This is a genomic window from Streptococcus rupicaprae (genome assembly GCF_040545225.1).
In the GTDB taxonomy this organism is placed as follows: Bacteria; Bacillota; Bacilli; order Lactobacillales; family Streptococcaceae; genus Streptococcus; species Streptococcus rupicaprae.
Window position 1 is genome coordinate 1 of record NZ_JBEPLO010000007.1, and the last position, 57,671, is coordinate 57,671.

General features: G+C 45.1%; 53 protein-coding genes, 1 tRNA gene, 1 other RNA gene and 2 pseudogenes. 46 read left to right on the forward strand and 11 right to left on the reverse strand.

Annotated elements, in window-relative coordinates; all coding sequences use genetic code 11:
- Nucleotides 1-214 precede the first annotated feature (214 nt).
- Nucleotides 215-925 (reverse strand): SDR family oxidoreductase, encoded by a 711-nt coding sequence (locus ABID29_RS04000; protein WP_354364562.1) that lies wholly within the window; start codon nt 923-925, stop codon nt 215-217.
- A gap of 250 nt (nt 926-1,175) precedes the next feature.
- On the opposite strand from ABID29_RS04000, the gene ABID29_RS04005 reads away from it, so the two are divergent.
- From ABID29_RS04005 to glnA, 6 genes are all read left to right on the forward strand, one after another.
- The gene (locus ABID29_RS04005; protein WP_354364563.1) at nt 1,176-2,372 is read left to right on the forward strand and encodes a phosphoglycerate kinase; all 1,197 of its coding nucleotides are present in this window, start codon (nt 1,176-1,178) and stop codon (nt 2,370-2,372) included.
- Nucleotides 2,373-2,886: 514 nt separating this feature from the next.
- Nucleotides 2,887-3,753, forward strand: coding sequence for a helix-turn-helix domain-containing protein (locus tag ABID29_RS04010; RefSeq protein ID WP_354364564.1), 867 nt, complete (start codon nt 2,887-2,889; stop codon nt 3,751-3,753).
- A gap of 831 nt (nt 3,754-4,584) precedes the next feature.
- Nucleotides 4,585-5,475: a C39 family peptidase gene (locus ABID29_RS04015; RefSeq protein WP_354364565.1), complete on the forward strand. Its 891-nt coding sequence runs from the start codon at nt 4,585-4,587 to the stop codon at nt 5,473-5,475.
- A 184-nt stretch (nt 5,476-5,659) separates the two neighbouring features.
- A complete protein-coding gene (locus tag ABID29_RS04020; RefSeq protein ID WP_354364566.1) occupies nt 5,660-6,178 on the forward strand; it encodes an FUSC family protein in 519 nt (172 codons plus the stop codon).
- A gap of 75 nt (nt 6,179-6,253) precedes the next feature.
- Complete coding sequence (locus tag ABID29_RS04025; protein ID WP_354364567.1) at nt 6,254-6,616, forward strand: MerR family transcriptional regulator; 363 nt, start codon at nt 6,254-6,256, stop codon at nt 6,614-6,616.
- Between the two features lie 23 nt (nt 6,617-6,639).
- Nucleotides 6,640-7,989 (forward strand): type I glutamate--ammonia ligase, encoded by a 1,350-nt coding sequence (glnA, locus tag ABID29_RS04030; RefSeq protein ID WP_354364568.1) that lies wholly within the window; start codon nt 6,640-6,642, stop codon nt 7,987-7,989.
- Between the two features lie 78 nt (nt 7,990-8,067).
- Here the strand turns inward: glnA and ABID29_RS04035 are convergent, their stop codons facing one another.
- A complete protein-coding gene (locus ABID29_RS04035) occupies nt 8,068-8,538 on the reverse strand; it encodes a GNAT family N-acetyltransferase (protein WP_354364570.1) in 471 nt (156 codons plus the stop codon).
- A 10-nt stretch (nt 8,539-8,548) separates the two neighbouring features.
- Nucleotides 8,549-9,262, reverse strand: a complete 714-nt coding sequence (treR, locus tag ABID29_RS04040; RefSeq protein ID WP_354364572.1) for a trehalose operon repressor — start codon at nt 9,260-9,262, stop codon at nt 8,549-8,551.
- Between the two features lie 194 nt (nt 9,263-9,456).
- Here treR and treP point away from each other — a divergent pair.
- Together treP and treC are read left to right on the forward strand one after the other, a co-directional pair.
- Nucleotides 9,457-10,932, forward strand: a pseudogene (treP, locus tag ABID29_RS04045) (PTS system trehalose-specific EIIBC component); the annotation flags it as partial.
- A gap of 209 nt (nt 10,933-11,141) precedes the next feature.
- Entirely contained in the window at nt 11,142-12,767 is a 1,626-nt protein-coding gene (gene treC, locus ABID29_RS04050) for an alpha,alpha-phosphotrehalase (protein ID WP_354364573.1), read from the forward strand.
- Nucleotides 12,768-12,851: 84 nt separating this feature from the next.
- Here the strand turns inward: treC and ABID29_RS04055 are convergent, their stop codons facing one another.
- Nucleotides 12,852-13,499 carry a metal-dependent transcriptional regulator gene (locus ABID29_RS04055; protein WP_354364574.1) on the reverse strand — a complete coding sequence of 216 codons (648 nt, stop codon included), beginning with the start codon at nt 13,497-13,499 and terminating at the stop codon, nt 12,852-12,854.
- 137 nt (nt 13,500-13,636) lie between these two features.
- On the opposite strand from ABID29_RS04055, the gene ABID29_RS04060 reads away from it, so the two are divergent.
- From ABID29_RS04060 to ABID29_RS04085, 6 genes are all read left to right on the forward strand, one after another.
- Nucleotides 13,637-14,569, forward strand: a complete 933-nt coding sequence (locus tag ABID29_RS04060; protein WP_354364575.1) for a metal ABC transporter solute-binding protein, Zn/Mn family — start codon at nt 13,637-13,639, stop codon at nt 14,567-14,569.
- 15 nt (nt 14,570-14,584) lie between these two features.
- Complete coding sequence (locus tag ABID29_RS04065; RefSeq protein ID WP_354364577.1) at nt 14,585-15,331, forward strand: metal ABC transporter ATP-binding protein; 747 nt, start codon at nt 14,585-14,587, stop codon at nt 15,329-15,331.
- An 11-nt stretch (nt 15,332-15,342) separates the two neighbouring features.
- Entirely contained in the window at nt 15,343-16,200 is an 858-nt protein-coding gene (locus ABID29_RS04070) for a metal ABC transporter permease (protein ID WP_354364578.1), read from the forward strand.
- Entirely contained in the window at nt 16,193-17,026 is an 834-nt protein-coding gene (locus tag ABID29_RS04075; RefSeq protein WP_354364580.1) for a metal ABC transporter permease, read from the forward strand. Before ABID29_RS04070 ends, ABID29_RS04075 begins: the two co-directional genes overlap by 8 nt.
- Before the next feature lie 307 nt (nt 17,027-17,333).
- Nucleotides 17,334-19,226: a M13 family metallopeptidase gene (locus ABID29_RS04080; RefSeq protein ID WP_354364581.1), complete on the forward strand. Its 1,893-nt coding sequence runs from the start codon at nt 17,334-17,336 to the stop codon at nt 19,224-19,226.
- Nucleotides 19,227-19,539: 313 nt separating this feature from the next.
- Nucleotides 19,540-20,790: a DUF3114 domain-containing protein gene (locus tag ABID29_RS04085; protein WP_354364583.1), complete on the forward strand. Its 1,251-nt coding sequence runs from the start codon at nt 19,540-19,542 to the stop codon at nt 20,788-20,790.
- Between the two features lie 72 nt (nt 20,791-20,862).
- Here the strand turns inward: ABID29_RS04085 and ABID29_RS04090 are convergent.
- Nucleotides 20,863-21,319 (reverse strand): annotated as a pseudogene (locus ABID29_RS04090) (IS30 family transposase); the annotation flags it as partial.
- 677 nt (nt 21,320-21,996) lie between these two features.
- On the opposite strand from ABID29_RS04090, the gene ABID29_RS04095 reads away from it, so the two are divergent.
- From ABID29_RS04095 to ABID29_RS04135, 9 genes are all read left to right on the forward strand, one after another.
- The gene (locus ABID29_RS04095; RefSeq protein ID WP_354364584.1) at nt 21,997-22,338 is read left to right on the forward strand and encodes a hypothetical protein; all 342 of its coding nucleotides are present in this window, start codon (nt 21,997-21,999) and stop codon (nt 22,336-22,338) included.
- Nucleotides 22,339-22,419: 81 nt separating this feature from the next.
- On the forward strand, nt 22,420-24,582 hold the full coding sequence (locus ABID29_RS04100; protein WP_354364586.1) for an ABC transporter ATP-binding protein/permease: 2,163 nt from the start codon (nt 22,420-22,422) through the stop codon (nt 24,580-24,582).
- Between the two features lie 384 nt (nt 24,583-24,966).
- Nucleotides 24,967-25,959 (forward strand): Holliday junction branch migration DNA helicase RuvB, encoded by a 993-nt coding sequence (ruvB, locus tag ABID29_RS04105; RefSeq protein WP_354364588.1) that lies wholly within the window; start codon nt 24,967-24,969, stop codon nt 25,957-25,959.
- A 129-nt stretch (nt 25,960-26,088) separates the two neighbouring features.
- Nucleotides 26,089-27,882 (forward strand): oligoendopeptidase F, encoded by a 1,794-nt coding sequence (pepF, locus tag ABID29_RS04110; RefSeq protein WP_354364590.1) that lies wholly within the window; start codon nt 26,089-26,091, stop codon nt 27,880-27,882.
- Nucleotides 27,883-27,943: 61 nt separating this feature from the next.
- The gene (gene yajC, locus ABID29_RS04115) at nt 27,944-28,297 is read left to right on the forward strand and encodes a preprotein translocase subunit YajC (protein ID WP_354364591.1); all 354 of its coding nucleotides are present in this window, start codon (nt 27,944-27,946) and stop codon (nt 28,295-28,297) included.
- A gap of 127 nt (nt 28,298-28,424) precedes the next feature.
- Nucleotides 28,425-29,180 carry an isoprenyl transferase gene (locus ABID29_RS04120; protein ID WP_354364593.1) on the forward strand — a complete coding sequence of 252 codons (756 nt, stop codon included), beginning with the start codon at nt 28,425-28,427 and terminating at the stop codon, nt 29,178-29,180.
- 26 nt (nt 29,181-29,206) lie between these two features.
- Nucleotides 29,207-30,001, forward strand: a complete 795-nt coding sequence (locus tag ABID29_RS04125) for a phosphatidate cytidylyltransferase (RefSeq protein WP_354364677.1) — start codon at nt 29,207-29,209, stop codon at nt 29,999-30,001.
- Between the two features lie 18 nt (nt 30,002-30,019).
- Entirely contained in the window at nt 30,020-31,291 is a 1,272-nt protein-coding gene (gene rseP, locus ABID29_RS04130) for an RIP metalloprotease RseP (RefSeq protein ID WP_354364595.1), read from the forward strand.
- 21 nt (nt 31,292-31,312) lie between these two features.
- Nucleotides 31,313-33,166 (forward strand): proline--tRNA ligase, encoded by a 1,854-nt coding sequence (locus tag ABID29_RS04135; protein ID WP_354364596.1) that lies wholly within the window; start codon nt 31,313-31,315, stop codon nt 33,164-33,166.
- A 410-nt stretch (nt 33,167-33,576) separates the two neighbouring features.
- On the opposite strand, the gene lacD is transcribed toward ABID29_RS04135, so the two are convergent.
- The 6 genes from lacD to ABID29_RS04165 all read right to left on the reverse strand — a co-directional run bounded on the left by lacD (nt 33,577) and on the right by ABID29_RS04165 (nt 39,762).
- Nucleotides 33,577-34,578, reverse strand: coding sequence for a tagatose-bisphosphate aldolase (gene lacD / locus ABID29_RS04140; protein ID WP_354364597.1), 1,002 nt, complete (start codon nt 34,576-34,578; stop codon nt 33,577-33,579).
- A 12-nt stretch (nt 34,579-34,590) separates the two neighbouring features.
- Nucleotides 34,591-35,751, reverse strand: a complete 1,161-nt coding sequence (gene nagA / locus ABID29_RS04145) for an N-acetylglucosamine-6-phosphate deacetylase (RefSeq protein ID WP_354364598.1) — start codon at nt 35,749-35,751, stop codon at nt 34,591-34,593.
- A 13-nt stretch (nt 35,752-35,764) separates the two neighbouring features.
- Nucleotides 35,765-36,925, reverse strand: coding sequence for a tagatose-6-phosphate ketose isomerase (gene agaS / locus ABID29_RS04150; protein WP_354364600.1), 1,161 nt, complete (start codon nt 36,923-36,925; stop codon nt 35,765-35,767).
- A 52-nt stretch (nt 36,926-36,977) separates the two neighbouring features.
- Nucleotides 36,978-37,697, reverse strand: coding sequence for a GntR family transcriptional regulator (locus ABID29_RS04155; RefSeq protein ID WP_354364601.1), 720 nt, complete (start codon nt 37,695-37,697; stop codon nt 36,978-36,980).
- A gap of 180 nt (nt 37,698-37,877) precedes the next feature.
- Nucleotides 37,878-39,026, reverse strand: coding sequence for an AraC family transcriptional regulator (locus ABID29_RS04160; RefSeq protein ID WP_354364602.1), 1,149 nt, complete (start codon nt 39,024-39,026; stop codon nt 37,878-37,880).
- A gap of 28 nt (nt 39,027-39,054) precedes the next feature.
- Nucleotides 39,055-39,762: a GntR family transcriptional regulator gene (locus ABID29_RS04165; RefSeq protein WP_354364604.1), complete on the reverse strand. Its 708-nt coding sequence runs from the start codon at nt 39,760-39,762 to the stop codon at nt 39,055-39,057.
- A 255-nt stretch (nt 39,763-40,017) separates the two neighbouring features.
- On the opposite strand from ABID29_RS04165, the gene ABID29_RS04170 reads away from it, so the two are divergent.
- The 23 genes from ABID29_RS04170 to ABID29_RS04280 all read left to right on the forward strand — a co-directional run bounded on the left by ABID29_RS04170 (nt 40,018) and on the right by ABID29_RS04280 (nt 57,605).
- Nucleotides 40,018-41,799 (forward strand): glycoside hydrolase family 35 protein, encoded by a 1,782-nt coding sequence (locus ABID29_RS04170; RefSeq protein ID WP_354364605.1) that lies wholly within the window; start codon nt 40,018-40,020, stop codon nt 41,797-41,799.
- A 3-nt stretch (nt 41,800-41,802) separates the two neighbouring features.
- Nucleotides 41,803-42,288, forward strand: coding sequence for a PTS system mannose/fructose/N-acetylgalactosamine-transporter subunit IIB (locus tag ABID29_RS04175; protein WP_354364607.1), 486 nt, complete (start codon nt 41,803-41,805; stop codon nt 42,286-42,288).
- 44 nt (nt 42,289-42,332) lie between these two features.
- Complete coding sequence (locus ABID29_RS04180; protein WP_354364609.1) at nt 42,333-43,244, forward strand: PTS mannose/fructose/sorbose/N-acetylgalactosamine transporter subunit IIC; 912 nt, start codon at nt 42,333-42,335, stop codon at nt 43,242-43,244.
- Nucleotides 43,231-44,049 carry a PTS system mannose/fructose/sorbose family transporter subunit IID gene (locus ABID29_RS04185; RefSeq protein ID WP_354364610.1) on the forward strand — a complete coding sequence of 273 codons (819 nt, stop codon included), beginning with the start codon at nt 43,231-43,233 and terminating at the stop codon, nt 44,047-44,049. The genes ABID29_RS04180 and ABID29_RS04185 overlap by 14 nt, the downstream gene beginning before the upstream one ends.
- Nucleotides 44,050-44,052: 3 nt before the next feature.
- Nucleotides 44,053-44,460 (forward strand): PTS sugar transporter subunit IIA, encoded by a 408-nt coding sequence (locus ABID29_RS04190; protein ID WP_354364611.1) that lies wholly within the window; start codon nt 44,053-44,055, stop codon nt 44,458-44,460.
- 292 nt (nt 44,461-44,752) lie between these two features.
- Complete coding sequence (locus tag ABID29_RS04195; RefSeq protein WP_354364613.1) at nt 44,753-45,754, forward strand: aldose epimerase family protein; 1,002 nt, start codon at nt 44,753-44,755, stop codon at nt 45,752-45,754.
- Nucleotides 45,755-45,810: 56 nt separating this feature from the next.
- A complete protein-coding gene (gene tadA, locus ABID29_RS04200) occupies nt 45,811-46,314 on the forward strand; it encodes a tRNA adenosine(34) deaminase TadA (protein ID WP_354364614.1) in 504 nt (167 codons plus the stop codon).
- Between the two features lie 680 nt (nt 46,315-46,994).
- Nucleotides 46,995-47,093, forward strand: an RNA gene (gene ffs, locus ABID29_RS04205) — signal recognition particle sRNA small type.
- Between the two features lie 480 nt (nt 47,094-47,573).
- On the forward strand, nt 47,574-47,933 hold the full coding sequence (locus ABID29_RS04210) for a DUF898 family protein (protein ID WP_354364678.1): 360 nt from the start codon (nt 47,574-47,576) through the stop codon (nt 47,931-47,933).
- A 4-nt stretch (nt 47,934-47,937) separates the two neighbouring features.
- Nucleotides 47,938-48,621 carry an LD-carboxypeptidase LdcB/DacB gene (ldcB, locus tag ABID29_RS04215; RefSeq protein ID WP_354364616.1) on the forward strand — a complete coding sequence of 228 codons (684 nt, stop codon included), beginning with the start codon at nt 47,938-47,940 and terminating at the stop codon, nt 48,619-48,621.
- A gap of 21 nt (nt 48,622-48,642) precedes the next feature.
- Nucleotides 48,643-48,789 (forward strand): carbonic anhydrase, encoded by a 147-nt coding sequence (locus ABID29_RS04220; RefSeq protein ID WP_435533147.1) that lies wholly within the window; start codon nt 48,643-48,645, stop codon nt 48,787-48,789.
- A 100-nt stretch (nt 48,790-48,889) separates the two neighbouring features.
- Nucleotides 48,890-49,603: a TIGR00266 family protein gene (locus ABID29_RS04225; protein ID WP_354364618.1), complete on the forward strand. Its 714-nt coding sequence runs from the start codon at nt 48,890-48,892 to the stop codon at nt 49,601-49,603.
- Between the two features lie 9 nt (nt 49,604-49,612).
- Nucleotides 49,613-49,759, forward strand: coding sequence for a hypothetical protein (locus ABID29_RS04230; RefSeq protein WP_354364619.1), 147 nt, complete (start codon nt 49,613-49,615; stop codon nt 49,757-49,759).
- 266 nt (nt 49,760-50,025) lie between these two features.
- Complete coding sequence (locus ABID29_RS04235; protein WP_354364620.1) at nt 50,026-50,472, forward strand: LytTR family DNA-binding domain-containing protein; 447 nt, start codon at nt 50,026-50,028, stop codon at nt 50,470-50,472.
- A 3-nt stretch (nt 50,473-50,475) separates the two neighbouring features.
- Complete coding sequence (locus ABID29_RS04240; protein ID WP_354364621.1) at nt 50,476-51,135, forward strand: LiaF transmembrane domain-containing protein; 660 nt, start codon at nt 50,476-50,478, stop codon at nt 51,133-51,135.
- An 84-nt stretch (nt 51,136-51,219) separates the two neighbouring features.
- Nucleotides 51,220-52,479, forward strand: a complete 1,260-nt coding sequence (locus ABID29_RS04245) for an MFS transporter (RefSeq protein WP_354364622.1) — start codon at nt 51,220-51,222, stop codon at nt 52,477-52,479.
- An 80-nt stretch (nt 52,480-52,559) separates the two neighbouring features.
- Nucleotides 52,560-54,020: a glutamate--tRNA ligase gene (gene gltX / locus ABID29_RS04250; RefSeq protein WP_354364679.1), complete on the forward strand. Its 1,461-nt coding sequence runs from the start codon at nt 52,560-52,562 to the stop codon at nt 54,018-54,020.
- A gap of 93 nt (nt 54,021-54,113) precedes the next feature.
- The gene (gene rnpA, locus ABID29_RS04255) at nt 54,114-54,473 is read left to right on the forward strand and encodes a ribonuclease P protein component (protein ID WP_354364623.1); all 360 of its coding nucleotides are present in this window, start codon (nt 54,114-54,116) and stop codon (nt 54,471-54,473) included.
- Nucleotides 54,457-55,263, forward strand: a complete 807-nt coding sequence (locus ABID29_RS04260) for a YidC/Oxa1 family membrane protein insertase (protein WP_354364625.1) — start codon at nt 54,457-54,459, stop codon at nt 55,261-55,263. Before rnpA ends, ABID29_RS04260 begins: the two co-directional genes overlap by 17 nt.
- Nucleotides 55,264-55,290: 27 nt before the next feature.
- Entirely contained in the window at nt 55,291-56,232 is a 942-nt protein-coding gene (gene jag / locus ABID29_RS04265; protein WP_354364626.1) for an RNA-binding cell elongation regulator Jag/EloR, read from the forward strand.
- Between the two features lie 265 nt (nt 56,233-56,497).
- Nucleotides 56,498-56,635 carry a 50S ribosomal protein L34 gene (gene rpmH, locus ABID29_RS04270; protein WP_083903309.1) on the forward strand — a complete coding sequence of 46 codons (138 nt, stop codon included), beginning with the start codon at nt 56,498-56,500 and terminating at the stop codon, nt 56,633-56,635.
- 356 nt (nt 56,636-56,991) lie between these two features.
- Entirely contained in the window at nt 56,992-57,237 is a 246-nt protein-coding gene (locus tag ABID29_RS04275) for a hypothetical protein (protein ID WP_354364628.1), read from the forward strand.
- A 282-nt stretch (nt 57,238-57,519) separates the two neighbouring features.
- Nucleotides 57,520-57,605 (forward strand) — tRNA-Leu (locus ABID29_RS04280).
- The last annotated feature ends 66 nt before the right edge of the window (nt 57,606-57,671 follow it).

A 57,671-nucleotide genomic window follows, 5' to 3' on the forward strand; every position in this document is an offset into this window, starting at 1 on the left:
CAAAAACCACACAGTGATTCTTTCATCTTGATTGTTTTCAAGACAGAAATCACTGCGTGGTTTTATTTTGAAACTAGTTTTTGCCCGGCCTCTTTTAACTGTATCACCTGATACTCTTTTTCAAAATCAAAGATAGCAGTTGTCAACTCGCTTCGATGAATGCCAGTTCTATCATCAGCTTTGTTTCCTAGGCTAGATTGATTTTCTGTGACTATTAATTCCCCCTGTAACGCCAACCTTGTTCATCATGGTAGATCATCAGTTTCGTCATGCCACCGTCAATCGTAATATTTTCACCGGTAATGAAGCTGGCCTTGTCTGAGGCCAGAAAGAGAGCCATGTGAGCAATATCTTCAGGGCGACCGATGCGACCTGCAGGGTGCTGTTGGTGGTCTGCTGGTGTAAAGGCGTTGTGACTGGTGTCGATCCAACCGGGCGAGATACTATTGACCCGAGCCATGCCTGCCAAACTGACCGCCAAAGCGTGTGTCAGCGCAGCTATTGCGCCCTTGGCGGCCGTGTAGGACTCTGTCTGGGCCTGACTCATTCGATCACGACTAGAAGACATCATGAGAATACTAGCTCCTGGATTAAGGTGCTGAGTAAAGAGCTTGGTCAGGTAAAAGGGAGCTGTGACACCTACCTGTAGGGCGTAGTTGAAATCGTCATAAGAAGCATCAGCTAGACCTTTCATCAAAGGAGCGGCATTATGAATCATGATGTTGATCCCCTGATGGCGAGACAAAACGAAATCAGCAAAGCGTTCAAGGTCGTCTTGCTTGGCTAAGTCCCCGATAAAGTCCGCTGGCTGGTTGCGGTCAATCGTGTAAACAGTGGCTCCAGCTTCGCGAAATTGTTTGGCTAGTTCAGCACCAATCCCTTGGGCTCCGCCGGTGATGATGGCAATTTTCCCTGTAAAGTTCATAAAAACCTCCATTCGTTTGCAACCAGTATAGCAAAAAAGAATCGGATCGTCATCTACTGTAGCACTAGTATTAAAGGGATCGGACAATACTCCGTTTTGCAGAAGAATGGTAGAACGCCTAGTGGCTTCTCAAAAAGACAGTCGGAAGAGGGGTTACGAAAAATTGATGAAAACGACAAGCTTTTTAGGAAAAAGCTAGAAATTGTGATATAATGAGTTTGTAGAAAAAATTTTTAAGGAGTTTATCCAAATGGCTAAATTGACTGTTAAAGACGTTGAGCTTAAAGGCAAAAAAGTCCTCGTTCGTGTGGACTTCAACGTGCCTTTGAAAGACGGCGTGATTACTAACGACAACCGTATCACCGCTGCTCTTCCAACTATCAAGTATATCCTTGAGCAAGGTGGACGTGCCATCCTCTTCTCTCACCTTGGTCGTGTCAAAGAAGAAGCGGACAAAGAAGGCAAATCATTGGCACCGGTTGCTAAGGCACTTGGTGAAAAACTGGGTCAAGAGGTTATCTTCCCGGGCGCTACTCGTGGTGGAGCCTTGGAAGCGGCTATCAACGCTTTGGAAGATGGTCAAGTTCTCTTGGTCGAAAATACTCGTTTTGAAGATGTTGATGGCAAGAAAGAGTCTAAAAATGACCCTGAACTTGGTCAATACTGGGCATCCCTTGGCGATGGTATCTTTGTAAACGATGCTTTTGGTACTGCTCACCGTGCCCACGCGTCAAACGTTGGTATCTCTGCTAACGTTGAAAAAGCTGTTGCTGGTTTCCTTTTGGAAAACGAAATTGCCTACATCCAAGAAGCGGTTGAAAGCCCAGTTCGTCCATTTGTCGCAATCCTTGGTGGTTCAAAAGTATCTGACAAGATCGGTGTGATTGAAAACTTGCTGGAAAAAGCAGACAAGGTCCTTATTGGTGGCGGTATGACTTACACCTTCTACAAGGCACAAGGTATCGAAATCGGTAACTCTTTGGTTGAAGAAGACAAACTTGATATCGCCAAAGCGCTCCTTGAAAAAGCCAACGGCAAACTCATCTTGCCAGTTGACTCAAAAGAAGCTAACGCTTTTGCAGGTTACGACACTGTTCGTGATACAGAAGGCGAAGCTGTTTCTGAAGGTTTCCTTGGACTTGACATCGGTCCTAAGTCTATCGCGAAGTTTGAAGCGGAGCTTGAAGGTGCGAAAACAGTCGTTTGGAACGGTCCTATGGGTGTCTTTGAAAATCCAGACTTCCAAGCGGGTACCATCGGTGTCATGGACGCTATCGTGAAGCAACCAGAAGTCAAATCCATCATCGGTGGTGGTGACTCAGCAGCAGCAGCCATCAACCTTGGCCGTGCAGACAAGTTCTCATGGATCTCAACTGGCGGCGGTGCCTCAATGGAGCTTTTGGAAGGTAAAGTTCTTCCAGGTTTGTCAGCATTGACTGAAAAATAAGCAACCACATATTCGCGACGAAAAGAGCTGTGTAAACAGCTCTTTTCTAGTGCCATCCCTAGATGTTCTCCGATACGGAGTGAGGTTAGAACATCAGGGTAGGTAAAGGTAAAGTATTACCAGGACTTTCAGCTCTGACTGAAAAATAATCTTGCACCAAAAAACCTTGGGGAACCAAGGTTTTTCTGATGCACACCTAGATGTTCTTTGAAACGAAGTGAGGTTAGAACATCAGGGGAGATAAAGGCAAAGTATTACCGGGACTTTCAGCTCTTACAGAGAAGTAGGCGGTAAGTCAGACATCTCTGATGTCGTTGACGCACCCCCGCAAGGCTGATTAGGTTGGTCGCGAGTGAAACGAAGTGAACTGCCAATCAGCTACTGCGCAAGTCTAGAAGAAGGCTAGAAAAAGACGCTGTTGGAGCGTCTTTTTCTGTGCGAAAAGATACAGCTTGGAGTTGATTGTATCTTAGGTTAATGATAAACTAAAGTAAATACCGATAAGGAGAGAAAGATGCCTAGCCTATTAGCATCACGTTTAAAGCAGCGACGGAAGGAACTTGGATTATCACAAAAGGAGGTTGCTGAAGGTATCTGTAAACAGGCCCAAATTAGTCGTCTTGAGAGTGGTGGTTACATGCCGGGAGCGGAATTGATTTTTAAGCTCTCACGTAAACTGAGAGTTCCCATGGAATATTTTTTTGATGAAAAGATAGACTTTGAGGTCAGTGATCTCAAAGAATTTAAAAAGATATGTAAAGACTTACTAGCTAAAAGAGATTATATATCTTTGCAATATCTATATCATACAGAGATTGGTAAGAGTCATCGTCTGTCTTTAAACGACAAACATTATTTAGATTGGCTTGGCCTTTTAGTTGCTTTCTACTGTGAAAATCGCCAGGCTGAAGCAACGGAAATCTTAGAAAAGCAACTTAGTAACTCGAAGAAAATAGATTTACACTATATGTGTATGGTCAATACTCTTTTTAACTTTTATAGTGAACAACAAAATCTTGAGAGGATGGCAGAGATCAAGCAAGGATTGGTTAATCGATTGGGTGAACTAAAACTAAATACATTGGAAGAGCAGGATTTGTTTATCAAATTAAACTATAATATAGGCCGTTATTTATGGCAAATAAAGGATATAGAAGGAGCGATTAGGCATATAACAGAGACGATTGAATACTGTAATGCTCACCACACGAATTACTGCTTAGCTGATCTTTACTGCATGTTGGGGAATCTTACGGAGGAGTTTGCTGAGAAGCATGTCGTAAAAGACTATTTTGAGACTGCATATTTCCTTTACAAATTAGAGAAGAACGACAAGATGATATTATCACTCCAGCACTATCTTAAGTCGGCTTTCGACTAGACTAAAAAAATCTCATTTCTCAAAATATACAGGAAATGAGATTTTTTACTTGCTTTAAATACGTATTGTGATATTTTAATAAAAAAATAAAAAAAGCACATAATTTCTTGATTTTAAAAATATTTCATGATATACTTTGAACGAAATATGAAAGGGGTTACAACGAAATCTTTTAGAGAATTGAAGCCCTGGTTATTTCTATATTTCCAAGTGTTAAGTCTAATCATAAAGCTCTTATATAACCTAGCGAGTGACGGATTTTTGCTTTTACATTTAGCTCATTGGACCATTTGTAGGAGGTTTGCAGATGAAAAGGGGACTGTCTATTCTCTATTTTGGCGTAGGTGTTATGCTATTAGCCGTTTTGGCCATCTATGGAGAAGGGCCTTCGGTCAAGACTGCTGTTCGAGTGTTTTTGACACTTAGCCCATTTGTAATCATGCGGACATCCTATCAAAAGGGAAAGCATAGCTTTTGGCTTTATAGCCTGTTGATTGTAATCTTTCTCTATTTTATAACGTTATTTTGGCTATAAGGGTTTTGGCGGTAGGATTGTATTATCCATGAAAATCAGCTAACCTTGCAATAGGTATTTTCGTTTGCTTATTCTTACGGTGGTCTAGGCTTGATGAGGGATTGACTTATTCTTCCAGAAGGTAGGTTTCAATGATAAGAGACGTATTCTAACTATCTTATTTCTTGCTTATTTTTTAGGGCGTCAGGTTATTTCTGATAGAATATGCTATGTTATTTGAGTGATTCTAGGTCTTATTAAAAATAGGGTCTGAGGTGTTGATTATTCAGCTCTGCTATGGAACAGTGAGGTTTTTGATGGGAAAGCGAATAGGTTTGGCCTTGATTGGTCTGATGGGTATTTTAACTTGTGTGGTACTTGTTATTCGATGGAATCAGTCGAGTCTTGGGGAAAATCGTGATCAGACGAGCTCCGTCTACATGACGAAGGATCAGCGCAGTGAGGCAGAGAAGGCTACCTCTCCTGGAGCTACAGTGAAAGGAAATGAGTCTGTTTCAACAGCTGACAAGGTTGTCGAAAATCCTCCGATACCAGATGAAGTGGCGGAAAAATTGCTGATTAATCCAGATAAACCTGCGGAAGGTTCACCTGATACCGCTCTTGTATCTGGGACTAAGCACCCTAGCGGTGGGACTAGGCATCTTTTGGAGGTTACCCAGCAGGTTCAAAGGGCCTGGAATACCTGTGCACCGACAGCGGTCAGCATGATGCTATCTTCTAGGGGGATATCGGTGTCCCAGGAACAATTGGCTAGCGAAATGGGAACCGATGAAGACTTTGGGACCCATAATGCTGATGCGATCCGCATTCTCAACAAACACCTCTTCGGCTACGAGACGCCGACAGGTAATCAGGCGGGCTACCGCTTGGCAACGGTGACAGATGCTTCCAGCCAGTCTCAGGACATGAAACTCTTTAAAGAACGCCTGGTGCAAAATATCAAGGACGGCTACCCGATGTACTATACCATTGATAATAGTGTTATGTATCCTGGTAAATCTGGTGAGCATAATTTGATTGGCATAGGCTATGTGGCTACCCCTGATGGAAAGGATGTGTCTCATATTTACTACATCGATCCGTCCTATACGGCCCAGGACCCCACCTATGGCGGCCTGAAAATCGTTACGCCTGAGGAGTTATTAAGAGCCATGGTTCCTTGCGTTGAGCCAAACTATGGTTGGTAAATGATCTAGGTGACCTTATAATCGTTTAGGATTAGGCAGATTGCTGTCTATAGTTGAAAGAATTTTTTAAACAATCAAGGAGGTCACGAGGCCTCCTTTTAGTCTTCATTTTTCGTTTAGAGGTGTTGTCGTGAGTTTCCATTTGTCTTGTAAGATGATATAATAGGCATACTAGGAGGCTAGTATGAAATTAAAAATCGATTGGCGGCAACTCAGACCAGGGATGCGCGTGATCAAATCAGGTTTGGCTGTATTTCTGACACTCTTGCTTTTTAAGGTGTTCGATTGGGAAGGGATGCAGATTGCAGCCTTGTCAGCTGTTTTTAGCCTGAGGGAAGATTTTGATAGCAGTGTGCATTTTGGATTCTCCAGAATCTATGGAAATGCTGTTGGGGGCGCCTATGCCTTTGTCTTCTTTCTCTTGGAAATGGCAGTCGGTGAAAGTTTTTGGCTGACGCTCTTTCTTGTCCCTGTCTTCACCATGTTGACCATTTCAACCAATGTGGCTATGGAAAATAAGGCGGGAGTGATCGGTGGCGTATCGGCCTTTCTCATCATCACTTTATCCGTGCCGTCGGGAAACCGTTTGGTGTACGCTTTAATTCGAGTTGCAGAAACCTTTATCGGCGTTTTTATCGCTGTTTTGATCAATTCCGAATGGAAGAATCTGACAAATCTTTCCAAGAACCTAAGAAAAAAGTAGAAATGTTACATTTTCTAACATGAATACTTGACGAAAATCTTTTTACCGCTTATAATAGACAGAGAGGAGTTAATTGTGAAGGAAAAGGAACTACGTCGTAACCTGTCGGTTTTCCCGATAGGGAGTGTCATGAAACTGACCGATTTGACCGCTAGGCAGATCCGCTACTATGAAGATCAGGGGCTGATTTCCCCTGAACGCAATGAGGGCAATCGTCGCATGTATTCGCTCAATGATATGGACCACCTCTTGGAGATAAAAGACTATCTATCAGAAGGGCTCAATATTGCAGCAATCAAGCGTCGATTGGAAGAACGAGCTGCTAAGAAACGTCAAGCCCTGTCAGACAGTGAAGTGCGACAACTTCTCCAGAAGGAAATCTCCCAACAAAGTCGTTTTACAACCTCGGCCACTCCCTTTGGTGGATTTGGTCGTTAAGCTATTTGAAAAAGGAGCATGTAATGCCAACAGTCACCGCAGCTGACATTCGTCGCGAAATCGAAGAGAAAAATGTGACCTTTCTCCGTTTGATGTTTACGGATATTTTGGGGACTTTAAAGAATGTAGAAATTCCTGCAACACCAGAGCAGATTGAAAAAATCTTGACCAACAAGGTCATGTTTGATGGTTCTTCCATCGAAGGTTTTGTACGTATCAACGAATCGGACATGTACCTGTACCCAGACTTGGACACTTGGACAGTTTTTCCTTGGGGAGATGAAAATGGTAGTGTCGGTGGTTTGATTTGCGATGTTTACACCGCAGAAGGCCATCCTTTCGCTGGAGACCCTCGTGGTAATCTCAAGAAGGCCCTTCGACATATGGAAGACCTGGGCTTTAGCTCTTTCAACCTTGGTCCTGAGCCAGAATTCTTCCTTTTCAAGATGGACAAGGACGGCAATCCGACGCTTGAGGTGAACGATAAAGGGGGCTATTTTGACCTAGCACCGACTGACCTTGCGGACAATACCCGTCGTGAGATTGTTAACGTACTGACCAAGATGGGCTTTGAAGTAGAGGCTTCTCACCATGAGTGTGCTGTTGGTCAGCATGAGATTGACTTTAAGTACGATGATGTCTTGAGCGCTTGTGACAAGATTCAGATTTTTAAACTGGTCGTTAAAACGATCGCTCGGAAGCATGGCTTATATGCTACCTTTATGGCTAAGCCCAAATATGGTATCGCTGGCTCAGGGATGCACTGCAATATGTCCCTTTTTGACCAAGATGGCAACAATGCTTTTTATGATCCTGAAGATCAGCGTGGCATGGATTTATCAAGGACTGCCTATCAGTTTTTAGCTGGGTTGATCAATCACGCTTATGCTTATACAGCGGTGACTAATCCAACGGTCAATTCTTATAAGCGTTTGGTGCCAGGATTTGAGGCCCCTGTTTATGTAGCTTGGGCAGGTAGAAATCGCTCGCCGTTGGTACGCGTGCCTGCTTCACGTGGGCAGAGCACTCGTCTGGAATTGCGGTCTGTTGATCCGACGGCTAATCCGTACTTGGCAATGGCGGTGCTCTTGGAAGTTGGCCTTAACGGCATTGAAAATCAATTAGAAGCTCCTGCTCCTATTGAATCTAATATTTATGCCATGACGGAGGAAGAGCGCAAGGCAGCTGGAATCACTGACTTGCCATCTACCCTTCATAATGCTATTAAAGGTCTCCGTAAGGATGAAGTGGTTAGGGCGGCTCTTGGAGAACACATTTACACTAACTTTGTTGAAGCGAAAAAGATTGAATGGGCCAGCTACGCTACCTATGTTTCTCAGTGGGAGATTGATAACTATCTAGATCTTTATTAATCTATTTAAAAAATGGGCCTCAACGGGTCCATTTTTTACTCTTAAGGAATCAGCAGTTTTCGCTGAAATCAACCACATTCAGTCCAAGATTTCTTCCATTTGTGTTTGTTGGGGAGTTAGGCCAAGATTGCGGTAAAAATCAGTAGCTGTCTGGTTAGCGTTCCAGACGTTGAGGGTGAGGTTGTAACAGTTTTGGGACTTGGCATAGTCTTTGGCAAAGGTATAGAGCTGTTTACCAATCCCTAAGCCACGGGCCTGTTCGGAAACGCAGAGATCTTCAATGAAGCAACTTTTGACAGGTTTTTGGACAGGATGACTGGGAGTGCGAACCTCAAGGAAAAGATGGCCCAAGACATGTCCCTGATCATCTTGATAGACAAAAACGGGCTTGTCGGCTTGGTTTAACAGATCCAATAGCTCCTGCTCAGTAAACTTTGTGCCTTGGCCTTCAAAAAGGTCAGGCCTTGCCTGGTAGTGGACCCTTAAAATCTGATCAAGCAGGTTAAGGATAGCAGAAATGTCGGCTTGTGCCGCTGGACGAATAGGCATAGGAGTCTCCTTATAGGCTGTGTTTGCGTCTGGCAAATTCTACGAATTTAAATTTGTCCAGCTTGTGGCGGCTTTCGGTGTATTGGAATTGTTGGGCGTTGCTCAGATAGACGCGCGAGCGGATCAGTACCAGGAAATCATCCTTGGTCTGCATAAGGTTTTTATCCGTGGCATTGGTCGGCTCCACCGTGATTTCTTTCTGGGCGTAAGAAATGTCCAGATGGAGCTGGTCTTCTAAATAAGCGTAAATTGACTTTTGGGCAATCTCTTCAGTCAACTGAGGCACCAACTCCTCTGCTAGGTAGTCTGTGTCTAAGACGGCAACCTTGTCATCGATACTTCTTGTACGGACAACCTTCCAAGCTTTTGAATGGCGCTCAAACCCTGTCAGCAGAGCTAAGTTGCTGTCGATGGTGATCAACTCCAAGGAAACTACCTGGGTACGGGACTGTAAACCGTGTGTTCTGACCAACTCTTGGTAGGAAGTCAGGCCAGATACAGGGAAATCGACCTGCTCTTGCTTGATGACCAGTGAGCCACGGCCCTGGATCTTTTGGATTAGACCGGTATCGGTCAAGAGGGCCAAGGCCTTACGCACGGTATCTCTGCTGACACCATAGATTTCTTGCAGTTCTTGCTCCGTTGGCAGAAGGCGGTCGGGGGGGTAGACTTCTTTTTTTATCTTCTCTTTTAAATCATTGAAAATTTCTTGATATTTTTTCATAATTCTCTTTCATAAGTAGGTTATTTATCATACAAACAGTTTTATTATACCAAAAATAACTTTTTTTGACATTTTTTAAGCAAAAAGTCTTGCAATCTTTTTCGGAATCGGTTACAATAAAACTATAAAAATTTGTTCGTACAAATTAAAATTAAAAGGGAGGAAGTCATCTTAGGATGACTTGGCAGATTCAAATGGCAAAATTTGAACAAGATGCTAAAGACCTGCTAAAAGCGGTTGGAGGCAAAGAAAATATTGCAGCGGTGTCTCACTGTGCGACACGGATGCGGTTTGTGTTAAATGACGAGAGCATCGCAGATGTAGCAGCGATCGAAGCGATTCCTTCAGTAAAGGGAACCTTCACTAACGCAGGCCAGTTCCAGGCCATTATCGGAAATGACGTCGCTACCTTCTACAATGACTTCGCAGCTGTTTCAGGCGTTGAAGGCGTGTCTAAGGACCAGGTGAAATCAGCAGCCAGCAAGAACCAAAACAAACTGCAGCAGGCGGTGGCTTTCTTGGCGGAGATCTTTACTCCGATCATCCCTGCTATCATCGTGGGTGGTTTGATCCTTGGTTTCCGTAACATCCTAGAAGGCGTTGGGTTTGAATTTTTAGGCCAACAAGTCGTTGACGGTGTGAAGCAGTTCTGGCCAGACGGTTCAGCTAAATACAACACAATCACGATGGTATCACCATTCTGGAATGGGGTAAACCACTTCCTCTGGTTGCCGGGTGAAGCGATTTTCCATTACCTACCCGTTGGAATTACTTGGTCTGTGACGCGTAAGTTAGGAACCAGCCAAATTCTCGGTATCGTTTTGGGGATCTGTTTGGTATCACCTCAGCTGCTTAACGCTTATGCAGTAGGTGGCACTTCGGCTGCTGAAATTGCTGAAAACTGGGTATGGAACTTCGGTGGCTTTACTGTTAACCGTATCGGTTACCAAGCGCAGGTTATCCCAGCCCTCTTGTCTGGTTTGGCCCTAGCCCACTTGGAAATCTTCTGGCGCAAACGTATCCCAGAAGTGATCTCAATGATCTTTGTGCCATTCTTGTCGCTTTTACCAGCTTTGATCTTGGCGCATACAGTCCTTGGCCCGCTAGGTTGGACAATCGGTAAGGGCATTTCAACGGTAGTCTTGGCTGGTTTGACAGGTTCATTCCGTTGGTTGTTTGGGGCTATCTTTGGCACCCTTTACGCACCGCTGGTGATCACTGGTCTGCACCACATGTCAAATGCGATTGATACCCAGTTGATCGCGGATGCTGGTGGCACCATGCTCTGGCCAATGATTGCCCTTTCTAACATTGCGCAGGCTTCTTCTGTATTGGCTTACTACTTCATGAATCGTAAGAGTGAGAAAGAAGCACAATTGTCCATGTCAGCAGCTATTTCTGCCTACCTTGGCGTGACTGAGCCGGCCCTCTTTGGGGTTAACCTCAAGTACGTTTACCCATTTGTTGCAGGCATCATCGGATCTGGTGTGGCAGGTCTCTTGTCAACGACCTTCGGTGTAACAGCAAATGCGATCGGTGTTGGTGGCTTGCCAGGTTTCCTTGCCATCCAAGGTCAGTCAATGGGTATGTTTATCCTCTGTATGGCAGTTGCTATTGTTGTGCCAATTGCTTTGACCTTCACCTTCAAGAAAACAGGTGCTTTTGCGAAAAAAGGTTAAAGGACTAACAGGTGGGGGCTGGGACGATTAAGTGTCCAGTCTCTCCTTTTTTTACGGCGCATTCTACCAAGAGAAGAAACAATGAATGCCTTTAGTTGCAATTATCCGAGCTAGATCAGGTTGTTGGGGTGGTGTTAATAGAGAAGACCAGACTCAGCGAGTGTTTTAGCTAAAAGGAATAAATAGAAATGGAGTAAGAAATGGTAAACGAGAAGCACCGGAAGGTAGTCTATCAGATTTATCCCAAGTCCTTTAAGGACACAACAGGAAATGGTGTGGGGGATCTAAGAGGTATCATAGAAGGGCTGCCTTATCTGGCAGAGCTTGGGATTGATATGATTTGGCTCAATCCCTTTTACCCAAGCCCTCAAAAGGACAATGGTTATGATATTTCCGATTACGTTGCTATTGATCCAATGTTTGGAACTATGGCAGATTTTGAGGAGTTGGTCGCTGTGGCCAAGTCACATGGCATTGGCCTTATGCTGGATATGGTGCTTAACCACTGTTCGACAGAGCATGAATGGTTCCAAAAAGCCTTGGCTGGGGACCCCTATTACCAAGAGTTTTTTATCCTGAGGGATGAACCGACGGATTGGGTATCTAAATTTGGAGGCAATGCTTGGGCACCTTTTGGAGAGACGGGCAAGTATTATCTCCACCTGTTTGACAAGACCCAAGCTGACCTTAATTGGCGTAATCCAAATGTGCGCCAAGCGCTTTATGATGTGGTTAATTTTTGGCGAGAAAAAGGGGTTGAGGGTTTCCGTTTTGATGTGATTAACCTCATCGGAAAGGACGCTGTTTTGGCGGATTGCCCGGAACATGATGGGAAGCCTGCTTACACCGATAGACCGATAACCCATGATTATTTAAGGGAAATGGCAGAGCAGACCTACGGGCAAACCCCCTCCCTGATGACGGTAGGAGAGATGAGCTTTACCACCATTGACCAGTGCATCCTCTACTCAAACCCTGGGCGTCAGGAACTCGACATGGTCTTCAACTTCCATCACCTCAAGGTAGACTACGAAAATGGGCAGAAGTGGACCATCAAGGCCTTTGATTTTGAAGAGTTGAAGACGCTCTTCCACACCTGGGGCGAGGAAATGAGCGATGGCGATGGTTGGAGTGCCCTGTTCTGGAACAATCATGACCAGCCGAGAGCTTTGAATCGCTTTGTGGATGTGGAGAATTTCCATGAAGAAGGGGCTACGATGCTGGCGGCTAGCATTCACCTTTCTCGTGGGACACCTTATATCTACATGGGCGAAGAAATCGGCATGCTAGACCCTGATTTTGACAGCATGGCAGACTATGTCGATGTGGAAAGTTTGAACAACTATGAGCTTTTACTGGAGCAGGGGCACAGCCCAGAGCAGGCCTTCAAGATTATCCAGACCAAGTCTCGGGACAATTCACGGACCCCCATGCAGTGGGATGGGACGGAAAATGCAGGCTTTAGCACTGGGAAGTCTTGGTTGAAAGCTGGTAAATCCTATCCAAGAATCAATGTCGCGGAAGCTAAGACTGGCAAGGTTTTCCCTTTCTATCAAGACTTGATTCGCCTGCGTAAGGAGATGCCGCTCGTTGCGGAAGGAACTTATCGGGCGGCCTATCAGGATCACCCAGAGGTCTATGCTTTTGAGCGTCATTACCAAGGGCAATCCCTGTTGGTGCTCAATAATTTCTACGGCAAGAAGATCCAGCTTGACCTGGGAGATTTTGCGACTGGAGAGGTCCTCCTGTCCAACTACCCTGTGACAGCCCTTGACCGGACCATTAGCTTGGAGCCTTATCAGACTTTGGCTATTTTAAAAGATTAAACGAAAAGAACCTAGTACCTTCAGTCATAAGACGAGGAACTAGGTTCTTTTTTGGCCGTTGTGCTACAGCGTCTGGAGTCTAGCCTAGACCTTTTCGACGTATAATTTTTGAGCGATGGGAATGGTCAGCTGAAGTGTGGTAGATTCAGTTGCTAGGCTATAAGTGCCTGCGTAGACATCGATGGCTAGGAGTTCCAAGCGATCTCCGACCTTGACCTGGTGCTGTTCTAGATAGAGCAGAAGCTGGTAATCATCTTGGACGCGGACAAGCTGGTAGGCACCGGGTTGGTCGATGGTATCCAGCGTTTGTTGGTGGCTTTCAACAAGGAATTGACCTTGAGCTGGAATGGTTCCACCATGGGGGCAGGTCTTAGGGTAATCCAAGAGTTTTTCGAGCCGCTCGATGAAAAGGGTAGATACGGTATGCTCTAGAATTTCTGCTTCCTCGTGGACCTGTTCGATGGTGTAACCCAGTTGTTCCAGTAGAAAAACTTCAATTAGACGGTGCTTTCGATACAGAGTAGCAACCAAAAATAATCCTGTTTCTGTCAGGAGATAGCCGCGTTGAGAATCCTTGTTAATCAGGTTTTCCGCGACTAATTTTTTGAGCATTTCCGTCACAGCGGGTGCAGAGACTTCCATGAGTTCTGCGATTTTCTTATTAGAAATTTTCTGGGAAGTCAGGCTTAATTCATAAAGGCATTTGAGATAATCTTCTTTATTAGGGGTCATGGCAAATTCTCCTTTGTCTATTATTTAATTATAGCAAATTTTTTAAAAATACTTGACTAATAAGTTTTTTTAATTTATATTATTTATTGAGTTAATCGAGATTAACTTTAAAAATAATAACTATTAAGGAGATTGCTATGTTTAAGAAATTAGCAGGACTTGTTGCATTACTGGCCTTGTCAGTCACTCTGTTTGCTTGTGGAAAGGCAAGTGAGTCTAAGGAGACTTCTGGGGATAAACCTACCGTAACGGTAACGACATCATTTTTACAGGATATGGTCAAGCAGTTGGCGGGGGACAAGGTTAACACAGAATTAATCATCCCAGCTGGTGAAGATCCTCACCTCTATACGGCGAAATCCAGTGACTTGGATAAACTCAAAAAAGCAGATTTAGTCCTATACCATGGTTTGCACTTTGAAGGGAAGATGGTCGAAGCTCTGGAACAAACTGGGGTGGCGGTCACCAAGAATTTTTCTAAAGAAGACTTGAACACCATGGATGAAGATGGCGAGATTATTACGGATCCCCATTTTTGGTTTAACATCAAGCTTTACCAACAAGCTGTTCAAGTAGCTTCTGAGGAGTTGCAAAAGCTTTTACCAGATGCAGCTGATGCCATCAAGGCCAACGAAACAGACTATCTAGCACAATTGGATGAATTGGACGCATGGAATCAGCAAGAGTTGTCCAAGATTGCTAAGGAGAGCCGTTATTTGATCACGCCTCACGATGCCTTTAATTATTTTGCATCCAGCTATGACTTTGAGATTGCGGCACCGCAAGGGGTCAGCACAGACTCAGAGGTGGCCAATAGCGACATGATGAAGACCGTTGATTTGATTGTAAACCATAAGGTCAAGGCTATTTTTACAGAAAGCACCACCAATCCTGAGCGGATGGAAAAATTAAAAGAAGCCGTAGAAGCCAAAGGTGGCAAGGTTGAGGTTGTAACAGGCGAAGGCAAGGAACTGTTCTCAGATTCATTGGCCCCTCTTGGAGAGGACGGCGATAACTTTATCGACATGTACAAGCACAATGTTTCCTTGATTGTGAAACATTTGCAATAAGCTTAAGGAGAGAAGATGGAAACAATGGCGCTCGCTGTAAAAGACTTAAATGTTAGCTACGGGGCAATTACTGCTCTGGACAATATTACGTTAGAGATTCCTGCGGGCAGCCGTTGTGCCATTGTCGGTCCAAATGGTGCGGGGAAATCCAGCCTTTTTAAGGCGGTTCTAGGCCTTGAAAAGAGTCAGGGAAGCGTTTCTTTGTTGGGACGGGATCGTGATTTAGAAAGCTTGATTGAACAGTCGGTGGCTTATGTGCCACAAGCCAATGCAGTTAACTGGCAGTTTCCTGCCAGGGTCTACGATATTGTCATGATGGGACGCTTTGCTAAAATGAAGGGTTGGTTTAAAAAACCGAGCCCTAGAGACAAGGCAGTCGTTGAGCAAGCCTTGGAAACAATGGCCTTGTTAGACTTGCAAGATCGTCAGATAGACCAACTTTCGGGCGGTCAGAGGCAACGGGTCTTTATCGCCCGTGCACTGGCTCAAGAGGCAGAGCTCTACTTGATGGACGAACCCTTGGCGGGAGTGGATGTTAAGACAGAGAATATTATCATGGACACCTTGAGGCAGTTTCAGACCCAAGGAAAAACGTCCATCGTCGTCCATCATGACCTGCACACCTTGGAAAGGTATTTTGACTACTTGGTCTGGATCAATAAGCTGATCGTGGCGGCAGGCCCTATGAGCGACGTGCTGACCAAAGAAAACTACCAGATAACCTATCATACGAGTCAGTTGACGCCCTGGTTGGGCCAGTAAGGAGGGTGGAGATGTTCGAACTCCTTAGAGATTATAGTTTTTTGACGGTCGCCTTTGGGAGCTTTATTTTGGCTGTGGCCTCTAGTTTGGTAGGGACTCTAACGGTTTTGACCAAGCAGAGTCTAATCGGGGATATGTTGGGACATGCCGCCTATCCTGGGATTGTCTTTGCCTTTATGATATTTCAGACTAAAGCACCCATGCTATTGATGGTCGGTGCTATGGTTTCAGGCTATTTGTCCTATTATTTGGTTTACTGGCTGGCTAAGCACCGTAGGCAAAGTTTGACCAATAGTCTGGCCTTGGTATCCTCTTCCTTTTTCGGTCTGGGGATGGTCCTTAAGCAATTTGTCCAAGGGAATGCTTATTTCGCCAACAGTGCTCAGGCTGGTTTGCAAACCTACTTGTTTGGGCAGGCGGCCTTTATCAAACGAGCGGATGTGTATCTGATTTTGGGCGTTTCACTGGTTTGTCTGCTTGTCTATGGGCTTTATTACCAGCGGTTTTGCCTTTACTTATTTGATCCGGTGTTTGCGCAACTATCAGGTATTTCTTCAAAGTGCCTAGAACACTTGACGCGACTGATGATGATTGCCCTGATTGCTGTCGGTCTTAAGGTGGTTGGTGCTGTGCTGATGAGTGCTTTTTTGATTGCTCCAGCCAGCATTGGCCTTCTTTGGGGAAAGACCTACCCCAAGGCTTTGGGGATTTCAGCGTTGTTGGCGGGTGTTTCAGCCTTGATGGGAAGCATAGTTAGTTCCCTGATTCCTGGCTTGTCCACGGGTCCGAGCATCATTGTCATCATGGCGCTCCTGGCCTTACTCAAGTGGTGCTGGGAGGTTTTGAAGGGAGGACTTGGAAATGCTTGAAGTGCTAGCAATTTTGATTGGAGTCGCTCTCTCGATCAGTCTTTTGGGGAATCTTTTGGTCTTGAAAAATCAAGCCATGTTGGCGGATGCCTTGTCGCATTCGGTCTTGCTGGGAATCGTCCTCGGATTTTTCATGAGCCAGAGCTTGGATTCGCCCCTCTTGGTTCTTGGTGCAGCGGTTTTCGGCATCTTGACGGTTCTGTTGATTGAGACCATTCAGTCGAAGCGTTTGGCTCAGGATGCTGCGACGGGTCTGATCTTTTCGACTTTTTTCGCCTTAGGTGTTTTATTGATTTCCCTGTTTGCTCGTAACGTTCATCTTGATTTGGATATGATTTTGATGGGAGAAGTGCTTTTTGCTCCCTTTTACAGGATGACATTTTTGGGAATTTCTGTGCCTGTCGCCTTGGTTAAGACCCTTTTGGCCTTAGTGGTTAATTTGCTCTTTGTCACGGTCTTCTATAGCCCTTTGAAACTGCTCTTGTTTGATCCTAGTCAGGCACGGTTGCAAGGGGTCAGGGTGCGTTTTTTGCAAGGGCTGACTCTGGTTTTGGTGTCCTTGACGACAGTTGTCTCCTTTGATGCGGTCGGCTCAATTACTGTTATTGCCTTCATGGTTGCTCCAGGGATGACTGCCCTGATTTGGGTCAAACGTTTTTATCAGTTATTGCTTTTGAGTGCAGTGATTGCGACCTTGAATGCCGTTCTGGGTTATGGGATTGCTTTAGCGCTAGATTTAACAGTAGCAGGGACCTGTGCCGTCGTGAGTTTGCTGGTTTTTGTAGGGTGTTTGATGACCACAAGCATCGATGATCAGAACATATAATTGGTCAGGCTATAAAAACGGGAAAGAGCCTAAACTATTTAAGGGTAAGAAAAAATTGGTTATTCTGATTTTATCTTTGACGACACTTGGCAGACTAGGAGATGGTGGAGTAAGAGAGGAGCTAGCCTCAGCAGACTATTATGACCTTGCTTGGTGTTTCTCTGGCTAGAATCTTACACAAACTAAAGAAAAAGTAAGACTAAGGAGCGTGAGTCGGCGTCAGAGCGGCTTCCTCCTTTTTCACATGCTTTTTCATCAAGCTTTTGTTAAAATAGAACTAATACGATTGATAGAAATGAGGAATTATATGGTACGTTTACAGGATGATTTTTACGCAGCGGTCAATGGCGACTGGGAGCAGACGGCTGTTATCCCAGATGACAAGCCAACGACTGGCGGTTTCATGGATCTTCACGACGAGATTGAAGCTTTGATGCTTGAGACGACAGACAAATGGTTGGCTGGTCAGGACTTGCCAGAAGATGCTATTTTGCAGAACTTTGTCAAGTTTCATCGGAAGGTGGCGGACTTTGACCAGCGAGAAGCTGACGGCGTAACACCGGTTCTTCCTTTGATTGAAGAGTACAAGAGTTTATCTTTTACCGATTTTACAAGTCGTTTGGCTGAGTATGAGTTGGCTGGAAAACCCAATGCTCTTCCTTTTGGGATTTCCCCTGACTTCATGGATGCCCAGACCAATATCCTTTGGGCTTACGCACCGTCAACAATCTTGCCAGATACCAGTTATTACGCTGAGGACCATCCCCAAAAAGAGGAACTCTTGGCCAAATGGCGCGAAAGCCAAGAGGCGCTGTTACCCCTCTTTGGCTTCTCGACAGAGGAAATAGCCGATTTGTTGGACAAGCTATTAGGGCTTGATGCCAAAATCGCCCAGTATGTCCTGTCGAGCGAAGAAAGCTCAGAGTATGTCAAGCTCTACCATCCCTATGCTTGGGAAGCGTTCAAGGCGTTGGTACCAGAGTTGCCTTTAGAAACCTTCTTCACTACCATCTTAGGTCAAGTACCTGACAAGATTATTGTGCCAGAAGAACGTTTCTGGACAGGATTTGCGGCAGAATTTTTCTCTGAGAAAAACTGGGCATACCTCAAAGCGGCGCTGGTTTATGGTGCGGCAACTGCCTATACCTCTTACCTGACAGATGAGATTCGTGTCCTGGCTGGTGCTTATGGGCGTGTCCTGTCTGGGACGCCTCAGGCCATGGACAAGAAAAAGGCTGCAACCTATTTAGCGCAAGGGCCATACAGCCAGGCCTTGGGGCTATGGTATGCCAAAGAGCGTTTTTCACCAGAAGCCAAGGCAGATGTGGAAGAAAAAGTAGCGACCATGATTACGGTTTATAAGGAACGCCTCGCTAAAAATGACTGGCTCAATCCAGCGACACGAGATAAGGCTATTGTCAAGCTAGATGCCATCGTCCCTCACATCGGCTATCCCGAAAAATTGCCAGAAACCTACGCCAAGAAAGTGATTGATGAGAGCAAGTCTCTGATTGAGAATGCCAATGCCTTGGCTAAACTATCCATCGCGCATTCGTGGAGCAAGTGGAACAAACCAGTGGATAAATCAGAATGGCACATGCCAGCCCATATGGTCAATGCCTACTACGATCCTCAGCAGAACCAGATCGTCTTTCCAGCGGCTATTTTGCAGGCGCCATTTTATAGCTTGGAACAGTCATCGTCGGCTAACTATGGTGGGATAGGGGCTGTGATTGCTCACGAAATCTCTCACGCCTTTGACACCAACGGGGCCAGCTTTGACGAGCATGGTAGTCTCAACAACTGGTGGCTGGAAGAAGACTATGAGGCCTTCAAGGAGCGGACAGACAAGGTAGTGTCTCAGTTTGATGGCATTGATTTTGCTGGTGGCAAGGTCAATGGTAAATTGACAGTCTCTGAAAATGTTGCTGACTTAGGTGGCTTGGCTTGTGCTTTGGAGGCCGCCAAGAAGGAAGCCGATTTTTCAGCAAAAGAGTACTTTACGAATTTTGCACGCATCTGGCGAATGAAGGCACGGGAAGAATACCTCAAACTTCTTATCTCTGTGGATGTCCATGCACCAGGCAAGCTCCGTACCAATGTACAGCTGCCAAACTTTGATGACTTTATCGAGACCTTCGGTGTAACAGAGGGAGATGCCATGTGGCGTGATCAGGCGGATCGTCTGGAGATTTGGTAAGCTAGGAGCGTTGATTCTTAGTACAGATACCCAACTATCGTTAGGTTTTTATCCGTTGATGCCATCAAGAATTTGGTTCTAGTTGTCGTTTCACGACCCTTTTGTTCCAATGCGTCTGCTGAACCGTTTCAGGTCGGAGTCTTAAACATAAGAAGGCAAAGACGGCCTTGTTTACTGGTCAGAGTTCTGTCCTGCCTTCAAGGCTGATAAAAAGACCTGTTCTCAGAAGGAGAGAGCAGGCTTTTTTCTGATGTGTAATCTAGCGGAGGCTATCTAGGTCAGGTTTTTTAGAGAGTTATGGTATACTAAGCCTATGAATGCTTATGGGTTAGTATTGCTTAGCCTGCTCGTTTTTGTGGTGGTGGTAGGTCTAATCATTAAAACAATGAGACGTCGCTTTGGGCGAGGCTTCTTGGTCTTGCCATTGGATGGGTATTGGCAGGCGACCTATCAAGGAGAGTTGACGATTTTTGAGAAGGCCTTTTGGCGCAATCAGCTTCTGGGACATGTCAGGGAGTTGCAAGCTATTGGTTGGAGTAACGGAGCGATTGCAGTAGTTTATCTTGAGGGGCTTAATGTTCCAGAAGATGGGGAAACACAGGAGGTTTATTTAGAACAACGCTTATTGTCTGCTAAATCTTTTGGTGGCCAACTCTTTCAGGACATGTGGCGCTTCAGCCACCCTTACCAAGCTCCGAAAGAAGCTCAATCCTTGTTGCAAATTGCTTTGAGTACTTTAGATATGCCAGAGGAATTATCTGGAGATCCTGAGGAGACGAAGCAATTGCTGACTCGGTTTTCTCCTGATTTAGAACCGGCGAGCCCTTTTTGGCAGGTGGTTGCCAGAACGGTCCAAGTTGCTTTTCCGGGTGAGAACATGGTGAAAAAGGGAAGGTTAGCCCATCAGGTGCACCAGCTGCGGTATCTCATCTCTAGTCAACAGGCTCAGTGGGTCAGAGAGCATTATAGGACATCTTTCCAGACAGACTTGGGAGCGTTGATCGCTTATATTCGAGATTTGGCTGAGCGCAATGGGCGATTAGAACAACTAGGGGTGGATAATTATAAGGCCTATTTTGATTTTGAACTGACAGAATCTGCCCGGCTCCATCAAAAAATAGCTATCAAAAAGGCGAAAAATGGGCAGGTCAAGCCTGTTCAGACAGATGGCTCGCCAGTTAATTTGAAAATTTTACTGCGCTTTCACACGGAATTTATCTTGGATGAAGTAGGTCACTTTCTGAACGAACTGGATGCGGAACAAATGAGCGAGGCAGGAGTTGTCAATGGGGCTAGCTTTAATTACGCTAACCGTAATAATAAACGCCATAAGCAACTGGATATTTTACCAGTCAAGGTTCATGATCCGGTTTTTCGAAAGAATCAGTTGCGGGCCTTTAAAGCGCCTAATCTTTCCCGAAAATCTCAGGACAAGCAGTGGTACCTTTCCTACTTTAATCCTGAAGGTCTCTTTTCGCATCAAGGAAAATCAGCCTTCCGGCGTGTCCAGCAACGGCAAAAGGAGTTTGAGAGAATGTTACGCAAACCACCATCTGAAACTTGAAAAATTGCGGCGATTTAAAAAAGGAAGTGTTCTTTTATAAATGATAAATTGCAAGAATAAGTGCAACACTTATCACAATTCGTTCAATAGTGCTTCAAAAGCTGTTCTTTAAGCAAACATTTTCGTGGTCGGTGGTTGATATTAGACAAGGCCGTATCCAACTCCTCGTCAGGGATAGCAGCTAAATCGGTCTTCTTTGGAAAATATCCCCCAATAAGCCATTGGTGTTTTCATTGCGTCCTCTTTGCCAAGAGGAATAGACATCCGCAAAGTAAAAGGGAATCCCCTTGTCCTCACCCTCAGGATAACAGGCGAATTCCTTTCCCCTGTCTGAAGTGAAGGTCTGAAAGGCTTTTTTAGGAAACAGGCTCAAAAGTTGTTCAATAGCTAAAAACATGGATTTAGCTGTCCTATCTGGTATCTTGAAAGCTAGGTAAAAATGCATTTTTCTCTCCACAAAGGTCGCTAAGCAACCCTTACTTTGACCTCTGCCTGACACCACCGTATCAAGTTCCCAGTGGCCAAAGGTTTCAACCCTAATTCCAAATAAGTTTCTATTTTAATTCTCTCTTTTATGGTAAGATGGGAGTAGCTCATAGATTTCCTCGTGTTCTGGTGGTGTGGTCACTGATAGTTTGCACGATAGAATCGTGACTATTTTTTTGCATTATATTTTACAATTTATCTTAAAAAAGTAATGCCATGTTTTTTGAGAGCTTTCTATACAGCGTTAATGGCACAAGAAGTTGCTCGGCGATTTCGCGTAGGTAGACGTCTGGATGTTCTTCAACGTAGACAAAAAGGTCGTCTTTAGTAAGTTTTTTGGGGATGATTGTCTAGGACTTTCCTCCAGATGGCCTTTAGTCTCTAACATCACTTCTCATTTTTTCAGAGTTGTGGAGCTAATGTTGAAAACATGGCAAGCTTCTGCTTTGGTGTGGTCTTCATTGACAAAGTCTAAAGCACGTTGGCTAAAACCCTAGCTATAGGTCATAAAGATGGGATAACCCATTTTTGAGGTGGAAGAACTATAATGTTCGAAAAAATAAAGAAAATTCATTAAATTTATAATAGATCTTGTAATTTGGTTTGTGTTTGCAATAGTTTTTTTAACATGTAAGCGCTTGATTAAAGGAGAGAAAAGTACTACAATGTAGATGAGGACAGACTAAGTTTTCTTAGCCTATCTCTTCATTTCTTAGGAGGATGATTATAAAGAAAAGAATTACAACTGCCCTTATGAGTGTCACTGTTTTTTCTTGCGTTATTGGAACAGCAGTTCCAGTACTTGCAGCCTCTGGTCATTGGACATCAGTTATTCAGTGGGATGCAAATGGTATTTCTGAAACAGGTACTGTAAACCGTTCAGGCTCAACGACCTTTACTTTAAAAGTAATGCGGGCAAATGGGGATACTATTGGTAGCAAGACGGTTCGTATAGGAAAAAATAAGAGTGATGTTCACATATGTTGGAGGCAACCAGCATTGGATAGATATGGAGAAGTGATCACTTCTAGTCCAGTTCATGACCCTTGGTTTAATAGCTAAAACATTAATATGATTTATTAGCTTGTTTAAATAGAAAACTTAGTCTGTTTTATAGTTATAGCGATCTTTAAGGGGGATTCTATGATAAACCTTAGTAATATCAATAAAAAGTACGGTAAGAGAGAAATTTTTCATCAATTAGACTTTACCATAGAACAATCCGGTTTGATTTATACGGTCATTGGTGCGAGCGGTTCAGGCAAGACAACGCTTTTAAATATTATTTTTGGCTTAGATTTTGATTATGAGGGCGACTATTTTTTATTTGAACGAAATGTCCGAGAGTTAAAGCAAAAAGACTGGCAAACCATAAGAAATAGGGATTTACAGCTAGTTTTTCAAGATTACAAACTCACGGAGGGTTTGAGTGTTCTTGATAATTTAAAAAATGCAGGCGATTTTGATGATGCGGCTATAACAGAAGTATTAAAAAAATTAGATATTTTAGAATTCGCTGATCAGCGCGTAGCAGAATTAAGTGGTGGGCAAAAGCAACGTGTTGCGATTGCGCGAGCGATGCTGTTTAAACCTAAGATATTACTGTTAGATGAACCAACCAGTGGCTTGGATACTGAGACGACAGAAAAATTGCTGGAATATCTAACAGCGATAAAACATACAGGGGTTACGGTTTTGATTATTAGTCATGATCGCCTGATTATTGACTACTCGGACATTGTCTTAGAGATTAAAGAAAAAAATTTAAAGGTTCGCCGTGAGGTGGGAAAAACTGAGCCGGAAATTGCTCTTTTCCACCAGCCTACAGAGATCCAGTCTACAGAGATAAAAAAGAAAAAGTTGGGGCGCTATATTTTATCAGCCTTGCGAGCTAATAAGTTTGAATTGTTATTGCTTGCTGTCCCGATAATGCTTATTTTTTCTTTGTTTATTTTAGGCTTTTCTTTTTATTACAGTACAGTCGTTGGTACTTACAATCGCATGTTTTCAGGTGTCTCTGATAGGCTCATCATGATTGATACGCAAGAGCTTAAAAATGATGTCACAGTCCAAAATCGTGAGAACAATATTTCTTCGAGTTTAGATGGCCAGCGGATTTATTTTTCTCAGGCAGATTATGAACAGGTACGCCAAATTAAAGGTGTTGAAGATGTCGCTTTAACCTTAGGGCGTCAAATGGCACTGTCGGATAAAGACGGCTATGAAATTGATTTGACTTATGAAGTAGAAGAGTTGCCAGACTTTTTAAAAAAGGATATTGGCTTTTTAAACCAAGATACTAAGTTGACTTTTAAATTTTTAGGATTGAGTAGTCCGAAAGCTTTTGCTAAAGATTACAATACCCAAAATATCACTTTACTTACGGGAGAATTTCCACAAAATCAAAGTTTAGAAGTCGTTTTACCTGATATTTTTGCGCAGATTTACTTTGGAAGTGATGATTTTGATCAGTTTATAGGGCATTCGGTCAATTTACCTACATTTAAATATGGAGAATCTACGAATTCGGTTGAGAGAAGCTACCAAGTGTCGGGGATTTATCGAACTAACTATCAAGATACACTTCAACCAACTTACGCTATCTATTTGGGATGGGATGGCCAAGGGATTTTGGATGAAGAGACAGATATTGCACAAATGTATGAAGAGGATAAAATCGCATTTATTGGTTCGTCAAAAGAAAATGCAGTCTATCTCTCAAATATATTTGATACGCTTGATAGCTATAAAACAGCTGTTGGATTGGGCTACACGACCCTACTTGTTAAAGCGCAATCGCCGAAAGATGTTGAGACGATTTCTCAAAATTTAGACCAACTCTTTCCAAAATATCGACTGACCAGTCAGTTGAGTTGGAAAACAGGGGAGTATGCTAAGATTTATCAGTATGAGACCAAAAAAATGCTGAGCATTGCATGTATTATCTCACTCACTTTAGGTTTAGTAATTACTTTTTTGAACAAAGGTTATTTTAGAAAAAGAAATCGGGAACTGGCTGTTTTGTATAGCCTAGGGTATAGTAGGGGACAACTTGCTTGGCTGATTTTATGTGAAAATCTTATTGTCTTTCTTACTTGTCTAGGTTTAGCTTACGGTTTAGATAAACTCATTTACAAATTTTATCTACGGCAGATACCCTATTTTTCAGGTTTGAGTGTGATGTTTACCCTTCAAGTGGTACGATTAGTCACCATGCTTATCCTATTGATCACTTTAATTTCTGTTATTTGGAATATGCGAGGTGTGAAATTAGGGAATTTAAAAAAATCTTTGAATAGCATTTGATTGTAAGAGGCTCATTGTTAACTGTAGTGGGTTGACTTATAATTAAGCACGAGAGAGAATCAGGTAGGTTCTCTCTTTTCTACCATTGGTCAAGGTTTCAACCCTAATTCCAAATAAGTCTCTATCTTTAGTTGCTCTTTTATGGTAAGATGGGAGTAGCTCATAGTTTTCCTCATGTTCTGGCGGTGTGGTTACTGATAGTTTGTACGATAGAATCGTGAGTTTTTTGTTGCATTATATTTTACAATTTATCAATAGAAAAATACTATTGGCCGATTCGTTGAAGAAAAATAGAAACAAATGCTCTGTGCAATGATCAAACGAAGAGGGCTTAAGGATAATTTCCACCTGTCGCTTTTACTCGAAATCTGCTATAATAAAACCATGACAAGAATTTTAGACAGTGAATTGATGGGGGATGAAGCGGTCGTTGAACGGACCCTTCGGCCTCAATATTTAAGAGAATATATCGGTCAGGACAAGGTCAAGGACCAGTTAAAGGTCTTTATTGAGGCGGCTAAAGGACGCGACGAGGCTTTGGACCATACCCTCTTGTTTGGCCCTCCCGGGCTAGGGAAGACGACCATGGCCTTTGTTATTGCTAATGAACTCGGTGTGAACCTTAAGCAGACCTCGGGACCTGTCATTGAGAAGGCAGGTGACTTGGTCGCTATTTTAAATGACCTTGAGCCAGGGGATGTGCTGTTTATTGATGAGATCCATCGGCTGCCGATGACCGTTGAAGAGGTTCTCTATAGTGCCATGGAAGATTTTTATGTGGATATTATGATCGGAAGTGGCGAGACCAGCCGCAGTGTTCATCTGGAGTTGCCTCCTTTTACCTTGATTGGAGCGACGACTCGGGCGGGGATGTTATCCAACCCTTTGCGGGCTCGTTTTGGCATTACAGGTCATATGGAATATTATGCTCAGGCAGATCTGACAGAAATTGTGGAGCGGACGGCGGATATTTTTGAAATGGCTATTACCCACGGAGCGGCTGCCCAGCTAGCCAAGCGGAGCCGTGGGACCCCGCGGATTGCCAATCGGCTTTTGAAGCGGGTGCGGGATTTCGCCCAGATTATGGGGGATGGCCAGATTGATGAGGTCATCACGGACAAGGCCTTGACCATGCTGGACGTGGATAGCGAAGGCCTTGATTATGTTGACCAAAAGATTCTGCGGACCATGATCGAGATGTACAAGGGAGGTCCGGTAGGCCTTGGGACACTGGCGGTCAATATCGCCGAGGAACAAGAGACGGTCGAAGACATGTATGAGCCTTATCTGATTCAGCAAGGCTTTATCATGCGGACGCGTACAGGTCGTGTAGCAACCGCAAAGGCTTACGAGCATTTGGGCTATTCTCAAGAATAACCGATGCCTCAAGACCATTCGAACTTATTTTACCAGTCAGTCGATTGGGGCTAGAGTTTTATTTTTTAGAAGATCAAGGACTGATGAGCGGTTTATGCTGTTAAAAATTACGAAATAAAAGGAGACAATATGACAAAGGCTTTACCCAAACGTCAAGCGGTCCCTGTAGAAGAGACCTGGGATACTAGCTTGATTTATGCGACTTTAGAAGATTATAAGGAGGCGCTTGCCAACTTTGACGGGGCAACAGCTGCTTTTGAGGAGACTTACAAGGACCAGCTGCATCGGATGGACCGGGTTCTGGATGCTCTGCCGGTTTATGAGGCCTTGATTAGGGAGTCGTCGTCCTTGTCCTATTATGCCTTTCTTAATCTGGATGTGGACAAGCTCAATGAAGCGCGGGCGGAAGAAGCCAATCTCTTTTCTCAGGTTTACGAGAAGGCCTACCCTCGCCTGGCCTTTTTAGAGACCGAACTCATGTCCTTAGACGAGTCCTATCTGGATGAGTTGGCACAGGGCCGTCCGATTTACCGCCCCTTCTTAGAAGAATTGAAGCGCCAGAAAAAGCACCAGCTGTCAACAGAGCAAGAGGAATTATTGAGCCAGTTGCGCCCGGTTTTTGGTCACCCAAGTACTATTTATAGCGCAGCTAAGTTCGAGGACATGGTCTTCGACGACTTTGAAGTCAATGGCAAGACCTACGCTAACTCCTATGTTTTGTTTGAAAACGACTATGAATTTAGCCATGACACCGGTATTCGTCGTGCAGCAGCAGACTCCTTTTACAATACCCTACGCCGTTACAAGAATGTTACAGCCCAAGCCTACCTTTCAAAGATTAAGAATGAGCAGTTAGAGGCTCGTTTGCGGGGCTTTGATTCGACCATTGACTACCTCTTGCACCGGCAAAATGTTTCAAGAGATCTGATGGACCGTCAGATCGATGTGATCATGTCGGACCTGGCTCCTCATATGCGTCGTTTTGTCAAGTTGGTAGCTGACCAGCATGGCCTGGACAAGATTACCAGCGCGGATTTGAAGCTGGGTCTGGATTCGTCCTACAATGTACGGATTACGCCAGAAGAATCTCGCCAGCTGCTCAAGGATTCGCTGGCCGTTTTAGGCGAGGAATACGGTCAGATGATCGATCGCGCCTTTGATGAACGTTGGATTGATTTTGCGCAAAATGAGGGCAAATCGACAGGGGGCTACTGTGCGACCTTGTATCAGGGACCGTCCTATATCTTGCTGTCTTGGACTGGTTTGATGAATGAAGTGCTAGTGCTTGCTCATGAATTGGGCCATGCTGGGCATTTCCAGTTGGCCAGCAAGCAATCGATCTTAAACTATGATCCATCCCTCTACTTTATTGAAGCTCCGTCAACGGCCAATGAAGTTTTGACCTGCAACCAATTGCTGAAAAATAACCCTGATCCAGCCTTTCAAGCCTACTTGATTAGCGAGTTAATCAGCCGGACCTATTTCCACAACATGGTCACCCATCTCCTGGAAGCTGCTTTCCAACGGGAAGTCTATACCCGTCTGGATAATAATGAGTTCCTAAACGGTGATAAACTTTGCCAGATTAAGCGTCAGGTCATCCAAGAGTTCTGGGGGGATGATTTTGAGATTACAGAAGATGCTGGTTTGATTTGGATGCGTCAGCCACATTACTACAGCGGTCTCTACCCTTATACCTATTCGGCTGGCCTGACCATCGGTACCGTTATGGCGCAGCAATTGGAAAAAGAGCCAGAAACGACGGTTGCCAAGTGGTTGGAAACCTTAGAGTTGGGAGCCAGCTTATCGGCTCAGGACCTTGCCCTTCATGCAGGTGTTGACGTGACAACCGATGAGCCCCTGCGTCAGACTATTGCCTATGTGGGTAGTTTGGTAGACCGCTTGGAAGAACTTCTGGCCTGAGGTTTGAAAAAACAGAAAACTATGGTATACTAGCAGAAGAAAAAATGATGGAGGTAAGGATATGAACGGAAGTTCGTTTTTAATCATGGGGATTGTCATGGTCGGGATGATGTTTTTGACCATGCGCACCCAGAAAAAACAACAACAAGCTCGTCTGGATATGATTAACAGCATGAAGCCAGGAGATAAGGTGGTGACCATCGGAGGCCTTTACGGTGTCGTGGACAGTATTGACACAGATGTTAATACAGTAACGCTCGATATCGATGGCATTTACCTGACCTTTGAGCGTGCTGCGATTCGGACAGTGGTCGCTGCTGGAACCCCAGAAGTTGCACCAACCGTTAAACCAGAGGACCTATCACCAGCTGACCCTGTTGATCCAGTCGTGTCTGATTCAGTTATTGAGGAATAAGATTTCCTGATTAAATAAAAAGACAAAAGCATGGCAAAATCCCTTGAGATAGGCGCTGTGCTTTTTCTTTATCCAATTTTATGGTATAATGAAGTGCTATATTATACAATATTTTAGGATAGATGAGATGTTTAAATTTCGATTGGGCCGCAAGGCGACAGTAGAGGCAACCCGGGTGGTTCCTAAGCACATCGGGATCATTATGGATGGTAATGGACGGTGGGCTAAGAAGCGGATGCAACCTCGAATCATGGGGCATAAGGCTGGTATGGAAGCCCTGCACAAGGTGACCAAGGTTGCCAGTGACATGGGCGTTCAAGTGTTGACTGTCTATGCCTTCTCAACAGAGAACTGGTCTCGTCCAGAATCCGAGGTCAAGTTTATCATGAACCTTCCTGTTGATTTTTACGAGAATTATGTGCCGGAGCTCCATAAGCACAATGTCAAGATTCAAATGATTGGGGAGACGGATCGTTTACCGGCTGGAACCCTTGATGCTCTTAAGAGAGCGGAACACTTGACCAAGCTCAATACAGGTCTCATTCTCAATTTTGCCCTCAACTATGGTGGAAGGGCTGAGCTTGTGCAAGCCATCAAGGTGATTTCTCAGGACGTTTTGGATGCCAAGTACAATCCTGGGGACATTGATGAGGCTCTGGTTTCAGATTATTTACAGACCCACTCCTTGCCTAGTAGCCTTCGGGATCCTGATTTGATTATTAGGACCAGTGGGGAGTTGCGGCTCAGTAATTTCTTGCCTTGGCAGGCGGCTTATAGCGAATTGTATTTTACAGATGTGTTATGGCCAGACTTTGACGAAGAAGCTTTTCAGGCAGCGATTGAAGCCTATAGTAAGCGCCAGCGCAGGTTTGGTGGCATTTGATAAAAGGAGATATGAAAATGACGGATTTGCAAAAGAGGATAATTTTTGGCGCCATAGCTCTAGGACTTTTTGTCCCCCTTATGTGGATCGGCGGCGTGGTGGCGCAACTAGTTGTTGGGATCTTAGCCATGTTAGCCGTATCTGAGTTATTACGGATGCGCCGGATTTCTCCGACTTCTGTGGAAGGTGTTTTATCCTTGTTAGGGGTCTTGGTTTTGACTCTCCCTCTTCAGAACTACCTTACCTTTTTGCCAACAGGCGGTAATTATGCTGCCTTTGCTATGATTGTCTTGATCATTTTAGGGGCAACGGTCTGGCAGTTCGGAGACTACACTTTTGATGATGCGGTTTATCCGATTGCCTCCAGTTTTTACATTGGTTTAGGCTTTCATTCGCTCTTATTGGCACAAATGGATAACAGAGCGACCCTCTTTTTTGCTCTGATACTGGTCTGGGTGACAGATAGTGGGGCCTATCTCTTGGGACGACAATTCGGCCGCCGAAGGCTTGCACCTCGTGTTTCTCCCAATAAAACAGTTGAAGGCTTTTTAGGCGGCTTACTCTCGGCAGTGATTTTTGCAGGGATTTACCTCCTTATCTTCCCACAGGTCAAATCAGGCTATCCTTACTTAGTTATGCTGATTTTAGCTGCTATTTTCTCAGCTTTTGCCCAGTTTGGTGACTTGGTCGAGTCAGCCCTCAAACGCCACTACGGTGTTAAGGACTCAGGGCGTGTGATTCCTGGTCACGGTGGTATCCTGGATCGTTTTGACTCCCTGATTTTTGTCCTTCCTATGATGCACTTTTTCGGCCTCTTTTAGGACATTAGAAAGGATCTTATGCAATCAACTCTCATTAATGTATTAGCTTTTCTAGCTATCTTTGGCCTTATCGTGGTAATCCACGAATTCGGCCATTTCTATTTTGCCAAGAAATCGGGTATCTTAGTTCGCGAATTCGCTATCGGAATGGGACCCAAGATTTTTGCCCACACTGGACAGGATGGGACGGTCTACACGATTCGGATTCTCCCGGTTGGTGGCTATGTTCGTATGGCTGGTTGGGGAGAAGACACGACTGAGATTAAGACAGGTCAGGCGGCTAGCTTGACGCTTAACGAACAAGGTGTCGTCACCCGAATCAATCTATCGCAGAAACAAATCGATAGAACTAGTCTGCCGATCAGTATCACCGACTATGATTTGGAAGACCGGCTGGAGATTACGGGTTTGGTATTAGACGAGGTGAAGACCTATCCTGTTGACCACGATGCGACGATTGTTGAGGAAGATGGGACAGAATTGCGCATTGCTCCCTTGGATGTCCAGTATCAAAATGCCAGCATCTGGGGCCGTCTCATCACCAATTTTGCAGGACCGATGAATAACTTTATCTTGGGCTTAGTCGCCTTTACCCTTCTGGTCTTCCTGCAGGGGGGAGTCGCTGATCCCTCGACCAACCAGATTCGGGTAACTCCGGATGGTGCGGTTGCTGCTGCGGGTCTGCAGTCCGGTGATGCCATTGTCGAGATTGATTCCCGTAAGATTGACAATTGGGAGCAGTTGATCAAGGCCGTGGATGAAGCGACAGCAGGTTCCAAACAATCTGAGCCGATTAAAATTACCTATGTCCGAGATGGTCAGACGCAGACGGCAGAAGTGACTCCTAAGGAGGAAAATGGGCGTTACTATATCGGTGTCCAACCAGGACTTAAAACGGGTCTGGTGGATAAACTCGTGGGTGGTGCGACCATGGCTTGGCGCTCAGCCTTTACGATCTTGAATGCTCTTAAGCAGTTAATTGCCAAACCGAGCCTTGATCAGCTAGGCGGGCCAGTAGCCATTTACCAGGTTAGCTCAGCCGCAGTTAAGGGTGGCTTGCAAGATATGATAGAACTTTTAGCCCTCTTGTCGATCAATCTAGGAATTGTCAATTTGATTCCTATCCCGGCCCTCGATGGTGGAAAGATTGTCTTGAACCTCATCGAAGCCATCCGTCGCAAACCGCTCAAAAAAGAAATCGAGACGACTGTTACCCTTGCAGGAGTTGCCTTTATGGTGATCCTCATGCTAGCGGTGACCTGGAACGATATTATGCGTCTCTTTAATTAAACGAAAAGGAAGAAACAATTCATGAAACAGTCAAAAATGCTGATTCCAACTCTGCGAGAAATGCCAAGCGATGCTTCGGTAATCAGTCATGCTCTGATGCTTCGGGCGGGCTATGTCCGCCAGATCTCAGCGGGAAGCTACACCTACCTTCCCCTGGCTAATCGCGTTATTGAAAAAATCAAGACCATTATCCGTGAGGAATTTGATAAGATCGGTGCGGTCGAAATGCTGGCACCAGCCATGATTACGTCAGAGCTCTGGAAGGAATCTGGTCGTTATGAGACTTACGGAGATGATCTCTTCAGATTAAAAAATAGCGAAGGGACAGAGTTTATCATGGGGCCAACCCATGAAGAAACCTTGACCGCTATCGTCCGTGATTCGGTCAAGTCTTACAAGCAATTGCCTCTGACCCTCTACCAGATCCAAGCCAAATACCGCAATGAGAAACGCCCCCGCAATGGTCTTTTGAGGACCCGCGAATTCATCATGAAGGATTCCTATAGTTTCCATGCTGATTATGAAAGTCTGGATCAGGGTTACTTGGACCATAAGGAAGCCTACGAACGGATTTTTGACCGTGCTGGCTTGGATTACAAAGCCATTATCGGCGATGGTGGGGCTATGGGCGGTAAGGATAGTCAAGAGTTTATGGCTATCACGCCAGATCGGACGGATCTTTCCCACTGGGTTGTCTTGGATAAGTCAGCTGGAAGTTTGAGCGATTTGCCAGCGGATGTTTTGGAAGCTATCAAGGCTGAGCTCTTGAGTTGGTCAGTATCAGGTGAGGATACTATCGCTTATTCCAGCGAATCAGGCTACGCGGCTAACCTAGAGATGGCGACTGATTTTTACAAGCCACGCAATATGGTGGTAACACAAGAGGAACTAACTAAGGTCGCGACGCCAGATTGCAAGACCATTGATGAAGTGGCTGCTTTCTTGACGATCGATCAGGAGCAGACCATCAAGACCTTGCTTTTCATGGCCGATGGTCAGCCGGTTGTTGCCCTCTTGGTTGGCAATGATCAGTTCAACGATGTTAAACTGAAGAACTATTTGGCGGCTGATTTCCTAGAGCCTGCAACAGATGAGGAAGCTAGAGCGATTTTTGGGGCTGATTTTGGTTCTTTAGGACCAGTTGCCCTGCCAGAAAATGTGCGCATCGTAGCAGATCGTCGTGTCCAAGACCTCCGCAATGCTGTCGCTGGTGCCAATGACAACGGCTTCCACTTGACTGGGGTAAATCCAAGTCGAGATTTTACGGCAGACTATGTGGATATCCGCGAAGTGCGTGAAGGGGAGCTTTCTCCGGATGGCCAAGGGACGCTCAAGTTCGCTCGCGGAATCGAAGTGGGACACATTTTCAAACTAGGCACTCGCTACACGGAGAGCATGAACGGCTTGGTTTTAGATGAAAATGGCAGAGCAGTTCCTATGATTATGGGCTGCTATGGGATTGGTGTCAGCCGTCTCCTATCAGCGGTGCTGGAACAGCACGCCCGCCTCTTTGTCAATAAGACGCCTAAGGGAGAATACCGCTATGCTTGGGGCATTAACTTCCCTAAAGAATTGGCACCTTACGATGTCCATTTGATTGAAGTCAATAGCAAGGATGAGGCGTCTAACGGCTTGACGGCTATCATCGAAGCCCGTCTCCAGGAAGCTGGCTATGAGGTTCTGACAGATGATCGCAATGAACGCGTTGGGGTCAAGTTTTCTGATAGCGACCTGATCGGTCTGCCAATCCGTGTGACCGTTGGTAAGAAGGCGGCAGATGGTGTTGTTGAAGTTAAAATTAAGGCAACTGGAGCCTCTATTGAAGTACATGCCGATAATTTGATAGAGACGCTGTCTATCCTGACTCAGGGCTAAGGAAGATATTGTTACCAAAACTGACACATTGCTTGATTCGGCAAGTTCATTTTCTTGACTGATGAGAAAAAGTTTTGGGACCAAGCTTCATAAGCGCTAACTCTCGACAAAGAATCACTCAAAATAAGGTAAGTCTGAATAGACGAAAAAAGCGGTCAACGATTAAGTTGATCGCTTTTAAACATCAAACGGGCAGTTTCACTAGACTAAAAATAAGGGAGAAATTAAGCGGCACTGAGTCTGGCATTTTAGAAAAGCAAGCAGTGCGGGGTGTCTAGTTGCCCTTTGACTACACATTAAATACTCTTTGACCATCAAAGATGACCGTCGTCAACTGGCTTCGATGACCCCCAGTTCTATCATCAGCTTCGTTTCCTAGGATAGATTGATTTCCTTTGAGCATAGGAAGCCTAGTTGGCGGTTACCTTATTTGTCCAAGGGCTAGCTGTTTCGGCTAGGACGCTGTTGAGGTCTTCCATATTTTTACGACCATGTTCAGCTAGCCAAGCACGCCCAGCATCGTCGCCATCTGCAGCATATACGCCGACTGCATCTGCCCAAGTTGCACGGCCACAGAGCACACCGTTGAAGCTTGAACCAGCTTCCTTAGCAAAACGTAGAGTATCTTGGAAGAGACTGGCTGAGACACCGGCGCTCAAGAAGATAAATGGCAGATGGGTAGCATCTGACTGAGCCTTGAAGAGGTCAAGCGCTTCTTGGCGGGTGTGTAGCGGTGTGATGCCATCTTTGGCAAAACCTTCAACATAGGCCATGTTGATAGGAACTTCTACCTTGAGAACATCTACGTTATAGCGTGCGTCTGAGAAGAGTTTCATGGCTTCGATGACCTTATGGGCCTTAACCTTGGCGTACTCTTCCCCTTTGACATCGATATCGCTCGCATCGTAGGTCAAGATTTCAAGGAAGTAAGGAATGTCCTCGGCCACACATTCTGAACCGACCCGCTCTACCCAAGCTTTTTTGATGTCATTGATAGCATCGCTCTCGTCAATGTCAAAGTAAATCAAGACCTTAACCGCATCTGCGCCCAATTCCTTGATACGCTTAGCTGACCAGTTTGGCAAAAGGTCTGGAATGCGACCAACAGTGGTGGCATCGTAGCCTGTTTTTTCGTAGGCGACGATCAACCCGCTGTTTTCTGCCCGTAATTTGGTAGCAGGCACGCCATACTCAGGATCTAAGAGAATCGAAGTGGAGAAAGGGGTTAATTCTTGGGAGATCAATTCCTTGAAGCGGATGATAGAATCTTCACCAGTAGAACCACCACCTGCGATAATCATTTTACGAAGGGCGCCGCGTTGGTCAATCGCCAAGGCACCAATGATGTCGTCTTGGTTTGAAAGGTTTTTAAGGTGCTGAAGTTTTCCAGGGGTTAATGTTAAGCTTGTCATAATGCTTCCTTTCTAGTTATGGCTTTCGTTAGTGTAGTAAGCTTCTCCGTCAATGAAGGTGGCCTTGAGGTTGAGTTGGTCATCTAAGACGATGAAATCAGCAGGGTAGCCAGGATCAATTTTTCCGCAACGGTCATCGATGCCGACAGAGGCTGCAGGATTGAGGCTGGCCATGCGCAGGGCTTCTGCAGGGGGCGCAATTCCCCAGTTGACCACATTTTGAACACCTTGGATCAGTTCTAGAATCGATCCGGCTAGGCTGCCATTGTGCTTGAGGCGGGCAGTACCGTCTTTGACGATAACATCAAATTCTCCTAGGGTGGATTCGCATTCTCCCATGCCTCCCGCCCGCATGCAATCGGTGATTAGAACTGTCTTTTCAGGGCCTGTTGCCTGCATGACAATCTTGGCAGAAACGGGGTGGACGTGGTGGCCGTCACAGATAAGCTCGTCGTATTGGCCTAGGGTCAGAGCTGCACCAACTACTCCAGGTTCACGGTGGTGAAGGCCGCGCATGCCGTTGTAGGTGTGGACAAAGATGTTGGCGCCAGCTTCGACCGCTAAACGGCACTCTTCATAGGTGGCATCTGTATGAGCCAGGGCACTATAGATATTTTGGGATTTGGCATGTTTGATAAAGTTGATGGCACCGTCGCGTTCAGGTGCTAGGGCAATCTTTTTGACCCAACCTTTGGCAAGCTTCTGCCAATCATCCAGGTAATCGGTCACTGGATCGCTCATGTAACTAGGGTTTTGAGCACCCTTGTAAACTTCACTGAAAAATGGCCCTTCTAGAAAAATGCCTTGAATCTTGGCCCCTTCGTATTTTTGCTCTGCAACTTGACCGACCGTTTCACAGACGGCATTGAGCTGATCTCTAGGAGCGGTCAAGGTTGTTGGAAGGTAGGACGTCACCCCGCAAGACGGTAGGCCAGCTGAGATAGATCGCAGGCCTTCAGCAGAGTTATCCATCACATCGTGGCCCATAAAGCCGTGGATGTGGGTGTCAACAAGGCCAGGGGCAATGCTGTAGGCGCTGTAGTCGATAATCTCACCGTCAGGTTGCTCTTCCTGGTAGGTGCCCAACTTTCCATCTTCTAAAATAGGGAGGTATCCCGGTCCCTTTACTTCATCCGTAAAATAAAATTGTTTGGCATAAAGGTATTTTGTCATAGTGAGCTCTTTTCTAAGTCAGTGGGTGAATCGTAACCCCTTTGACAACGCGGTTAACGGTGCCGCTCGGAGAGGGGGTATCAGGCTTATTGTTAACCTTGATAGCTGTGAGCAGAGAGATGGTTTGACCGAAGATCGCATAAGGAAGTGCTAGATAGGCATCTGGGATAGTTTGGTAGCCCTTGTCAAATGTAAAGCTTTCTCCATCGAAGTCGAGATCGCTAGAAACCTGTATACCGCAGGTCAAACGGGCGATTCTATCGCCAGAAATTTCATTGAGGATATCGATATCATAATGGCGCGTGTAATCATCGTTTGACACGAAGACAAAGATCAAGGTCTTGTCGTTGACAAAAGATTTCGGACCGTGACGGAAACCAAGTGAGGAGTCAAAGCAGGTAGCGACTTGTCCAGCGGTCAATTCGAGAATTTTGAGCTGAACTTCTCGAGCCAGTCCTGCCAGAGCACCAGAGCCTAGATAAACGACACGATTAAACTCTAAGTCCACATAAGCTTGCAAGTCAGCCTCGCTCTCAATAAGGGTTTGGCCCATTTCAGCGATGGCCCGAACATGGTTTTCTTTAGCTGCTAGACTGGATTGGTCAAATACTAGAAGCGCTGTTAGGGTCATGCAGGTAAAGCTGCCTGTCATGGCAAAACCAGCATCGTTGGAACGCTCAGGCATGAGGAGCAGAAGATTGCGCCCATCGCCTTGGGCGTTTTGAGCTAATTTCCCTTCGGGAGCACAAGTGATGGTGATTTGATAGAAGTCCTTGACGATCTGTTGGCCCAGCTGGACACTGGCAAGACTTTCCGGCGAATTACCTGAACGGGCAAAGGAAACTAGAATTGTTGGAATATCTGCTTTGAAGTAATCGTGCGGGTTTGAAACCAAGTTAGTAGTAGCGACCGATTGGAAGTCGAACCGTTCTTCGTCACCAGACCGCTTAAGATAAGGTAACACAGTATCTCCGACATATTGTGAAGTTCCTGCACCGGTGAAAATCAGACGCAACTTGCCTTGAGGGAGCTGCGCAAAGAAATCTTCGATACGGCTGAGGTTAGCCTTGTAGTAGTCGAAGGCTTCTAACCAGAGCTCAGGCTGCTGGCGGATTTCACGCGTCGTGATTTCAGCCCCCAGCTGCTCTAACTCAGCAGTTGACAATTGAAACATAAATGTCCTCCTTGAGAATGTGATGTGATAGGCCTTTTGGCCTACAAATGAATTAACGATTGTTATAATGCCTAACTTGGTAAAAGAAGCAATCATGGCGGGCAACACTGGAGGTGTACTCAATGATGAGCCGGTCTTGATTGTAGGCCTTTCGGGTCAGGCTAAGGCAGGCGTCGCCCGCTTTAACACCCAGTAATTTGGCTTGTTCTTGAGTCAATAAATCAGCCATGAAAATCTCATCTGCGAATTGAATCCTTTGATTGTACTGGGTTTCAAACAGATGATAGAGCGAGTGTTCCTCGATATCTTGGGCGGATAGGTTGGGAAAGTGTGAGACAGGGAGATAGGTCATCTCCAACATCATGGGCTCATCATCAGCCAAGCGAGACCGATAAAGATACCAAAGGGGAGCATAAGGCTCGACTTCTAACTCTTTAGAGAGATGATCGTCGGCAACGACCTGTCCAAAACCTAAAATCTGGCTGGTCGGTTTTTTACCCAAGGACTGCATTTGTTCAGAAAAGCTATAGCCCATGCTCAGCTTAGGATAATCGCGCCAAGCAGATGAGGTAAAGGTCCCCTTGCCGTGCTGACGAGAGATATACCCCAGATGCTCTAAGTGGTTAAGGGCGGCGCGAACAGTTGTTCGGCTGACATCATATTGGCGACAAATCTCTCTCTCGGACAAAAATTTTTGAGGATTGCCCAAGGACTTGATTTCCTTAATCAGTTGGTCGCTCAATTGAAGATACAAAGGTTTCATCTCAATCATAAATCACCTCGTAATTGGTAATGACCAGTTACCACTATTGTACTCCTTTTTGGAGAAAATTCCTAGATAAAAATTTAACAAAATTAGAGGTCTTGTTTTCAAAATGAATGATTTAATATAATAGATCAATCTCGTTGAGAATAAGCAACGACTCCTAAAGAGAGTCTTTAGAAGTCGTTGTTAGATCTGCTTGTAAAGTTTTTTGGCGTAATCTGAAGGTGGGTAACCAAAGGCGTGTTTGAAGGACCGTGAGAAGGCTGGAAGGGATTGATAGCCAACCATGCGGGAGATTTCGGTGAGAGAATGGCTCGAATCACGCATGAGAATCTTGGCCTGTTTGAGGCGCTGCTCTTCAATATAGGCTCGTGGCTGCATACCAACAAAACGTTGGAAGAGAGCCTGAATGTTAGAGCGAGACATGCCAAAATTATGGCTGATATCAATAACTCGGATACCAGGGTTCTCCTTGATATAGTCGGTGATTTGCTGGATAATATCTTCGTCATACTTCTCTTTCATAGAAGTTACACTGCCTGTTGTGGGTCTAGATTCTGAAGTTAGGGAAAGAATGAGCAGTTTGAGACGGGCTAGCAACTGATCGCTCTTGTAGGAGGTGTGTTCATCTTCGCTAATCCTGATGAGACTTTCTAGTTGGGCAACTTGCCCAGAATCCAGAGGGAAGACTCGATTGAAAAAATTAGGATCATCTAGCGTCATATCAAACAAAATAGTGATGTAGGTGGTCGTCTCATCTACCTTGACTGCCTGAGAATGGGCTTGATTTCGTTGATAAAGAATAGCATCATTTCGCTCTAGTTGGTAGGTCACTCCATCAACGGTCGTTTCTAACTGCCCTTGTTCTACAATCGTTAACTCGCAGTAATCATGAGAGTCAATGCCAAAGTGATAGGGTGCTTTCTTGACCTGGTAATAGAGGCTGTATATCTCCGATAACTCTACCTCTGGCTCGATGGACTGTTTTGGTATGGGCACTTCTAACAGTTGCTCGATTGGCTGACTGTCAGGTGCGTTTTTTAGTTGTACTTGGCTAGATTCAGAAATACTAATCAGATTGAAATAGATGTTCGAAAAAAGTTTTACCGTACCATGAAGAATGAATTTTTCAGCAGGTCCACTAACTCTTTCTGACACGATAAGCATGGTAATACCAGAGGTGGCAGTTAGATAAATTGGCTTGTCATAAGCTAAGAAGTGAGTAATAGGGTTGCGAGAGAGAGATAGGCTTTTTGCCTTATAGGTCTTAGGACCGTCTTGGGGGACAGACCTAAAAAAATGATTTCTGGCAATGGCAGAAGTTTTAGTAAACATAGGGAGACTCCTTTTACAGCAAACAAGATTAGTGGTCAGAGGTTAATTTGAACTTATAAAAATTCCATTTTTTATAGGATTCAATGTATTCATAGATGGTGTTACTAGTTTCGTTGAAGGTCGTACGAATTTGAAGAACAGTTGGTTCGTCTGGTGTGATATTCAAGATCTTAGCCACATTTTCTGGCGTTGGAAGAGCGATTTCATTGGTTTCGATAAAATCTTCCTCGTTCATATGGATATTGAAATCTTCCTTGAAATGCTTGTAGATAGAATTATAGTAGGAAAGCTCAGAGAAGTTCTTATTGATATAGGCTTCGGGGATATAGGACTTTTGGTAAATATAGGGAATGTTGTCGGCGCGCCTGATTCTTTCGATGCGATAGTAGGCGCCGTTTTTGCCTAGTTTGAGCTTTTTAAGAATGTTAGGGTCCTGCTCGCGGACGATAGCCAAAACAGTAACTTCATCCTGATCAACGGGGAAGAGTTCAACATCGGAAAAACAGACGCGTTTTCCCTTGCGAGCTCTAGAGACAAAGGTCCCCTTGCCTTGTTGGCGCGTGAGGTAGCCTTCTGCAACCAGGTCGTTCAAGGAACGAATGACTGTAATTGAGCTGACCTGATAGATGTCCATCAGTTCAGCCTCGGTATAGAATTTGTCGCCGTTTTCGAACTTTCCGGATCGCAGTTGCTCCTTAAGATCATTCTTAATCATCTGATATTTAGGGGTTCTCATAGGCGTATGTCCTTCCTGATAAGAGTTATTACTTGAGTTTCTTTACTTATCATATTAACATAAAAATAAATTTAAATAAAGCGAATACATAACTTGTAAAAGAGATTTGATTTTTAAAACACCTTTGTAATATTTATTTGAAAACGGCACCAAAAAAACTAAAAATGTTAAATATGCTGATTGACTTTTGTTTCCAAAAATAATATTATATCAATATACGAAAGCGGTTCCTGAAACAGGAGAAAGGAGGTACTTGTGACAAGATTTCAGATAAAAGATGACTTTTATCTCGATGATAAACCCTTCAAAATCATATCTGGGGCTATCCATTACTTCCGGGTTCATCCAGATGACTGGTATCATTCCTTATATAACTTGAAAGCTTTAGGGTTTAACACAGTTGAGACCTATGTCCCCTGGAATGCTCATGAACCTCAAAAAGGTCAGTTTGATTTTACAGGGATTCTAGATTTGGAACGCTTCCTAGATTTAGCCAAAAGCTTAGGTCTCTATGCAATCGTTCGTCCTTCGCCCTTTATCTGCGCGGAGTGGGAGTTTGGCGGTTTGCCCGCTTGGCTATTGACTCAGGACGTCAAGATTCGTCGTAACGATCCTGCTTTTCTGAAACATGTGGCGGACTACTACGACGTGCTCTTGCCGAAGTTGGTTGAGCGAGAGCTGGATCGCGGTGGCAATATCCTCATGCTCCAGATCGAAAACGAATATGGCTCGTTCGGCGAAGAAAAAGCTTATCTTCGAGCGATACGCGACCTCATGCTAGAGCGGGGAGTCGGCGTTCCTTTCTTAACCTCGGATGGTTCTTGGAGGGCGACTCTTCGAGCAGGGAGCATGATCGAGGATGATATCCTTGTAACAGCTAACTTTGGTTCAAGAGCGAAAGAGCGCTTTGCTTCTGTACAGGACTTCCTTGATGAGCATGGCAAGAAATGGCCACTCATGTGCATGGAGTTCTGGGACGGCTGGTTCAATCGGTGGAAAGAGCCGATTATCCGAAGAGACCCAGAAGAACTCGCTCAATCAGTCAGAGAATGCTTGGAACTTGGTTCGATCAACCTTTACATGTTTCATGGAGGAACTAACTTCGGCTTCATGAACGGTTGCTCAGCCAGGGGCGCAAAAGACCTACCTCAGGTGACCTCTTACGATTACGATGCGCCGCTTGATGAGCAGGGTAATCCAACGGCTAAATATTATGCTTTGAAGGAAATGCTTCAAGAACTCTATCCTGACATAGAGCAAAAAGAGCCTCTCATCAAAGCAAGTTTGGAGCGTAGAGACATTCCGCTCAAGGACAAGGTTTCCCTCTTTGAGACGCTGACAAGCTTGGCAGAACCAATCACTTCCGTATATCCACAAACCATGGAAGAGTTGAGGCAAGCCACGGGCTACTTGCTCTACCGCACTCGCCTTGAGAATGATAAGCCAGAGCCAGAGCGCCTTCGACTGATTGACGGCCGAGACCGCGCGCAAGTCTTCGTCAATCAAGAGCATGTGATCACCCAGTACCAGTCGGAAATCGGTGAGGACATCCTGCACCAGCTTCCAGACGGCGAGAGCCAGCTGGACATCCTGATGGAGAACATGGGGCGTGTCAACTATGGCCACAAACTTCTGACAGAAACCCAAAGAAAGGGACTTCGGCAGGGCGTCATGGCTGATCTTCACTTCCTGACCCAGTGGGAGCAGTATTGTCTACCGCTAGACAATCTCGAAGCGCTGGATTTTTCGGGACAATGGCAGAGCGGCCAACCGGCCTTCTATCGCTATGAGGTAGAGCTAGATGAGTTGGAAGACACCTTCCTAGATTTGCAAGGGTTTGGCAAGGGCGTAGCCTTTATCAATCAGGTTAATCTGGGCCGATTTTGGCAGGTGGGACCGATCCTTTCCCTCTATATTCCGAAAGGCTATCTCAAAAAAGGCCGAAATGAAATTATCGTCTTTGAGACGGAAGGGCAAGCGCCTGACACAATTAACTTAATCAAAAAACACCATTATTTAAAAATGGAGGAGGAATAACTTATGGCAATTATAGGAACACGTATCGACGGACGTCTCATCCACGGTCAAGTAGCTAATTTGTGGACTTCTAAGTTGCAAGCTAGCCGTATCATGGTTATTGACGACGAGGTGGCACAAAACGACATCGAGAAGCAAGGCTTGAAATTGGCTTGCCCTCCAGGCGTTAAACTATCTATCCTGCCAGTAGCTAAAGCAGCTGAAAACATTCTGGCTGGTAAGTATGATTCACAACGTCTCTTTATCGTTGCCCGTCGCCCAGACCGTTTCTTGAAATTGGTTGAGCATGGGGTGACCATTTCAGAACTCAACGTTGGGAACATGTCGCAAAGTCCTGAAACACGTTCTGTGACACGCTCCATCAACGTTGTGGACAAAGACATCGCAGACTTTGATGCCCTGCATGCAAAAGGTGTTAAACTGATTGCTCAAATGGTGCCAAACGATGCTGCCAAAGACTTCTTACCGCTTCTTGATAAGGTAAGATAACCTTAAATTTCGGAAATCATTTTAAATTTTTAGGAGGAAACATCATGATTCAATGGTGGCAAATACTTTTACTCACGTTGTACTCATTCTATCAAATCTGTGATGAGTTAACGATTGTTTCATCTGCTGGTTCACCAGTCTTTGCTGGTTTTATAGCAGGTTTGGTGATGGGAGATGTTCAGACCGGTCTCTTGATCGGTGGTGGTCTCCAGCTCATGGTACTTGGTGTTGGTACCTTCGGTGGTGCATCTCGTATCGACGCAACCTCAGGTGCGGTGCTTGCAACAGCCTTCTCTGTTGCCCAAGGGATTGATCCTGAAATTGCCATTACAACCATTGCGGTACCAGTAGCGGCTCTCTTGGTTTACACCGATATTGCAGGTCGCTTCTCAACAACCTTCTTTGCACACCGTATTGATGCGGCGATTGAGCGCTTTGACTACGAAGGAATTGAGCGCAACTATCTACTCGGTGCCCTTCCTTGGGGCCTCTCACGTGCTCTTCCAGTTTTCCTTGCTCTTTGGCTTGGTGGTGGTTTCGTTGAAACACTTGTACAAAAAATTGAAGAATTCAAATGGTTGGCTGATGGTTTGGTTCTTGCAGGTCGTATGTTGCCAGGTCTTGGTTTTGCAATCTTGCTCCACTACTTGCCGGTTAAACGCAACTTGCACTACTTGGCAGCTGGTTTTGGACTAACCGCTATGTTGACTGTCTTGTATGGCAACGTATCTAGCTTGGGCGGAGCTGTTTCTAGCTTGGTTGGTGTTGCTAACGAAGGCCTTGCGGCAGATGCTGCTATCACCTTCACAAACAACTTCAAAGGTTTGTCAATGATTGGTATTTCTATCATTGGTATTCTCTTGGCAGTTCTTCACTACCAAAACGCTCGTCGTACAGTAGTAGCTGCGCCAGTATCTAACGTAGAAAGCGGGGAGATTGAAGATGACGAATTCTAATTACAAACTAACCAAAGAAGATTTTAAACAGATTAACAAGCGTAGTTTGCTGACCTTCCAATTAGGGTGGAACTATGAGCGCATGCAGTCTTCTAGTTATCTCTACATGATTTTGCCACAATTGCGCAAAATGTACGGAGATGGGACACCTGAGCTCAAAGAAATGATGAAATTGCACATGCAATTCTTCAATACCTCTAACTTCTTCCACACCATTATTACAGGTTTCGACCTTGCTTTGGAAGAAAAGGAAGGTGTGGCTTCTAAGGATGCGGTTAACGGGATTAAGACAGGTCTCATGGGCCCATTTGCCCCTCTTGGGGATACCATCTTTGGTTCCTTGGTGCCAGCTATCATGGGTACCATTGCTGCGACAGCTGCAAAAGAAGGTCAATGGTGGGGAATCTTGCTTTGGGTGTCAGTAGCTATGGTGATTAACGTCTTCCGTTGGGTACAGTTAGAATTTGCCTACAAAGAAGGGGTGAAACTGATCACCACCATGCGCGACACGCTAACAGCTATTGTTGATGCTGCTTCTGTGCTCGGGGTCTTCATGATGGGGGCTCTCGTTGCAACCATGATTAACTTTGAAGTGTCATGGGCACCAACTATCGGTGAGAAAGTGATTGACCTTCAAGACATCTTGAACTCCATCTTCCCACGTTTGGTACCAGCCCTGTTCACAGGTTTTGTTTTCTGGCTCTTGGGTCGTCGTGGTATGAACTCTACTAAGGCTATTGGTATTATCATTGTTCTTGCAGTTGCGTTGTCTGCCTTTGGTCACTTCGTATTAGGAATGGCGTAATCTATGGTGAAGCAATTAGTATTGATTAGTCATGGAAACTTTTGTGAAGGGCTGAAAGCTAGTACAGAAATGCTTATGGGACCTCAAGACAACATCCATACAGTTGTTTTGGAACCCTCAGAGGGAGTTGAAGATTTCCGCGCTAAGCTTGAAGCTGTGATCCATGATTTCGAGGATGTCGTAATCTTTGCAGACTTACTTGGAGGTACGCCCTGTAATGTTGCCTCACGTCTTCTTTTAGAAGGACGCGAGTTCGACCTTTATGCTGGTATGAGCATGCCAATGGTGATTGGCTTCATCAATAACGAATTGGTAGGAACCAATGAGGACTTGGTGGAATTTGCAAGTACTAACATCAAAAAAGTCAATGATTTACTGGCGGCGTCTGATGAGGACGACGAAGATGAATAAATGGTAAAATAAGAGAAGGCTTGGACAGGGGTCCGAGCCTTCTTTAGACAAATTCAGTTTTATTAGCTATTTGAAGTAATAGAGGGCTTCCACTTGAAAACATATGAGCGATAGCGGACCGAAAAGGATACTGATGTCGGAACAGTTCTATTGTTTAGTGGATAGCTGAGAAGCATTAAGTTTAGGAATAAGAAGGTTCAGAAAAAGCATTGGAAAGACATTTTTTGCTCCCAAGGTATGAACATTTTTTCTAAAAATAGAGTGTCTATAACAGAGATAAAAGGAGGTTTGTATGGCAGTTGAAGTGAGTGCTTTTGGCAGTAAGAAGGCAAGGTCCTACCAATTGGTGAGTGAGACGGGGTTACGACTGGTGGTCAGTAATTTCGGTGCCCGTTTGGTGCAACTTTGGCTTCCTTTAGCAGATGGAGGACGTAACATTTTGCTTGGTTGTGCTAGCGATGAGGCCTATGTCCAAGAGGATGTTTATATCGGTGCTATGGTGGGTCCTGTAGCTGGCCGTTTGTCTGGAGCAGAGGTTCAAGTTTCCGGCAAGACTTATAGTCTGACGGTCAATGAACGGGACTACAATCTTCACGGAGGACCAGAGAGTCTCCACAATGCTTACTGGGAAGTATTGGAGCTTGGGGACAGATTCATCACCTTTGAGACGGTTTTGGCGGATGGGCAAAATGGCTTTCCAGGCCCGATTGCTGTCAGGGTGACTTATCGTTTAGAAGGGAATAGCCTGACCATTGAGACTGAGGGGGAGAGTGAGTCAGATACGGTCTTTAATCCAACTAATCATGCCTATTTTAACCTGGATGGCGATGTGACTAGGAGCATTGCCCGGCAGACCTTACGGATCCAAGCAGACCGCTATGCGCCTCTGAGGAGCGACAATACACCGACAGGTGAACTCTTGCCAGTTGCTGGAACCCCTTTTGATTTTAGGGAGGCTGCCCCCTTTGGTCAAGGATTTGATAAGAGTCACCCTCAGAATGCTCTGGCTCAGGGTTATGACCACGGTTGGGAATTGCAGGGCGAAGGTCCTCAAGTCGTAGTCAACAGTGCCGATCAGAAGGTTTGCCTCGAGATGACGACGGACCAGCCTGCTGTTGTCATTTACACCTATGGCTGGCCAGTCGCAGATGGCAGAAAAGTTGTGCCGCATGGAGCCTTCACCCTTGAAACTCAAGTTTTGCCAGATGCGATCAAGTATCCGCACTTTGGCGATATTATCCTCAAGGCAGGAAAACGGTTTAGCAGTCGAACCTGCTTTAAATTCAATTATTAAGCTGATAAAAGTGGTCAAGATTAGCTCTCTTGGTCACTTTTTGTTAAAATGGGCGTATGGATTATACAAATGAAGAAAAAGAGTATTTTATGGGACAGGCCTTGCTGGAAGCTCAGAAGTCTCTGGCTAAACAGGAAATCCCCATCGGTTGTGTCATCGTCAAGGATGGCGTGATTATTGGACACGGGCACAATGCGCGTGAGGAGCAAAACCAAGCTATTCTCCATGCGGAAATCATGGCCATCCAAGAGGCTAATCAGGCGGTTGGCAACTGGCGCCTTCTGGATTGTACCCTTTTTGTGACCATCGAACCTTGCGTTATGTGCAGCGGGGCCATCGGGCTTGCCCGGATTCCTCAAGTCATTTACGGGGCTAAAAATCCTAAGTTTGGAGCGGTGGACTCGCTCTACCAGATCCTGACCGATAGCCGCCTCAACCACCGCGTGACTGTTGACTCTGGTGTCCTAGAAGAAGACTGTGTACAAATCATGCAGACGTTTTTTAGACAAGGACGGGAGCGGAAAAAGGAGGAAAAGCAGAAGTCAAGTATTGAGACCTGACTGAGTGACGGGGTTCTTTCGCTTGCTCTCTTTTTAAAGTGGACTATTAAAAGGACATTTAGAATTGTAAGGCTAGATGTTCACCCATTACCAATCTTTCGGATAGACCTGTCGCATTTTCTGCTATAGTAGCAGATAGCTAGAAAGGGAATTAGGAACATCAGAATGCAAGACAAGATTATGAATAGGAAAATTTTAAGATGAAACGAAAACGACGATTAACCATAGTAGCTTTGCTATTAGCTGTTTCTTCATTTTTTCCCTTTACATACACCATGGATTCGGAGGGGGTATAGCTTGAGAGCTGTATCTGGTTATCAATTTTTAGGGGAACATCTTTTCTTGGTGCTTGTATTGGTGGTGGCTTATCTATTTGGCCTATGGGCTGATTAGAAGAAAGATAGCCGTTTGTTGAAGAGTATTTCGGTTTTGCTGGTTGTTGTTCTTTACCTATCGCCTTTTAAAAATCTAATTTCGCTGGGCTTTCTTGACTTTTGGCAGGGTTTGAAAACTCTCTTGGTTCATGGCCTAGGGCTTGGGTATCACATCAGCCTCATGCTGGTCATGCTCTTGTTTTGGACAAGCAAAGACTTTTTGAAGCATTGATTGCTTAGGCAGTCTATCTGCCACGATTTGATGTTGGCAATTTTTTAGATTGCACTTTTAGGAAATTGTGTTATAATAAATAGTGGAGCAAGGTTCTTGCGTGAAGCGGGTCAGGGGAGGAATCCAGCAGCCCTAAGCGAAGTAGAGCTTGTGCTCTTTTTTTGTCTCTCAAAGTTCTATGAAACCGTCTTTTCATGAATCTTTTCTTACCTCTTGTCTGTTGCGAAAGAAAGTGGTAAGATAGTGACACTATTAGTAATCAATGGTTTTTATAGGAGGGCATTATGAGCAAGGAAGAATGGGTGGAATGGTTTCAGGCGGTGAATGGGCGCAATCCTCTGCCAGAAGAATTTATGGCGGCCAAGGCAAATGGAGACTTCGTTCAAAACGATCCTCTGCCAAGGGCTCAAGGTCTGGCAGATTTGGCAGACCAGCATCTGGCCAATCAGCAAGGCGGCTTTGACGATAAAAGAATGAATGAGCCTGTTTCAGAGGTACCAACTGCTGGAGAACCTCTGATTTCTCCAGAAACGCTGGACCAGCTAAAGGAAAAGACCAAGATTTATTCAGGGATTGTTGCAGAAAAAGTAAAAGATGGTGCTAGTTTAGCAGCAGGTTATGCTAAAGAAGGCGTTGGTGTGACAGCGACTTATATCAAGGATGTCAAGGAGCGCCAGCGCCAGGAACAGGCTAGCTTCAGAGATACAGGGTCGTACTTTGATGGCAGTGTATTGGAGTACATCATCTATTCTCTTGGGGTCGCCTTCTTTATGATTTTGACCTTTGGTCTGGGGCTTCCTTGGGCCCTGTGTGCCTGGAAAAAATGGGAGGTTCGGCATACGGTTATCGGTGGACGTCGCCTGCGTTTTGATGGAACGGGGCTTCAACTATTTGGCAACTGGATCAAATGGTGGTTTTTGACTTTGATTACTTTTGGTATTTATGGCTTTTGGGTCTATGTCCGACTTATGCAATGGGTAACCAAGCACACGCATTTTGCAGATGAGAGGTAGGGAAATGAAAGCTTTTAAAAAACTAGTTTTGGCAGGGTTTCTTTTGATAAGCTTGTCTGCCTGTTCTTCTCCAAAGCAAGAATCAGCAACCACTTCGCCTGCGTCTTCGTCAGAAGAGAAGGTGCAGGTCACGGAACCTACCTATAACGGCTCTTACTACAGTGTCACAGGAAAGCTTGGTGACGAGATTGTTCTCGTCAATAAAAAGCATCCCCTCTCTGCCGATTATGCACCAGGAGAGGATCCTACGGCCCAGCAGGCCTTCTTAAAGATCCTTGCAGAGATGCAAAGTTTAGGGTTCTCAGTCTCTGAACAGTATAGTGGCTATCGCAGCTACGATTACCAGGCTAGCCTCTATGATACCTATGTCGCCAGGGATGGGCAGGCAGAGGCAGATCGTTATTCTGCTAGACCGGGTTATAGTGAGCATCAGACTGGTCTTGCCTTTGACGTCTTAGACGGGAATGGTCAGTTGCTAGAAGAGTCTGATGCGGTCTCTTGGCTTGAAAATCACGCGCATGACTATGGCTTTATCGTCCGTTACCCTGCCGATAAGGAAAAGGTTACAGGTTATATGGGGGAGACCTGGCATTTGCGCTATATTGGTCAAGAGGCCAAGGATATTTATGAGTCTGGCTTAACCTTAGAGGAGTATTTTAAGGTGCCTGGAGGTGATTACGAGGACTAGTTCCGACAGGCAGTCAGAGAAATGGATTTTCATCCTTTTGAGGATTTGGAAGCCAGTGTCCGTGAAGATGTGACCCGTTTGAAGGAGAGTCGTTTAATCCCAGATGCAGTCGTGGTCCGTGGTGCCATATATGATGTGGACAATGGGCGCGTGACAGAGGTATTCTAATGTTAAAGCATGGACTTGGAAGAGTTCATGTTTTTTGTTGACAAGGGATGGTGCGGGGGTGTATAATTGTGTTACAAAAACAATACAAAAGAGGTGTCCTATGTCAGACAATAGAATGAAATATACTATCGACAGCAAGATGCAGTTTCCTTTAGTAGAAATCGCTCTTGAAAAAGGGGAGTCGGCCTTTATTCAGGCGGGGTCAATGGTCTACCATACACCTAGTGTTGCTCTCAACACCACCTTGAATGGGCGTGGCTCAGGCCTTGGCAAACTCCTTGGCGCAGTTGGTCGTTCTATGGTCTCAGGAGAATCCATGTTTATCACCCAGGCCATTTCCAGTAGCGATGACGGGGTCCTGGCCTTGGCTCCTTCTGCACCTGGACAAGTCATTGCGTTGGATTTGGGGCAAAAGCAGTACCGCCTCAATGACGGGGCCTTCTTGGCTCTGGATGGGTCTGCTCACTACACCATGGAGCGCCAATCGGTGGGGCGGGCCCTTTTTGGAGGACAGGGTGGCTTCTTTGTCATGACCACTGAAGGCGAGGGGACTCTCTTGGCCAATGCCTTTGGGTCCATCAAAAAGATTGAACTGAACCAGGAGGAGATCACCATTGACAATGCCCACGTGGTGGCTTGGAGCAAGGACTTGGACTACGATATTCACTTGGAAAATGGCTTTTGGCAGTCCATCGGAACTGGCGAAGGAGTGGTCAATACCTTCCGTGGTACGGGTGAAGTCTATGTGCAGAGCCTCAATCTTCAAACTTTTGCCGGTCAGTTGCAGTCTTATATCGTTACAGGGAGTCATTAGGAGGAGCGAATGAAAAAAATAAACGGAGCTTTTTTAGGCATCGGTCTTGCGTTTTTGGTGATTGGTTTAAGTGGTCAAACACCTGTGTTTAGTTTTGTAGGGGTGACATTTATGGCTCTGACCTTTATACAAGGCAATGGAACAAGTGATCAGTAGACCGACTGCTCCTAGATTATACTCAAAGAAAATCCATCCAGCCTAGCAAATGAAGCTGATGATAGAACTGAAGTTCGTCAAAGTGAGTTGACAACTACTATCTTTGATTTTTAAAGGCATAGAAGAGCATAGAACCTACCAAGGCGACTTGCCTGGGTAGGTTTTTTGTACCACTTAGGCGACATTTGAGACCACTTACTGAAAATGGCTTGTTTTTTCCAATCTGCTTGGTATAATAAGAACATCAAAAGAAAAGGAGGGCCTAGATGAAAATCAAGATTGAGCTGGATGAGCAGTTGGATGATGTGGAAGTCGTGATTCGTGCTAGTCGATTGGGGACGGAGATTGAGCGGATCCAGCAGCTTCTAGCCCAAGCCAAGCGCCCTCCTTTGATTTTTTACAAGGGCAGCAGCGAGTACTTCCTAGATGTTCAGGACCTTCTCTTTTTTGAGACAGATGGGGCTAAGATTTACGGGCATACCAAGGACAAGGCCTATGAAGTCAAGCTCAAACTCTATGAACTAGAGGATTACCTACCCAGTCATTTTTGCCGAGTGGCCAAGGCGACCATTGTCAACACCAAGTCCATCTATTCCTTGGACAAGTCCTTTTCAGGGACCAGTACGATTCGGTTTTACGATACCCACAAGCAGGTCCATGTCTCGCGGCATTATTATCAACTATTAAAAGAAAAATTACGAGAAACGAGGTAGCCTATGAAAAAAACAATGATGGGAGTCGGTTTGATTGTGCTGGCAGTCCTGCTGGTCTTTGGCCATTATCTTCCCACCTTGTCCCTGCCCTGGTGGAAATTACTCTTGGTGGCTGGCTTTGGACTAGATGCACTGCAAAATGCCTTGCGAAGAGATATTAAAAGCGCCTATATTGGATGTGCTATTGTCTTTGTCCTTTTAAATAGTGAGTACGGCTGGATCAAAGTAGGGATTTGGACCTTGCTTTTTGCTCTCGCCTTAGCCTATTGTGGGATACGCATTTTGTTTCCCAAAAAACGGACCTGGTCAGGTGGTCTAAAGTCTGTAAGAGGTATTCAGTCGAGTGATGGAGACGTGGCCTTTGGCTCGGTCACCCGGTATATCAACGACGATGATTTTAAACATGGTAGCGCAGATATTGCTTTTGGGAGTGCGGATATTTATTTTGACAACGCAAGGATTGTGGGTGATGCGGCGAGTTTTACCATTGATATTGCCTTTGGCTCGGCAAGGCTACATGTGCCTAGAACCTGGCGTGTAGACATTCAAGCGGACAAGGCTTTTAGTACGATTGAGCAGGAGCATCCACCTTTTGAATATGAGAAAACCCTGAAACTTGAAGTGGACTTGGCTTTTAGCAGTTTGGAAATTCTGTATATCTAAATTTTAGGGCAGCAGGCCTGCTCTAAAATTTATCGGAGCATATATCTGGAAATTCTGTCTATTTATCTAAAGAAAGGAACCTCCATGAAAAAATTACTTAGCAACAAGGTATTTATGCTGGTCTTTGCCAGCGACATGCTCTCCAACTTTGGTGATGTGCTTTATTATCTGGCGCTGATGACCTATGTTTTGGACTTGCCTGATGCCAAAATAGCCATTGCCCTAGTCAGTGTCTCGGAGACTTTGCCGATTTTGACAGGCTTTCTCATGGGCTATCTGGCAGACCGGACCCCTGATAAGGTCAAGACCATCCTTTACACCATGGCCTTTCGGACAGGGCTTTATGCCCTTCTTGGGCTAGCCATGGGCTTTAGGCCGAGCTTGGGGATTGCCCTTCTGGCTTCTGGGATTAACCTTTTGTCTGATTTGGCTGGGCAATACGAGAACAGCCTCTACACGCCGCTGAGTTTGCGGATTGTGGCAGATGAGGATAGGGAAGTCGCCTTTTCCTTTCAGCGGGCAGTCGCTTCTATTTTTTCCATCGGCTTTCAAACAGCGGGCGCCATGCTGGTTTCTGTCCTTTCTTATCAAGCGATCGCCTGGCTGAACAGTGGGACCTTTTTGGTCTGCCTCTTAACCATGCTCTTCTTACGTCCTAGTCTTGCAAGACTGCTTGCGCAAAGACCCTTGAAAATCGAGCAACGAGCCGAAGGAGAGAGTTTCCTGTCTGACCTTTTCAAGAGCTTACAGACGGCGATTAGAGAGTGCTTGGCCCTACCGGAGTTGCGGACCATCATGGTGATCGTTCCCCTGATCAATGCCCTCTTTAGTGTTGTGCCCATTCTGCTGACAGTGGCCATCAATAGAGACCCTCACTTTGTATTCATCAATCCTGCGACCACCCTTGCTGCGGTCTCTGTTGCCATGCTGGTAGGAGGGGTCCTAGGCAGTGTATTGGGGATGACAGTCTTTAAAGGGCTAGGCATTTTGCGCCTAATCCAGCTGGCCACTCTCTTAGTGCCGGTCCTCTTTCTGAGTTTTTACCTGCACTTCCTGCCGGGCTTCTTCGCAGTTCTCTTTTTAACCATGATTCTTGCTGCGGGGATCAATCCCAAGCTCAATGCCCTGATTATGAACCGCCTACCAGAAGAAAAGATTGCTATGATTAGCAACGGAATTGGAACCTATTTTCACTTGGGAACCCTGATCTTTCGCTTATTGGTTTCAGCTTTGGTTGTGGCCGTTCCGCTAGACATACTCCTACTAGGTTTTCTTATCCTAGGAATCATCGTAGTCGTTTACTCATTTTTTGGACAAGCCTTGATCAAGAAAATGATGGCCTGATTTTCAATGGTCTTTCGTCTTCATTTTTCCGGAAAACATGCTATAATAGAAACGATTGAAAAAAATAAAGAGGAAAAATGATGACACAAGCTATTCGCGTGCGTTATGCACCAAGTCCAACCGGGCTCCTGCACATTGGGAATGCCCGCACTGCCCTTTTTAACTATCTCTATGCCCGCCACCACGGAGGGACCTTCCTAATCCGGATCGAGGACACTGACCGCAAGCGCCATGTCGAAGACGGTGAGCGCAGCCAACTTGAAAATTTGCGCTGGTTAGGCATTGACTGGGACGAGAGTCCAGAAACCCATGAAAACTACCGCCAGTCTGAGCGTTTGGAGCTCTATCAGAAGTATATCGACCAGCTGCTTTCGGAAGGCAAGGCCTACAAGTCCTACGTGACAGAGGAAGAATTGGCTGCTGAACGCGAGCGCCAGGAAGCGGCAGGTGAAACACCACGCTACATCAACGAGTATCTTGGCATGTCAGAAGACGAAAAAGCAGCCTACATCGCTGAGCGCGAAGCAGCAGGTATCATTCCAACGGTCCGCTTGGCTGTCAATGAAACAGGCATCTACAAATGGACCGATATGGTCAAGGGCGAGATCGAGTTTGAAGGTGGCAATATCGGCGGGGATTGGGTCATCCAGAAAAAAGACGGTTATCCAACTTACAATTTCGCGGTTGTCGTTGATGACCATGACATGGCTATTTCTCACGTTATTCGCGGGGATGACCACATTGCCAATACTCCTAAGCAGCTCATGGTTTATGAGGCTCTCGGATGGGAAGCGCCAGTCTTTGGCCACATGACCCTTATCATCAATAGTGAAACAGGGAAAAAACTGTCCAAGCGCGATACCAATACCCTGCAATTTATCGAAGACTATCGCAAAAAAGGTTATCTGCCAGAAGCAGTCTTCAACTTTATTGCCCTCTTGGGTTGGAACCCTGGTGGGGAAGAAGAAATCTTCTCTCGGGAGCAGTTGATCGAACTCTTTGATGAAAACCGCCTCAGCAAGTCGCCAGCAGCTTTTGACCAGAAGAAGCTGGACTGGATGAGCAATGAGTACCTGAAAGCAGCCGACTTGGAAACTGTCTTTGCCCTCTGCAAACCCTACCTGGAAGCAGCAGGTCGTTTGACAGATAAGGCTGAAAAATTAGTCGAACTCTACAAGCCCCAACTCAAGTCAGCAGATGAAATCGTTGGCTTGACAGATCTCTTCTTCTCAGATTTCCCAGAGTTGGGCGAGGCAGAAAAAGAAGTCATGGCAGCAGAGACAGTTCCTGTTGTGCTTGAAACCTTCAAAGCCAAGCTGGAGGCCCTTCCTGAAGAAGACTTTGTTGCAGAAAATATCTTCCCGCAAATCAAGGCCGTTCAAAAAGAGACCGGTGTCAAGGGTAAAAATCTCTTCATGCCGATTCGAATCGCGGTTTCAGGCGAGATGCATGGCCCAGAGTTGCCAGATACCATCTACCTCTTGGGACGAGATAAGTCGATTGCACACATCGATCAAGTTTTGGCAGGATTAATCAACTAATGATATGGCTAATGACCAGGAATACACGTGTATTCTTGGTTTTTTTGAAAAATATGTTATAATGAAAGAGTACTTGATAGGTGGAGGTTATTTTTGAGAAAAAGCTATCGTATCAAAAGAGAAAAGGATTTTTCAGCTATTTTCAATAAGGGTCAGAGCACGGCCAATCGAAAATTTGTCGTCTATCATTTAAAGCAGGACCAGAAGCATTTCCGGGTGGGGTTGTCGGTTAGTAAAAAGCTTGGAAATGCAGTAACCAGAAATGCCATTAAGAGGCGATTGCGTCATATTCTCATTGCCCATCGCAATCACCTCCTGACGGAAGATTTTGTCATTATCGCGCGCAAGGGAGTAGAGCGGTTGACCTATCACGAACTCGAAACCAACCTCTTACATGTTTTAAAATTAGCAAGGATTTACCAAGAAGGACACCAACGTGAAACGAAAGATTAAACTAACACTGATGCTAATAGCTGGATTCATGATTTTGACGGCCTGTGGAACAGGCCCGATTACCAGTGAGTCAACGGACTTTTGGGATAGGTTTGTCTATCTCTTTGCCCAAGCCATTCGCTTTTTAAGTTTGGGAGGCAATATCGGTATCGGTATTATTTTCTTTACCCTGATCATTAGAACCCTGCTTTTACCTCTTTCCAAGGCCCAGATGGCTTCCAGCCGTAAGATGCAGGAGTTACAGCCTAAGATCAATGCCCTTAAGGAAAAATATCCTGGTCGAGACAATCAGCTGATACTGAACGAAGAGCTTCAACGGCTTTATAAGGAAGAAGGGGTTAACCCCATGGCCTCCATGCTACCCCTCTTTGTTCAGATGCCGATCCTTCTGGCCCTCTTTCAGGCCTTGAGCCGTGTCGATTTCCTAAAGACAGGGCAATTCCTCTGGCTCAATCTCAGTCAGACAGACCCCTACTATGTTCTTCCAGTTCTGGCGGCAGTCTTCACCTTTTTGAGTTCTTGGTTGATGAGCAAGGCCCAGCTGGAAAGAAGTGGGATGATGACGGTCATGACCTACTTGATGACCGCTATGATCTTCTGGTTTGCCCTTAGAAGCTCTAGTGGTGTGGCGCTCTACTGGACGGTCAGCAACGCCTTCCAAGTTTTCCAGACCCTCTTGTTTAACAATCCTTTTAAGATCATAGCAGAGCGCGAAGCTGAGCGAGTAGCAGAGAAAGAGCGATTGGCTCGCATCCGTAAGGCCAAGAAAAAAGCGAACAAACGAAAATAATTAGAATAATCATTTAGGAGAAAAACGATGTTATTTACAGGAAATTCTGTTGAAGAAGCGATTCAAAATGGTTTAAAAAGCCTAGGTATCCCTCGTCACAAGGCTCATATTACAGTTGTGGCGCGTGAGAAAAAAGGATTTCTAGGCATTGGGAAGAAGCCTGCTCAAGTTGAGGTTGAGGCCATTAACGAAGTTACTGTCCAAAAAGCTAACCAGAAGGCTGTTCGTGGTGTGCCTGATGAAATCAATGCCAAAAATGAGCCCGTTAAAAGCGTTAGCGAAGAAACAGTTGATTTGAGCCGTGTCGTGGCAGCAGTCAAAGAGTATGAGAAGCAAGGCGAAACCGTTGGCGAAGAGGTTAAAGCCGAAATCTTGAAGAACGATAAGTCCGCAACGACTATTTTAGAAGAAACCGGTAAGATTGAAATCCTTAAGACAGTTGAGCCAGAACCGACACCTGAAACAAGTTTTGAGGATCTTGATATTGAGGTGGAAAAGCAACACCGAGTTGAGGATGTGGCAGCAGAAGTCGCCAACTATCTCCAAACGGTACTTGATGGTATGGATGTAGAAGCAGAGCTGGATCTCAGCCATAACAACCGCTCTATTAATATTCAGATTGAAACCAATGAGCCAGGGCGAGTGATTGGCTATCATGGCAAAGTGCTAAAATCCCTTCAACTCTTGACCCAGAACTATATTTACAACAACTATTCCCGCAATTTTTACGTCAGCCTCAATGTCAATGACTATGCGGAGCACCGTGCGGAGGTTCTCCAAGGCTATGCGCAAAAAGTCATTGACCGTGTCTTAGAGACAAATTCAGCTTACCATACTGACCCTATGTCCAACAATGAGCGCAAGATGATTCACCGCATCGTGTCCAAGGTGGACGGTGTGACGTCTTACTCAGAAGGTAACGAACCGCATCGCTACGTGGTTATTGATATTGATGGCCGTGATGCTTAATATGACACTAACAGGGCTCGAAAGGAGCTCTGTTTTGTTATAGCTGGTCCTTGGATGTCCTATAAGATGGAATGTCGGTCTAGGAAAGTCTATCTTTTAGCGTAAAGGGTTGGACTTTTACTTGTTTTTTTCACAATTATTAGTCAAGTCGGTGATAAGTGGCTTGACAAATGGGTGCTATTTGGATAGAATAGTAAAGTATGTTTAGTAACTGATCAAAATAGCCGGCTAAACGAATACGAAAATTCTAGAGGAGGTATTCATCGTGAAACGTACTTTTCAACCAAGTAAAATCCGTCGTGCGCGTAAACATGGTTTCCGTAACCGTATGTCAACTAAAAATGGACGTCGCGTATTAGCAGCTCGTCGCCGCAAAGGCCGTAAAGTTTTAGCTGTTTCTTAAGAGACGACAAGAGAAAACCAATGGGAACTCGAGCCTGTTGGTTTTTTGTTTTTCCCTTGGGAATCTGGATGAAGAATCATTTAGAATAATTTGTTAAAATCGTAGAAAAACGATATAATGGAAACGAATACAATGCTTATTAAGAGCTTTTTGATGAAGGCTGCGCTGCTAGGACATGATGCCGATTTTATGGGGAGATGCTGGATAAGGCTAGAAGGTTTTTAGGCCAGGGCAGTCAAAGCGACCGTTAGATTGATGTCTGAATGCGGTTGTGTAAGCAATGGGAGATAAAGTTAATAAAAGCTATTTGATATCCTGCATAGGACAGTATTTAACTGATTCTGAAGGAGGTTATTATGGAAAGATTGGTTCAATCCTTTAAAAAAGACTGGAAAAATGTCCATGGGTTTATGATTCCGGGGATTCTCCTGAGTTTATTATTGGGGCAATTCAGAACAGTTTACTTTTCACTTTCCCTGCTGATGCTTAGCTCGTTGTTTTACATAGCTTGTACCTTGTTGATAGAAGAGACTAAGCTAAAATGGTCTCTATATGGACTTCTTACCCTGCTTGGTGGTTTTGTCTTATTTTATATTTTTTAGAAAACCAAAGAAGGATGATTTTTCTCTAGTCTGAGAATAGGGTTTAGCTCAATTTAGTTCTGCGAATGATCCGACCCTGCTTCTGGTAGAGGTCTGAAGGACCTTTCGTGGTGGGCTGCCTAGTCCTCCTGGCCTCGTTTCTGTAGAGGTTTGCGACTTTCAGCATCACAGATAATGATTCGTCTTTTGTGTTGCACTTCATTTTACAATGGGGCAAATGAAAAAGTTGAACTTTTCTCTTGACAAGAATCAGAAGAACTGGTAGAATAGTTTTTGTTGCTAGCGGGGATGGCGGAATTGGCAGACGCGCAGGACTAAGGATCCTGTGGCCGCTTTAGGCTGTGTGGGTTCAAGTCCCACTCTCCGCATCGTACAAAAAGAAGCAGAAATTTCTGTTTCTTTTTTGTTTTCCAGTCTTCAAATATCAGAACTGA

Excerpts from the sequence above, each read along its gene's own strand:
- ABID29_RS04070 (WP_354364578.1), top strand. The coding sequence starts at position 15,343 with ATGTTCGAACTCCTTAGAGATTATAGTTTTTTGACGGTCGCCTTTGGG.
- agaS (WP_354364600.1), bottom strand. The coding sequence starts at position 36,925 with ATGTTTCAATTGTCAACTGCTGAGTTAGAGCAGCTGGGGGCTGAAATC.
- tadA (WP_354364614.1), top strand. The coding sequence starts at position 45,811 with ATGGATTATACAAATGAAGAAAAAGAGTATTTTATGGGACAGGCCTTG.
- ABID29_RS04235 (WP_354364620.1), top strand. The coding sequence starts at position 50,026 with ATGAAAATCAAGATTGAGCTGGATGAGCAGTTGGATGATGTGGAAGTC.
- ABID29_RS04190 (WP_354364611.1), top strand. The coding sequence starts at position 44,053 with ATGGTGAAGCAATTAGTATTGATTAGTCATGGAAACTTTTGTGAAGGG.
- ABID29_RS04245 (WP_354364622.1), top strand. The coding sequence starts at position 51,220 with ATGAAAAAATTACTTAGCAACAAGGTATTTATGCTGGTCTTTGCCAGC.
- ABID29_RS04020 (WP_354364566.1), top strand. The coding sequence starts at position 5,660 with ATGAAATTAAAAATCGATTGGCGGCAACTCAGACCAGGGATGCGCGTG.
- ABID29_RS04075 (WP_354364580.1), top strand. The coding sequence starts at position 16,193 with ATGCTTGAAGTGCTAGCAATTTTGATTGGAGTCGCTCTCTCGATCAGT.
- ABID29_RS04175 (WP_354364607.1), top strand. The coding sequence starts at position 41,803 with ATGGCAATTATAGGAACACGTATCGACGGACGTCTCATCCACGGTCAA.
- ABID29_RS04080 (WP_354364581.1), top strand. The coding sequence starts at position 17,334 with ATGGTACGTTTACAGGATGATTTTTACGCAGCGGTCAATGGCGACTGG.
- ABID29_RS04085 (WP_354364583.1), top strand. The coding sequence starts at position 19,540 with ATGAATGCTTATGGGTTAGTATTGCTTAGCCTGCTCGTTTTTGTGGTG.
- ABID29_RS04005 (WP_354364563.1), top strand. The coding sequence starts at position 1,176 with ATGGCTAAATTGACTGTTAAAGACGTTGAGCTTAAAGGCAAAAAAGTC.
- ABID29_RS04195 (WP_354364613.1), top strand. The coding sequence starts at position 44,753 with ATGGCAGTTGAAGTGAGTGCTTTTGGCAGTAAGAAGGCAAGGTCCTAC.
- lacD (WP_354364597.1), bottom strand. The coding sequence starts at position 34,578 with ATGACAAGCTTAACATTAACCCCTGGAAAACTTCAGCACCTTAAAAAC.
- ABID29_RS04065 (WP_354364577.1), top strand. The coding sequence starts at position 14,585 with ATGGAAACAATGGCGCTCGCTGTAAAAGACTTAAATGTTAGCTACGGG.
- ABID29_RS04160 (WP_354364602.1), bottom strand. The coding sequence starts at position 39,026 with ATGTTTACTAAAACTTCTGCCATTGCCAGAAATCATTTTTTTAGGTCT.
- ABID29_RS04055 (WP_354364574.1), bottom strand. The coding sequence starts at position 13,499 with ATGACCCCTAATAAAGAAGATTATCTCAAATGCCTTTATGAATTAAGC.
- ABID29_RS04100 (WP_354364586.1), top strand. The coding sequence starts at position 22,420 with ATGATAAACCTTAGTAATATCAATAAAAAGTACGGTAAGAGAGAAATT.
- glnA (WP_354364568.1), top strand. The coding sequence starts at position 6,640 with ATGCCAACAGTCACCGCAGCTGACATTCGTCGCGAAATCGAAGAGAAA.
- pepF (WP_354364590.1), top strand. The coding sequence starts at position 26,089 with ATGACAAAGGCTTTACCCAAACGTCAAGCGGTCCCTGTAGAAGAGACC.
- ABID29_RS04035 (WP_354364570.1), bottom strand. The coding sequence starts at position 8,538 with ATGCCTATTCGTCCAGCGGCACAAGCCGACATTTCTGCTATCCTTAAC.
- treR (WP_354364572.1), bottom strand. The coding sequence starts at position 9,262 with ATGAAAAAATATCAAGAAATTTTCAATGATTTAAAAGAGAAGATAAAA.
- nagA (WP_354364598.1), bottom strand. The coding sequence starts at position 35,751 with ATGACAAAATACCTTTATGCCAAACAATTTTATTTTACGGATGAAGTA.
- treC (WP_354364573.1), top strand. The coding sequence starts at position 11,142 with ATGGTAAACGAGAAGCACCGGAAGGTAGTCTATCAGATTTATCCCAAG.
- ABID29_RS04230 (WP_354364619.1), top strand. The coding sequence starts at position 49,613 with ATGAAAAAAATAAACGGAGCTTTTTTAGGCATCGGTCTTGCGTTTTTG.
- gltX (WP_354364679.1), top strand. The coding sequence starts at position 52,560 with ATGACACAAGCTATTCGCGTGCGTTATGCACCAAGTCCAACCGGGCTC.
- ABID29_RS04180 (WP_354364609.1), top strand. The coding sequence starts at position 42,333 with ATGATTCAATGGTGGCAAATACTTTTACTCACGTTGTACTCATTCTAT.
- ABID29_RS04015 (WP_354364565.1), top strand. The coding sequence starts at position 4,585 with ATGGGAAAGCGAATAGGTTTGGCCTTGATTGGTCTGATGGGTATTTTA.
- ruvB (WP_354364588.1), top strand. The coding sequence starts at position 24,967 with ATGACAAGAATTTTAGACAGTGAATTGATGGGGGATGAAGCGGTCGTT.
- jag (WP_354364626.1), top strand. The coding sequence starts at position 55,291 with ATGTTATTTACAGGAAATTCTGTTGAAGAAGCGATTCAAAATGGTTTA.
- ABID29_RS04060 (WP_354364575.1), top strand. The coding sequence starts at position 13,637 with ATGTTTAAGAAATTAGCAGGACTTGTTGCATTACTGGCCTTGTCAGTC.
- ABID29_RS04095 (WP_354364584.1), top strand. The coding sequence starts at position 21,997 with ATGATTATAAAGAAAAGAATTACAACTGCCCTTATGAGTGTCACTGTT.
- rseP (WP_354364595.1), top strand. The coding sequence starts at position 30,020 with ATGCAATCAACTCTCATTAATGTATTAGCTTTTCTAGCTATCTTTGGC.
- ABID29_RS04220 (WP_435533147.1), top strand. The coding sequence starts at position 48,643 with ATGGATTTTCATCCTTTTGAGGATTTGGAAGCCAGTGTCCGTGAAGAT.
- ABID29_RS04120 (WP_354364593.1), top strand. The coding sequence starts at position 28,425 with ATGTTTAAATTTCGATTGGGCCGCAAGGCGACAGTAGAGGCAACCCGG.
- ABID29_RS04135 (WP_354364596.1), top strand. The coding sequence starts at position 31,313 with ATGAAACAGTCAAAAATGCTGATTCCAACTCTGCGAGAAATGCCAAGC.
- ABID29_RS04000 (WP_354364562.1), bottom strand. The coding sequence starts at position 925 with ATGAACTTTACAGGGAAAATTGCCATCATCACCGGCGGAGCCCAAGGG.
- ABID29_RS04155 (WP_354364601.1), bottom strand. The coding sequence starts at position 37,697 with ATGATTGAGATGAAACCTTTGTATCTTCAATTGAGCGACCAACTGATT.
- ABID29_RS04275 (WP_354364628.1), top strand. The coding sequence starts at position 56,992 with ATGGAAAGATTGGTTCAATCCTTTAAAAAAGACTGGAAAAATGTCCAT.
- yajC (WP_354364591.1), top strand. The coding sequence starts at position 27,944 with ATGAACGGAAGTTCGTTTTTAATCATGGGGATTGTCATGGTCGGGATG.
- ABID29_RS04185 (WP_354364610.1), top strand. The coding sequence starts at position 43,231 with ATGACGAATTCTAATTACAAACTAACCAAAGAAGATTTTAAACAGATT.
- ldcB (WP_354364616.1), top strand. The coding sequence starts at position 47,938 with ATGAAAGCTTTTAAAAAACTAGTTTTGGCAGGGTTTCTTTTGATAAGC.
- ABID29_RS04225 (WP_354364618.1), top strand. The coding sequence starts at position 48,890 with ATGTCAGACAATAGAATGAAATATACTATCGACAGCAAGATGCAGTTT.
- ABID29_RS04165 (WP_354364604.1), bottom strand. The coding sequence starts at position 39,762 with ATGAGAACCCCTAAATATCAGATGATTAAGAATGATCTTAAGGAGCAA.
- ABID29_RS04010 (WP_354364564.1), top strand. The coding sequence starts at position 2,887 with ATGCCTAGCCTATTAGCATCACGTTTAAAGCAGCGACGGAAGGAACTT.
- ABID29_RS04240 (WP_354364621.1), top strand. The coding sequence starts at position 50,476 with ATGAAAAAAACAATGATGGGAGTCGGTTTGATTGTGCTGGCAGTCCTG.